Origin of the sequence: Bacillus sp. 22475 (assembly GCF_052044835.1) — a bacterium.
Lineage (GTDB): Bacteria > Bacillota > Bacilli > Bacillales > Bacillaceae_G > Bacillus_A > Bacillus_A cereus.
On sequence record NZ_JBQENW010000018.1, the window covers coordinates 1 to 56,384 of the forward strand.

Consider the following 56,384-nt stretch of genomic DNA (forward strand, 5'->3'; position numbering starts at 1 on the left):
TGTTTTTCCACTTTCTGTACCATCTAAATATCGTTTCACCGCTTGGATTTTTTCTTTTGAAGAAAATTTAGCCATAAAAAATGCACCTCCAATTGTTAGGATGTGTCTAACAATTGGGGTGCACTTCAAAATTCGCAAAGACTTCTTGTTTTATAAATATTTCTCGATTTCTTCGTAAACATCCTTCAAACGAGGATTTCCTTCTCCAACAATTTCTCCATTTACAAGAACGACCGGATAAAATAAATCTTCTTCCACTACGCGCTCTGCGAATGCTTTTTTATCTTCATCTTCTTGTTCTTCTTGGAAATCAATATACTCGAAATTAAATTTATTTTCTTGTCCTTCATATTTACGACCAATTGCCGCTTGTAACCATTCAAACGTTTCTGTTGAAGATGGCATTCCGACGCAGCTCGCACAAATTACTTTCGTCCCATACACTTGAACATTAACCATTTCTTCTCCCCCACTTCTTGTCCCAACAGTATATTCAGATGTCTTATTACATAAGCACATCATTTTACAAACTTATTCCATACCCCTATACTGAAAAAACACGATACAATATTTCGACAATAAAACAAGAAGAGAAAAAATAGATTTTCCCCTCTATCTTGATTATAATAAAACTGATGAAAGGAGTCGATAAAAATGGAAAACCCACATATGCAAGAACAAGTATTAGAAGTATTAGATAAATTACGTCCATTCTTACTTCGCGATGGCGGAGACGTTGAATTAGTAGACATTGAAGAAGGTATCGTAAAACTACGCCTTATGGGTGCATGCGGAAGCTGCCCAAGTTCTACAATCACACTAAAAGCTGGTATCGAACGCGCGTTACTTGAAGAAGTACCAGGCGTTATCGAAGTAGAACAAGTATTTTAATTAAAAGCGGAAGCGGCTCGTTCAGAACAGGAGGTCATTGGAGCTCCTGACGAAGAGGCGCTTTTTGCCTCACAGGAAGGCGCGAAATGGCCGACTGTTCTAGCCGCTGGAGCTAGATATTAATCTAAAAGCGGAAGCGGCTCGTTCAGAATCGCTTTCTAAAAAGAGACCCATTTGGGTCTCTTTTTTTATTCAAATATCACTTATCCGTTAACATCATAAAACAAAATTGGAAATCCTTCTCAAAAAATGCGATAATTAATACTATATAGTGAATCGTTCACACATATAAAGTAAAAAACATAGGGGGACGACACATGCCAAAAATGGGGAACACTTTTTTAACAATTCAAGAACTAGAAAAGAAAAAAGAGTATTTATTAGGCCTTTCATCCGTTATACCAACATGGAATACAAGCTATCAATTTTTATTTAAAGAAATCCAGCAAGAATTATTGGGTAAAGTAAATGAAAAACTTGAAAGGCATCAATTCGTTTTAAATATATGTACAGATCAACAGGTAGGGGCATAATGTATTACATAAAATTGTGGTATAAAAAAGAGACCTCCATCGGTCTCTTTTTTATACTTTTAAGATAGCCAATCTAATTTTCTAATCCCAAGCTTATCTACTGGTAAACGAAGTGAACCATAAAAATGCTTCATAAATTGCTCTGAGCGGTTCACATCGTGTAAAATGGCTTCTAAGCGATCTCTATATATGCTTTTTTGTTCTTCGTTTCCAGTTTGGTAATATCGTTCGACCGTTTCAAAATAGTGAAGCGGGAACAGGAGCCTTGCAAATAATAAGCGCCAACCAAATGAGGATAGCGAATAATTCCGTTCATAATCTGTAACAAATTGAACGATTGTTTGCTCCCAGTCTTTCTTTTTTTCTATCGTCATATGGCGGATCCATTCTGCAATATCTCGACTCGGGTGATCATATACCCAATCAAAAGGGAGTTTGAGCCGCTTCGTTTGATGCCATAATAAAGGTGTGAATCGTTCTTGGCAAATTGTTGCTGCATCCGTTAGTTGCGGCGTATCATCCATTTCTGTATCGACAACATATTGAATTGCATTTTCTGCAACTCCTAAGTAATACGGGAAGGATTCAATAAACAATTGATCGAATACATCTGAAGGGTGGTTCATCACTTGTGATTGCCAAAACTTTTCTAATTGATCGAGCCTTTTTTCCCATAACGCTTTCCATTCACCAATACGGCTTAATTGCTCAATTTCTTCTGGAAAGAATGCACCTCGTTTATGGAATATAGAAAGCTCACTTCCTAATGACATAGCATGTCGTTCTAACGTGCGCATACCTTTTAATAAGCAGTAATTTTGTTCTTCTATCTCACTTACATAGTAGCCGTGTATAGTCGGAACGAAAGTCGCTACAGTTATATCCCCTTGCTGGTTCATATAATCACTGAGCTTTTTCATCTCTACAAGTACTTCTTCCTCCATTTCTCCAATTGGAACAAGTACATAAATTTTGTTGCGAATCCAAAAGCTTTTATAGGGGCCAAGGGGGATTAATTCTTTAACATGCATGTGATAATGCTCATAAATATGCTGAATCATCGCAGTCGCCACCTATGGTTTTTCTTTATATATATGAGCTTGTGCTCGCCTTTCATTCCTATGCACATGATAAAGCAACGAAACGTATACAAATACTAAAAAGAAAAAAAGGTGATAAACATGAAAGAATCAAATCAACTACAAGAAAGAGCATTACAACTATTACAAGAACGCGGTGTAACAATTGACGATATTGCTGAACTTGTTCATTTTCTTCAAAAAAAATATCATCCAAATTTAGAGATGTCAGAATGCCGTTACAATGTAGAACGTGTACTATCAAAACGTGAAGTACAAAACGCACTGATTACTGGTATCGAGCTTGATGTCCTTGCTGAAAAGGGAATGCTAAGTGAGCCGTTACAAGATATTGTAAAACGTGATGAAGGCTTATACGGAATTGATGAAGTTATCGCACTTTCTATCGTGAATGTATACGGATCTATCGGTTTCACGAACTTTGGATATATCGATAAATTAAAACCTGGTATTTTAGAATACTTAAATGATAAATCAACTGGAAAAGTGCACACGTTCCTTGACGATATCGTTGGCGGAATTGCTGCTGCTGCCTCAAGCCGTTTAGCGCACCGAGCTGATCACTCGGAATAATAATGTTTTCTAGGCCGTCAGTTTCATGCTGACGGTCTTTCGTATTCCATAAGCATAAATTCTCTTCCGCGGCTCAAAAAAATAGGCCCTTGCTTAAATCCGATATTTTTATATAACGTTATCGCTCTTGTATTAAATGTTGCTACACTTAATCGAAACATGTTTGCGTTAAACTCTTTCGTGGCAAACGCTATTCCAGCTTGGAAAAATTCTTTCCCCATTCCTTTCCCAGTTAACGCCGGCTTCATACCAAGTCCGATATCAATTGCATCTTCTCCACCATATAAATTAGCATCTCTTCCACCTGGTACTTGTGCATTTTCTCCAAAACAAAAATAGCCGATGAACTCTCCTTGATCATCACAACAGCCATAATACGTTCCATCTAATAGCTCTTCTATTACTTCTTTCTCGCCTGAAAAACTATATAAACTATATGGTTCCTCGTACATCCACGTATTTATCTCCTTTGCTTCTTCTATCGTTAACTTATGTATATCCACTTTCTCTTTCCCCCTATTATATTTCTATTAACAATATTCGATATTCATCTTATAATTCATCTTTCTCAATATATTTTTTTAATTTATCGCTTCATTTTTATGGAAGATTTTTCTTATTATGTTACGATTAAACAGAATCATTACAAATAAGGTGGTGACAATTTGAATTACTTTTCTTATCTCTCCTCGGAAGAACGGCAAAATTTTTTCTATAAAGAACCTCTTAGTTTTTCAAAAAATATAGGGAAAGAACAACTAGCTTACGCACTAGGCGCCACACTATATACTCCTGGCACGAAAGAAACGATTGCGGAAGATATAATTAGAAAGAAACATGTGTATGCTACCTCAATTATTCTTTGTCTAGAGGACGCTATCAGCGATGAGGAAGTAAAACTTGCAGAGCAAAACATCGTCGTTCAAATACAGCAAATCGCTAACTTAGTCAGTGCCAACATACTAAATCAAGCAGACATCCCGCTTCTTTTTATTAGAGTTCGACAGCCAAGTCAACTGAAGACAATTGTTACTGAATTAGGTAGTGCTGTTCATTGTTTATGTGGTTTTGTCTTTCCAAAATTCACACCGATTAACGGAAAGACTTATATCGATCAGCTTGCATATATAAACGAGTTATACTCATTATCACTTTATGGAATGCCGATTTTAGAATCACCAGAAATTATGTATAAAGAAACACGGATAGAATCATTATTACAAATAAAGGATTTACTAGATTCCTATCACGATCACATCTTAAATGTACGTATTGGTGCTACTGACTTTTCAAGTATATTTAGTATTCGGCGTAATAAATACACACCTATCTATCATATTACTGTTGTTCGTGATTGTATTTCGGACATTATTAACGTTTTCTCAAGGGCAACAAATGAATATATTATTTCAGGATGTGTATGGGAATATTTTTCTAATAATTATGAAGAAGGGCTCATCCAAGAGGTATCACTCGACCATGCAAATGGATTAATCGGTAAGACAGTTATTCACCCATCTCATATTAAAGTTGTACAGGCAATGCATATTGTCACAATGGAAGATTATTTAGATGCGAGATCAATTTTACAAAATGCAGATACGTATAATGGAGTGCTAAAAAGTAGTTTTTCTAACAAAATGAATGAAGTAAAGCCACATTATGGCTGGGCTCACAAAACCATTTTAAAATCTAATATTTACGGGGTGCTACATGAAAACAAACAATTTACCGATCTCCTTATTACAAACGCAAAGCAACACGTATAACGTTTTAAATAATATACAAGTTCATGTAAAAGTACGTGATAATCCATATAACTTAGCGCTAGACAATCTGTTTCAAATGGCTGCGAGAATAAATAAGAAACGTAGTTTTTTATTTGTGAGTACAATCCTTGGAAAGCATCTTCCTATTAAACCTGCAGTCTCTCTATCAAGTGGATTTGCTCTCGCTGCAAGATATATGGAAATGCTACATAATACTTCTCATCCATTTCAAAAAGAAATTTTAAATCTCATTTCATTAGAAATTCATGAAATCCCAGAGGAAGTATTTCGTTATCAATATCCTCTGCAAGAAGAAGTTTTGTTCATCGGATTCGCTGAAACAGCGACAGCACTTGGTCATTCTATGTTTCAATGCTTTCAAAATGCAAAGTATGTACATACAACTAGGGAATCGATACCCCACCTAGAATCTGTCATTACATTTGAGGAAGAACATTCTCACGCAACATCGCACCGTTGTTATGTAGATGAAAGCTTTTTTCAAAACAACAATCCAATTGTTCTCGTAGATGATGAGATGACAACAGGAAAAACAGCATTAAATATTATTAGATCTATTCAAAATAAATTCCCACGAGAAGAATATATAATTGCTTCTTTATTAGACTGGCGTTCTCATACTAATAGAAAACAATTTAAACAATTAGAAGAAGAACTTCAAATTAAGATTCATGTTATTTCTTTATTAGAAGGCAGTATTCATACAACTGGCCAACCATTAAATATTGCAAAAACAGATATTCAAATCAAAGAAACAAAGCCTGATTTCAAAAAGCATACCCTTACCTGCCAAAAATCACCTTATACATCAAATTATATAAAATATACTGGGCGATTTGGCATTTCAGCATATGAACAAAAGCACATTCATTCTTTCGCTCAAGAAGCAGGAAAAGCTTTAAAAAGAGAAAGAATTGGAAAACGAACACTCTGTCTCGGAACGGGTGAATTTATGTATATCCCAATGAAAATTGCTGCTGAAATGGGTGAAAATATTTTATATCAATCTACAACAAGAAGCCCTATCCATCCTGTTTCAAATGATGTGAACTATGCCATTCATAATCATTTCTCATATCCAAGTCCTGAAGATTCTACTATTACAAATTACTTTTATAATATTTCACCTCATGATTACGATGAAGTATTTGTTTTTATTGAGCGTGATTTAGGAGAAGAAGCCCTGTTTCCTCTTCTACAGCAGTTACAAACAGTTATTCCTTTTATTCATATCGTCTCATTTTCAAATGGCATAGAAAAGGAAGGTTGATAATTATGGTAAAAGTAAATTCTCATATTAGTAGTTACAATCCAAATGATGCTATTTTTCTATTAAAAGATATTAGTGATTTAATGAAAGAAAGTTCCACGGAAACTAGAGAACAAGCAATTCAAGCTGGCACACATTATTCCGAAATGTTACCAATGGAATATAAACCATCTAAAGCGTATATGGATTTATTCTTTTCTTCCCTGCAACAATACAAACACAAACTAGCCATCGCTGTTGGAGTTGTCGCCGAACAGATTATACAAACTAAAGGAACTAACCTTGTCCTCGTTTCATTAGCTCGTGCTGGTACACCTATTGGCATTCTTATCAAACGCTACATACGCTATCAATACAACCTTGATGTACCTCACTATTGTATTTCTATTATTCGCGGACGCGGTATTGATGAAAATGCACTCCATTATATTTTGGAACATCACCCTAAAGAAACAATTCAATTCATTGATGGGTGGACTGGAAAAGGTGCAATAAAAAAAGAATTAGAATATGCAGTACACACATTTAACGAACGAAATAATACACACATTTCTCATTGTATGGCTGTGCTTGCTGATCCCGGTTACTGTACTTCAATTTACGGTACACGTGAAGATTTTCTTATTCCTAGCGCTTGCTTAAATGCAACAGTCTCTGGACTAATTAGCCGCACTGTACTAAATGACACCTATATCGGTCCAAATGATTTTCATGGTGTTAAATATTATAAAGAGCTAGAGCAAGAAGACTTATCAAATTTCTTCGTTGATGAGGTAACAGATTTATTCCCTTCTGTTCATTCTCATATAGATAATCAATTACGTTATATTACTTCAACTTACACTGATCCCTCTTGGCAAGGATTAAAAGATATACAGTCTATCCAAAATCACTTTGAAATTGACGATATTAACTTAATTAAACCAGGAGTCGGTGAAACAACTCGTGTATTACTCCGGAGAATACCGTGGAAAATTTTAATACGTAAGCAAAACAATCCCGATTTAAAGCATATTTTACTTCTCACTAAAGAAAAGAATGTCCCAATTGAAACCTATGAGAATATGGCTTATTCATGTTGCGGGCTCATTAAGCCTCTTAGGAAGGAAACAATATGATTTTCGCCAGTGATCTTGATCAAACGCTTATTTATTCCCGGAAATCGTTTCGTGCCCCTATAGAAGATGAATCAATTCAACTCATTGAAACTTTAGATGGAAAAGAAATTTCTTTCATATCACATAAAACCATTTCACTACTAAAAAAATTACAACTGCACTCACATTTCATCCCAGTTACAACAAGAACTATTGAGCAGTTTCAGCGTATTGCTTTATTCCAAAACGAAATCATTCCCGAATACGCCATTACAAGTAACGGCGGCAATATCCTTTATAACGGTAAACAAGATGGTACTTGGAACAGGACAGTAAAAGAAAGACTATCGGTTGAATGTATAGAGAGAAACGACATACTAAAGGAATTTGGACAAATAGCTCATAAAGATTGGGTTATATCACAAAAAACAGCTGATGATCTATTCCATTATTGCATTATTAAACGGGAGAACATTCCTTATGATGAATTATCATCCTTCACTTCCTGGTTAGACAAACAAGGCTGGAATCATTCACTTCAAGGTAGAAAGCTATACTTTGTACCAAAACCAATTAATAAATGGGACGCCGTGCAATATATAAAAGAAATTTTGCAAATAGATACGATTATTACAGCTGGGGATTCTTTACTTGATTTATGCATGCTTGAAAAGGCGAACCATGCCTTCGCACCACTTCATGGTGAGTTAGGGGCAATGCATGATAACTTACAACCCCATATTTTAAAAACAGACGCAATCGGCATATATGCCGCAGAAGAAATCGTAAATAAATCACTTCAAATTATTCACAGTTCATTACCTACCTCATGATCATAATATGCACAATTGCATACGCACCGCGATTAAACAGATGGTACAATTTATTTGAATCGCTGTTGCTACACTTCTTGATTAGAGAAAAGGCGTTAACACGGAAATTAGCGTCTTATCAACCTCAAGCAATTGGCACATTTTGTCATCTTAAAAGACACTCGAACGAGTGTCTTTTTTCTATATCCAACAAGGACTTACTCATTTCAAAGTATAAATACATAAAATAATGTAAATCATTACACGCATGAATCACTTTCTAAAAGTTATAAAGTAGATTCAAAATAAAAAAAGCACTCTTAACTAGAGTGTTTTTTACTTTCAAATAAGGAGGCTACATATATGGATAGTACTCTCGTATTTAACTTTGGTATTGGTATTGTTATCATTTTATTCGTCTTCTTTGTACTTTGTATGAGCGGGGTATAAAAAGGCGATTTTCGAGCGTCTTTTTATACATACATATGTATTACTTGACTTCTATAAAAGTAGTAACCATAATAGTTACAGACATACAAATAGCTATTCACATATCCACAAATAGGAGGAAGAACAATGAAACATGTAATCGTTTATGCACACCCAAATACAGAAAGCTTCAACCATGCGATTTTAGAAACGGTAAAACGTGAATTAGAAGAAAAAGGTCATGAAGTACGCGTTCGCGATCTATACGAATTAAACTTCAATCCAGTATTAGGCGCTTCCGATTTCATCTCATTTTCTCAAGGAAACACACCCGAAGATATTAAAGAAGAACAAGAGCATATCTCTTGGGCTGATAGCATTACATTCATTTATCCAGTGTGGTGGGCGGGACTTCCTGCTATTTTAAAAGGATACGTTGACCGTGTATTTAGCCACGGATTCGCTTATGCTTACGGTGAAAACGGTATTGAAAAGTTATTAAGCGATAAAAAAGGATTGTTATTATCTACAATGGGCAATACGAAAGAAGCATACACAGCAGGCGGCATGTTTGACGCAATGAAGAAAACAGCGGATGTTGGTATTTTTGAATTTACAGGTATTGAAACACTTGAGCATACATTCTATACAAGTGTCCCTTCTGTGGATGACAGTGTGCGTAAGCAATATCTTGAAGAGGTTAAAGACGTTGTGAATCGTGCGTTCTAATAAAAAACTCCGGTTGTTAAAACCGGAGTTTTTTATTTCATCATCAATTTCGGAATATATCTTTGAAGAATGCTTTCTAATTCATTCATATCTTCCTGTTTAATAAGTAAATTTACATTGTCATTCATTTTTTGGCGCCCGCGATATAAAAATATATTTTCTTTTGGATTTTCCCATGTCGATGTTTTATAACCTTTTAATTCTTCGTATGAATAAAAGTTTAATCCGTCTACTACACCTTTTTCATATATTTGTACACTTTTAATAAGATGGATGGCTATTAAAGTCATAAAACAACTTGCTACAGCATGAATACCTAACTGAATGAGAAACTGTTCAACTGTATCAATATCCCCACTTACGTACTGAGCATATATATACATACATTGTCCAATGAAATATGCTGGTCCAAGTAATACAATCCAACGTCTCTTCACTCGTGGATATGTTGCAATAAGTTTTCCCGCACTTTTTTTCATTTCATTTATTTTATATATCTTCCATAGAACAAAAAATAAAACACATAATGTAAAAACAAGCATAATACATGACATCCAGTACACTCTGATTCCCTCCCTCCAATATCTTTACATATAAATTTTACATTTTATATGACAATAGCACATATGCAATTATGCATAAAAAAACAGGTAACCTATTTCGGTTACCTGCATTTCATTACATCTTCTCAATCCACTCCGTCAAGTTATGCACAACTTGCGTCGGTTGAACTTCGTATTCTGTTAACTTCTCCACAGTTGTGACTCCAGTGTGGACAAGAAGCGTATGCATACCAGCATTTACTCCTGCTAAAATGTCTGTATCATAGTTATCCCCAACCATTAATGCTTCATCTTTTCCTATACCAAGAACTTTTAAAGCTTGTTCCATAATGATTGATTCTGGTTTTCCGATAAAGATTGGATCCACACCTGTCGATACTGCTACAACCGATGTTAATGAACCGTTACCTGGTAATAACCCGCGCTCAGTTGGGATGGCAATGTCCCCATTTGTGGAAATAAACGTTGCACCGTTACGCACAGCAAGACACGCTTTTGCTAACTTTTCATATGTGATGTCACGATCTAAACCAACAACAACGAAATCAGGATTTTCATCCACAAGTTCAAATCCTTTTTCCACAAGTGCATCGTGTAAGCCTTCTTCACCAATCATATATACAGTTGCATCTTGTTTACGTTCATAAATGAAGTTCGCAGTCGCCATACTCGTTGTGAATACTTGCTCTGCTTTCGCTGGAATATCGAAACGAACAAGTTTTTCTGCCACTTGTTCTGGTTTACGCGTTGAGTTATTCGTAACGAATAAATAAGGAATGCCGCGTTCTCCTAAAGCTTTTACGAAGTCGCTCGCTTCTTCAATTTGTTCTTCTCCGCGATACATCGTACCGTCTAAGTCAATTAAGTAACCTTTATACATCATTATGTCTCTCCTTCTATGCTAACGTTCTCACCTATCATACCACTCTTATATTACCCGCTTTTTCCAAAGAAAAAAACGCTTTACCTTAAAGCGCCCCATAACGTTCATTTTTTCTCTTTTATTTGGTAAGAACAACTACAATCGCCCTCGCACATGTTTGCTAGCGTTTTCACATCTGCGTTCGTAAATAAACGCTTATACATCTCTTTTTCATCTTCACATACTTGTGGGAATCTCTCTGCAATTTCTTTTAACGGACAGTTTTGTTTTTCAATTACGAAAGAGTTCTCTCCATCTCTCTTTATTTGAACCATATAACCATTTTTCTCTTGCATAGCTGCTATCTCTTGCACTTTATATGCTAAATTCTTTTGATTACTTACTCTCTTTTGCAACTGTTCTTCCATTCGCTTCGTTCTCTCTTTTAAAACGTAACGAAGTATTTTTTCATCGCCCATTCGAGCTAAATCTTCTAGCATATCAATCGCAAATTGCTTATACTCTTTCGGGAATGTATCTTCTCCCTTTTCACTTAATCCATACAAATAAGTTGGTCTTCCGACATGTTGCCTTACCATCTTAGAATAAATGAGTCCGTCTTTCTCAAGATTACTTAAATGTCTTCTGATTGCCATTTCTGTAATCTCTAAAACGTCAGCTAGTTCAGCTACTGTGTGCTCTCCCTTTACTTTCAACAATTGTACAATCTCGTCTTTCGTAGTACGTGCTTCCCCCATACTTCACCCTTCTCCCTTTTCTTTCTCACATACAATATAAGATCCCCAAAAGGCATTCTCTGGGGATCTTATAAGCATAATTATTCTGGTACAAATGCAGATACAGGTCCTAATTCCTTTTCTAAATAACTGCGAATATTTGCTGGGTATTTTCCTACCACTGCAACATGTTTTTGAATCGTCTTATATAATTCATCATGATTCATTTGAATATAATCTTGCGTAAGCATTTTTCGAAGAAGGATAATTTCTTTCATCCCTTGTCCATCTTCTTCACTTATCACTCGCTCATCCATTAAAATATCAATAATATCTTCATAGCTTCCTGGATCGCGCATAATAAATCCATCAATCATCGCATTTCCTACATCTAATACAGTATCAATAATAAGATGGGCTATGCGCTCTAATGCGTAAAATTCAAACTCGGTTTCATATATCTTTTTCTCTTGAAATGTACTTGTTGCTCGTTCTAAACATACTAGCATTTGTTCTATTTTCTTTCTGTCTACAAAATACATGAATGTCACCTACCTGGAAATTAAAGCATTTACATTTTAATTGTAACGCTTTCTTCTGAAAAAATCGACAATTTTTCGAATTCACCTTTTCTCCGTTATTTGTTATAGTTATATTTGTATGATTTTTGAAATTGGAGGAATGGAATCTTGGAACGTGAACTCGCACTAGAAATTGTCCGTGTAACAGAAGCAGCAGCCTTAGCATCCGCACAGTGGATGGGCCGCGGAAAGAAAAATGAAGCAGATGATGCAGCAACTACAGCAATGCGTGATATGTTCGATTCAGTAAACATGGCAGGTACAGTTGTAATTGGTGAAGGAGAACTTGATGAAGCACCGATGTTGTATATTGGTGAAGAACTAGGAACAGGTAACGGTCCAGAAGTAGATATCGCCGTTGATCCATTAGAAGGTACAAACATCGTTGCAAAAGGTCTTGCAAATGCAATGGCAGTTATTGCAATCGCAGACAAAGGGAACCTTCTTCATGCTCCTGATATGTACATGGAAAAAATCGCGGTTGGTCCAAAAGCAGCTGGTAAAATTAGCTTAGATGATCCAATTGAAAAAACAATTGAAATTGTAGCAGAAGCTAACAATAAAAAGATTCGTGACCTAACGGTTATCGTTCAAGAACGTGAACGTCATCAAGATATTATTGACCGTGTTCGTGCAAAAGGTGCACGCGTAAAATTATTTGGTGACGGTGATGTTGGTGCGTCAATCGCAACAGCACTACCTGGAACGGGTATCGACTTATTCGTAGGTATTGGCGGAGCTCCAGAAGGTGTTATTTCTGCAGCAGCATTAAAGTGCCTTGAAGGTGAAATGCAAGCTCGCTTAGTTCCAATGAACGAAGAAGAAGAAGCTCGTTGTCGTGAAATGGGATTAGAAGACCCTCGTCAACTTCTTATGTTAGATGACTTAGTATCTGGGGATGATGCAATCTTCTCAGCAACTGGTGTATCTGCTGGTGAGTTATTAGACGGTGTTAAATTCCTTGGCGGAGATTTAGCTGAAACATACTCTATCGTAATGCGTTACAAAACAAGAACAGTACGATTCATTAAAACACATCACCATTTAGATCATAAACCACACTTAAACTTAGATATTTAATAAAGGAGCCATGTGTATGGAAGAACGTTTCTTTCTGTACGACGACACTGTCGCTACAAAAACTCGTTTCGTTAGCTTTATGGGAGAAAATGAGCGTCACGATTTAGCGCTTTTATACTCCGATCGTCATTACGGTAAAACAATTGTCCTTGATATGCAAAGTAATAAATTTGCAATCATCGGCCCTGACGATTTAAACGAACCAGGCTACTTAGAGCATGCATTTTCTATGACTGAAGAAATTGCAGAAGAATTACGCTCATTTTTATTTGAACTTATATAATTTATCGTATGCACCAGCTATTTTAGCTGGTGTTTTTTCATTGCAAGTATTTTTAATTTTCAATCTTATATGTTATAATTAAGAATAAATCTATTTGGATAGAAAGGACGTTATCTACGTATGCCAACAACTACTTTGTAATGGACCAGCAATTGGATAGCATTACTCTCAAAAAAGCACCGTGCTTTTTCAAGGGAGTAGTCTGCCCATTCCCATTACAAAGGAACGTATTGCATCTGTAGTATGATGTTTACGGAGGTTCCTCTTTGGGGAACCTCCTTTTATTTTTGTCTTTTTCTCATGTCTTCATACTACAAGACATCCAAATAGCTGTATTACGTTTCTTTGCCACTACTATAAGAGGTGAAGGAAAATGCAGAAAGTACAACTTTCTTGGAGTTTATATGAAAACGAGCAAAACACAATCGAAAAATATTGTAAAAATTGCAGACGCACTACCCTATTTACTGACACAAATATTCGTAGGCATAACGCCAACGGAAAAAACATATACCGCTTTGCTATTTATAAATGTCCGAAAGATCATACATGGAATCAAAAACTTCGTATTTATAAAGCATTTACTGATCACGTTGAAACAGTCGATATGACGCAGCAAGATCAAACGGAAACAAGTACTACTATTTCTATTACGCAACATAAAGAAAGTGGCGTAGCTGAAATCACGATCGTATTAGACCTCATTTTCGGTTCCCACCGCATTGATAAAGCCTTATCCACATATATTTCTGACTGGAGCCGTACACTCATTGTGGATAAAATTAAAAATGGGGATATTCAATTGAACGGACAACAAATGAAGCCAAATACAATACTTTCTGAAGGCGATTCTATCTCGATTTGTTTATAAGCGAGAATATGTAAAAAATCCTCTTACAATTGTAAGAGGATTTTTTTATTTCTTCACTTTTCGTAATACGAAGTGTGCACAACCGAAGTTACAGTACTCGTATAAATACTCCGTTAACGTACTAATTTTCGTATCATATGTCGCACGTTGGTTACTATCATCAAAGAATCCGCGCAATCTAAGTTGCTCATATCCCCAGTCTCCAACGATATAATCATATTTATTTAAAATTTCTGCATAGCGCTCTTTAAATGCTTCTTCACTAAAACCGTCACGAAAGTTTTTAATTACTTCGTACTGAACATTATTAATGCTCACCGTAGCATGAATCTCTTGCTCTTGCTTTTGCTCCATCATTAACTTCCTCTCTAAGCATTCTTCTTTTTATCGTATCACAAAGCATAACAACCAACAATTTCAAATACAAAAAATTGCAAATTAGTACATGCTATGGAGAAGGAGGTGATACATCGTGAAAAAACAAATTTTACTTTCCCTTCTCACTCTTTCCTTATTTGCAGGGTGCCAATCAGCGAACAAAGCTGAAATGGAACGTGAAGAAGGAAGCCGTGTTCTTGTTTCCAATAAAAACGACATGTATCATACAGAAAATACAAATACAAGGCTCACGAGAGTCGGTTATTCATCTAAACAAAAACATGAAGTATCTAACAAACAAGTAGGGGCCATTAATCGCGAGAAAGTCGCTGAAATGATTACAAGCATGACAGTCAAACTTCCTGACGTTACAAACGCTGCTACACTCGTTACTGATGATGAAGTATTCGTTGTATATCGTGCAAACACGACGGATCCAAAACTCGTAGCGGATCAAGTATATAAAGCTGCTTTGTCCATCGTCCCTCGCTATTATAAAGCATATGTATCAACAGACCAAAAGTTGATTTCCCAAATTCAAGGCCTTCAATCTGGCGCATTAAATGATACAGAATATACGCAAAGCCTCGATATGTTAAAACGTGAAATGAGTAAAAATCCTCATTTGAATAATACGGGGGATCAGACTTTAAATAATATGATTAAAAAGTAAAACAGGTGGAGAGAACCTCCACCTGTTTTACTTTTTATTTTTTATTACGATCCGCATAAATCTCCATCGCATCACACATAAACTGCGCTAACCCCTCGCCAAACTTATCGATATTTTTCGTGAAGCGCTCATCAGCGACGTACATTTGACCGAGTCCCTTAAAAGCGTCTAATGAATAGTGACTAAAGTTTTGCAAGTAATCGTACCATACTTTGATAGCTGCCTGCGCCTCTTTAGAATCTGGTGCATCGTGTCTAAGCGTTGCTAAATTTCTATAAATAGCATTAAACTCCTCTTGGTTCTCTTTTGACATACCTTTTGCATATTCGTTCGCTTTATCTACAGCTGCGTTTCCCCATTTTTCACGGGCTTCTTCTTCATATGGGTTATGGCTGAAATCGAATCCTTCAAACTTCTCTTTGTTCGTCATTTCAATCTCTCCTTTTGTATGCTGAATTGTTTTATCAATCGTCGCAATCACCTTATCTAATCTGGCACGCTTTTCAAGAAGCATTTTCTTATGAAGCTGTAGTGCCTCTTCGCGATCAAATGATGGACTCATGATAATCTCTTTAATTTTTTTCAAAGGGAAGCCTAGTTCTTTAAAAAACAAAATTTGCTGCAATGTCTCTAAATTCTCATTGGAATACAGACGATATCCAGACTCTGTCGTCTCGTCTGGGGTTAACAACCCAATTTCATCGTAATGATGCAGTGTGCGCACACTAATTCCAACTAAATCAGCTACTTCTTTTACTCTCATTGTCATTTGTATCTCCCCCTTAGTACATACGATAAAGTATGACGCAACGTTAGAGTCAATAAGTAAATTCATTTTCTTTCTAAAAGTTTCATCTCTCCCCTATTTCATGCATAATAGATATGTACATATATTAGAAAGCGGTGAAAGTATGGTTTCAAATACTGTAATTGCCAGCATCATCTTTCAACTCATTGTCTCGATTCTGGTCCCAATTATCTTACTCGTTTATTTCCGTAAAAAATATAATATTAATTGGAAAGTGGTCGGCATTGGTGTTCTTATCTTTATCGGATTTACCCAAATTCTTGAAACACCATTCCACCTATTTATGCGCGGTAATCCAACAATCGCTCCATTTTTAGAAAATCCGTTTGTCTTCGCAATTTATGGCGGATTGACTGCTGGTATTTTTGAAGAATTAGGACGCTTCGTTGCCTTCTTCTTCTTACTAAAAAAATATCTAGAATATAAAGATGGCTTCGCTTATGGAATTGGTCACGGCGGAATTGAATCTATTTTAATTGGCGGTTTTTCTGCATTACAAGCATTAATCTTTGCTAATTCTATTAACGATGGTAGCTTCGCTCGACTGATTGAACAAAAACCCGAGCTCAGCATTTTACAGGACATGTTAATTCAACAACCTGCCTACTTATACTTCCTTGGTAGCTTAGAAAGAATTATGGCACTCGTGCTTCAAATCGCCTTTACAATGCTTGTTTTATACGCAGTAAAACAGAAGAAATACATCTTCCTAGTATACGCTATACTATTCCACGCATTTGTAGACTTTTTCGCGGCACTTTACCAAACAAAAACAATCAACATCTTCGTTGCCGAAGGAATTACACTTCTGTGTACAATTGGCGCTGTCGTTCTTATTCGCAAAATGAAAGAGAAATTAATGAGTGTACCGGAGTAAAAAATAAACCACCAAAATTGGTGGTTTATTTTTTATATGGATGATAACTTTTGCCCTCTTGCAGCTCCCTCTTTGTTTCTGCATCTATAACGATATATTTATGAAACTCTCCTACTTCATTTTGAATAAAAGAAGCGAAAAAGTATACTTGGCGATCAGAGTGAACAAAAAAATCTTGAAGTACCACTCTACTTCGACAACCGACAGCTGTTTTTTGTAGGAAAGAAAATTCTTCATCAGGCACTTCTTTAAATAAGATTTTTTTCCGAACACTATATGCTGCATTTTTGTACTCTTTATAAATTTTCTTATCTAATTGTTTATAAAAAACATCCTCACTCACAAATGACTTATTTCGATTGCTTGGATAATTTAGTTTTCGGTTGGATTCTGCATATGTTGTGGACAATTGCGCAAGAAAACAAATAATGAATACGATACATATCATTTTTTTCATCATTGCACCTCAATTTTTTATTATCCACATTACTTTTCCACATATTTAAATCCATATGCTGTTTCCAATAAAAAGGAATTATTTCCACATTTGTCGAAGTATATAGCGTCAACTTGAAAGATGGGGATGAATTATGAAGAAACTTATTTTAATACGACATTGTTCAGCAACTGGGCAAGAATGTGATGCTGAATTAACGACCGATGGAAAAGATCAAGCAAATACCCTTGCTACATTCCTCTTAGAAAATACTCTACAAATTGATCATATTATTTCAAGCCCATTTGTCCGAGCTATCGATTCCATTCGGCCCTATGCGCTCCAAACTAACTTATCTATACAAGAAGATGAACGATTAACTGAACGCATATTGAGCAACGTTCCAATGGATGATTGGATGCAAAAACTAGAATCCACTTTTACAAACATAGATATTGCCTTCTTAGGCGGAGAGTCAACAAAACAAGCAACAGACCGTGCCGTATCGCTTATTCAAGACGTTTTACAATTAAACCATACAACAACACTACTTGTTACACATGGCAATTTACTTACGCTCATTTTAAAGCATTTTGATCATACGATTGGCTTTAATGAATGGAGAACTTTAACAAATCCCGATATTTACGAAATTACAATCAACGAACAATGTATCATAACACGCTTATGGGAAGCATCGTCCAAGTAATATCCCTTTCCAAAACATTCAGTTGACGCCACGAGAAGAGACTGTTCTAACAATAGAAAGGGGTATTATTTCATATGTACGAAGACGTACTTGCTCTACTACATAAAACAAATGTTTCTTATGAAAAGTTCGAACACGAACCGGTACTCGATTATGAGACAGATCGGATTGTACGTGAAAGACTTGGCTTACAAGGTACTCCAAGTAAAAGCTTATTTTTAAAATCAACATCTGGAAATTTTTATGTGTTTTTTACGTTAGAAGGAAATCGGCTTAACCGCGGAGAGATGAAAGAAATAACGGGAGAACGCTTATCGCTCTGTTCTCCTGATGAACTAAGAATGGAAACTGGCTGTACTCCAGGATGTGTAGCTCCTTTTGGTTATTCACAAGAAGTAACAATTATTGTGGACAGTTCCGTTTATACGTACGATAAAATTTTAATTACACCTGGTGTACCTGAATTTACAATTGAATTATCCACAGAAGAATTAAAAAAGATTTTATTAACATGTCCAAATACCATTTTAGAGTACAAACAAAAAGAGAGCTAATCGTTAGCTCTCTTTTTTCATTATTTAGCTTCTGCTGTTTTTTCTTTTGCAGAACGTACTTGCTCGTCCGCATGGTAAGAAGAACGCACAAGTGGGCCAGCTTCACAGTGGCTAAATCCTTTGCTAAGTGCAATTTCTTTAAGCTCTGCAAATTCTGCTGGTGGATAATATTTAATAACTGGTAAATGCTTCTTAGATGGTTGTAGATATTGTCCAAGAGTTAAAATATCCACATTGTTTGCACGTAAGTCATCCATTGCTTCAATTAAATCTTCTCTTGTTTCACCTAAGCCGACCATAATGCTCGATTTAGTTGGAATATCAGGCTGCATTTCTTTTGCTCGACGTAAAAACTCTAATGAACGATCATATTTTGCTCTAGCGCGAACTCGGTCAGATAATCGACGTACTGTTTCAATGTTATGGTTTAAAATATCTGGTTTTGCATCCATTAACATTTTTAAGTTTTCTTCTACCCCAGCCATATCAGATGGTAATACTTCGATAGACGTGAATGGGTTTTTACGACGTACTGCTCGTACTGTTTCAGCAAAAACAGCTGCTCCGCCGTCCTTTAAATCATCACGTGCAACCGCTGTTATAACAACGTGCTTTAAGCCCATTTGTACTACTGAATCTGCTACGCGTTCTGGTTCTTGTAAATCAAGCTCAGTTGGTAAGCCTGTTTTAACCGCACAAAAACGACAAGCACGTGTACAAACCGCACCTAAAATCATAAATGTTGCTGTTTTTCTTACAGCCCAGCATTCATGAATATTCGGACATTTTGCCTCTTCACAAACCGTATGAAGATTTTTAGAACGCATCATTTTCTTTAAGCCTGTATAGTTTTCATTCGTGTTTAACTTAATTTTCAACCATTCGGGCTTGCGCTTATATTCTGTTTGTTTTGTCATGGTTATCAACTCCGCACAATATGAAATAGTTTACCGTGTTCGCTTCTTTCAATGTAACATATCTATTCTAACGTATGAAAGCGATTTGCTCAAATGAAGATTCTAAGATTTTTTCCAATCGTTCCCTATAATGAAATACTCCGTATATCCCACACTAAAAAGAGTGATGTTGTGAAAGGAGTCTATTTCATGCTTCGAAAAATTTCTCTTTTGCTTTCAATTTGCTTTCTTCTCCACCAAAACATCGCTTACGGTGAAGATAATCAGCAAAGCATATACGAAAAGCGCATGGCACTATATAAAGAAACCGAGCAGTCTTCAGGCATTCCGTGGTATTACTTAGCTGCAATGGATCAATATGAAAGAAATATACGGAGCGTAAGAAAAGATATTCCGAAAAAACCAGATGCCATCATTTCCCTTTATTTCAAACCAGAAATATGGGCTGGACCTATTAATAGTAACGATACTCACCCCCATACAATTTCTCTATTTGGCGGAATAGGTTTAGATGGTGACAAAGATGGATTTGCAAATCCAAATAGCGACCGTGATCTTCTGCATACCGCAGCGACTATTTTAAGGAAACAAGGAACGTCAGAAGAACGTATTAAAATTATGCTCTGGGAATATTATAGACGTGCAAAAACAGTTGATTTAATTAGCGAATACGCCCAAATTTATAAACATTATGGACGTATTAATTTAGAAGGAAATGCTTTTCCTCTTCCGATTCGTAGTGACCATAGCTACCGTAGTACTTTCGGCGCTGGAAGAAGTTTTGGCGGAAGACGAATTCATGAAGGAACCGATATTTTTGCCAGATATGGCGTGCCAGTAAGATCGACTTGCTATGGCATTATTGAAACAAAAGGCTGGAACCGCCTTGGTGGATGGCGCATTGGTATTCGTGACCTTCATAACAATTACCATTATTACGCTCATTTAGGCGGGTTCTCAAAAGAAATACAGCTTGGACAAATTGTTGAGCCAGGAAAAGTAATTGGATTTGTTGGTAGCACTGGTTATGGACCTCCTGGTACAGCCGGAAAATTCCCACCCCACTTACATTTTGGCATATATAAAGACAATGGCTATACAGAATGGGCCTTCGATCCATACATGCATTTAAGCCTTTGGGAACGCAAAGAACGAGCAAATACAAAAAGATAACCGTAGCTGCATTGCTACGGTTATTTTTTATCCAGTAAAAGCCCGGCTCGGCCGAGTTTCACTTTATATGCAACTAACTATCTGTTTTCTTTTTATCAGGTACAGCAACACTTCCGCTTCCATAATACGTAGGCACTTCCCCTTGAACGATACGCGTCGCAATCGGAACATTTTGTTTCACAGTTATCTCTTTCGTATGAAATGGAATAATTACTTGCAATGTTACTTCCATTTCCATAACAATTTGAATCGCTGTAGTATTAATCCCATGCGGCTCAATTTTTTGTTTAATATCTGTATTCACATGCCCAATTGGCGTGAAATGAATCGGAATATCTGGTCCTATATTACCAAGAAGTGCATTATCAGTTACACGCCCAAAAGGAACTGCCATAGTCGCCCCGTTTTTTTCAGAAATACCTAGCTCCTTCAACTTCCCTTGTTCTACTTGCTGCAAATATTTTTCTATGTACGTGGTCGTTGACGTTACGATTTCATTTACTTGCTTTGTATTTAAATTAATTGTGGATACTTTCCCGTTTTTATCATTCTGTACTTTCATTAATGAATCGACATCGAATCCTTCATTAATTCTATCCTTTACCGCCTTCGTCATAATTGCTGTCGCCATTTTATTTGTCTCTACTTCCCCATATTTAATTAAGGTCGGCTGAATACTATTATTCACAATCCACAACCCTTGCGTAAGTAATATAACAAAAAGAATAAACGACATAAGCAGTATATACCGAAAGGCAATAGGTCCCCTTCGAAACCGCGAGTTTTTCGAGCGAAATATACTCATAAAAAAACCTCCTTCTTATATCATTTCTATGCAAGAAGGAGGGACGATATATGCTTATCTCATTTTTAATAATGCTTCTTTTCCAATCGTTCCTGCTGGAATGCCTAATGCTTCAGCTCCAGTCGTTACCGATTCTAGCGGCGCTTCAAGAAGTTGTTCAATCGTTCTTACACCAACCGCACGGCCAGCAATAATTCCTCGATCACCTAACTTCTCATTTAAAAGACCTACATCTAATGCACCACACATAATATATCCTTTATCGCTCATTACAGCTAGCAAATTCGTCTTTGGAAGTTTGACGCTAACCGCAATAAACGTATAATTATCAATTATAATTGGCTCCACATTAACCATAGTTCACACTCCTCTCTTTCTTATCTGTATGACAAGAGAAAAATGAGTGTTACAGGTCAACTAGCCTATAGTTTAACGGAAGATGTATGAGTTATTAACATATCTGTTAACACATCTCTAAGTAGTTCTGGCATATAATATTGTTTATCCGAAAGTGTGGATAGCTCTGGGTATAAGTATCCAAACGTAAACATATCAATCGTTCCTACTGTATATATACGGTCTAACTCCAGCGATTCGCCGTTAATCAATACATCTTCTAGTAAAATTTTATTCCCAGGAATCGTATCTGGAATTACTTCAACACCAGCATAAATCATTTTCCCCATCACTTTCCCCCGAAATCCGAATCCTTTCACCTCAAGATTCTCCATGTTCGGTTTACGTGCTTTCAAAATAACTTCTCTTAATATCTTTCCTGGAACTTTCAAAGCACACGGATTAATTGGATGTGGACAAATTCGGTGAATATCTCCGCGCGTTACAACACCTTCTTCTAACCCTTCAAGAAGTACACCAGCATTCACCATTCCAATTTCTGCACCGCACCATGTTTTCAGCGCACTTGCTAACATATGAGAAAACGGCGTCTCCTGAAACCAATCAACCGGTAATGACTCTTTTAAATGAACGACAGGCTCTGCCATTATATGCTTACTTTCTTCCTGCAGTATTTCAATTGTGGATAACGGCTCGCTGTAAGCACCTAACCGTTCCGTCTTAATCGCTCTACCGTCTTTTTTCAACAGCTTCTTCGTCTCTCTATCCACAGTAAGCTGCACGTGACCAACGTAACGCCCCCACTTTTCACAACAACAAAGTAAAGTATTATTCAATAGAACACCACGCTCAAATAAATGATGCGTATGTGCCCCTAAAATAACATCTATATCATAATGCTCTGCCATATACTCATCCATACTTTTTCCAAGGTGAGAAAGGACAACTGTAATATGTGCCTCATCTTTCACTTCTTCTAAAATAGACTCTAAATGGATAAGCGGATCTTCAATATGCCAATCGAGCATCTGATAGAACTCTGGATAAGCTACCGTCAATCCAATAAAAGCAATGATAATCCCATCTGTCGTCGTATGTAATTTATAAGGCTTCGCCCACGCTGGACGTACCCCTTCTTTTTCAAATAAATTCGCAACGAGCACCTCAAATCCAGCATCATCATATAGACGATTCAAATGCTCCTTCGCTAACGTAATGCCTTCATTATTTCCGATCGTTACATAATCATATAACGCCTCATTTAAAAGCTTCGTATTCCCAAGGCCATTTGTCGCTTCCGAAATACTATGAAAACGATCCACATGATCACCGATATCAACCGTCAAAACAGTCTCTCCCGCTTCCTGTCTTCGCTTTTTCTCCCCTAGAACAAACCGAGAAATTTGCGGCCAATTTTCAAAATGACTATGTATATCGTTTGTATGATAAAGGTGGATGATTGTTTCTTTATTTGTATTCAGAGAAAAAACCTCCTCTCAGTTCCTTACTGCCATTTACGCTATGCGCACACAATAATCCTGTAAATACTTTTCGTCTTTTCTTGCTATTTTACATTGTACTCGCATTGTGAGAAAAAGCAAAAGATTGTCCTTTTCATATGAGAAACTTTTGCTAATGCAGGAAAAAATTCCAGATAGTGGAGGGAGGGGTGGATTTGTCAAAAAGTTTAATAGAGAATTCAGTGGGTGGTTGTTCAAGTGGATTTGTCAGTATCTTTGTCTTAAACATAGTCGTTCTCTGTTCTTATAAAATGTTTGGGGTATGTGAGGATTTTCTTTTGTCTTATCTTGTCGACAAATCGATATTCCTTGTCGAAACGTTGATATATTGAAATAATCGTTGATATATTCCCGTTTATGATCGATATATTTGAAAAATCGTTGATATATTTAGCTGAACACCCACCCGGGTATCCTCCCCCAAGCCAAGACAAATCCGCAAAACAAAAAAGCGCCCTGCACAGCAGGACGCTTTCTTCATACATATATTAACCAATAGAACCTTCCATCTCAAACTTGATTAGGCGGTTCATTTCAACTGCGTATTCCATTGGAAGTTCGCGAGTGAATGGCTCGATGAAGCCCATTACGATCATTTCTGTAGCTTCTTGCTCAGAAATACCGCGGCTCATTAGGTAGAATAATTGTTCTTCTGATACTTTAGATACTTTCGCTTCGTGCTCAAGTGAAACGTAATCGTTTTTGATTTCGTTGTAAGGAATTGTATCAGATGTAGATTGGTTATCCATGATTAACGTGTCACACTCGATGTTAGAGCGAGAGTTTTTCGCTTTTGGTCCGAAGTGTACGATACCACGGTAAGTTACTTTACCACCATGCTTCGCAATCGATTTAGAAACGATTGTTGAAGACGTGTTTGGTGCTAAGTGAATCATTTTCGCACCAGCATCTTGGTGTTGGCCTTTACCAGCAATCGCGATTGATAAAGTTAAACCACGAGCGCCTTCGCCTTTTAAGATAACTGCTGGGTATTTCATCGTTAATTTAGAACCGATGTTACCATCAATCCATTCCATCGTTGCGTTTTCTTCACAAACCGCACGTTTTGTAACTAGGTTGTATACGTTGTTCGCCCAGTTTTGGATTGTTGTATAACGGCAATAAGCATCTTTTTTAATGATGATTTCTACTACTGCACTGTGAAGTGAGTTAGTAGTGTAAACAGGTGCTGTACAACCTTCTACGTAGTGTACGTGTGCGCCTTCGTCTACGATGATAAGCGTACGCTCGAATTGTCCCATATTTTCAGAGTTAATACGGAAATACGCTTGAAGTGGTGTATCAACTTTAATACCTTTTGGAACGTAGATGAATGATCCACCAGACCAAACTGCAGAGTTTAATGCAGAGAATTTGTTGTCTGTTGGTGGGATTACTTTTCCGAAATGCTCACGGAAAATATCTTCGTTCTCTTTTAATGCGCTATCTGTATCTTTGAAGACGATTCCTAGAGCTTCTAGGTCTTCTTTCATGTTGTGGTATACAACTTCAGATTCGTACTGTGCAGATACACCAGCTAAATATTTTTGCTCAGCTTCTGGAATACCTAATTTATCAAATGTCGCTTTAATTTCATCAGGTACTTCATCCCAAGACTTCTCAGATTTCTCAGATGGTTTTACGTAGTACGTAATTTCATCGAAATCTAAGTCGTTTAAGTCGCCGCCCCATTGTGGCATTGGCATTTCATAGAACTTATCCAGTGATTTTAAACGGAAGTCTAACATCCACTGTGGTTCTTCTTTCATACGTGAAATCTCTTCAACGATCTCTTTTGTTAAACCGCGTCCAGCACGGAAAATCGAAACGTCTTTGTCTTTGAAACCATATTTATAATCGCCGATATCTGGCAGTTGCTTCGCCATGTTGGTGTGTCCCTCCTTAGATAACCTCGTTTTTAGGAACCTTTAACATTACTTATCTTCGTTTAAGCCCTTTTCTAACGCTTTCCACGCTAATGTTGCACATTTAATACGTGCAGGGAACTTGCATACGCCTTGTAATGCTTCAATATCTCCTAAATCGATGCTGTCATCGTACTCTTTTCCTAGCATCATGTCAGAGAAAATTTTAGAAAGCTGAAGTGCCTCTTCAATTTTCTTACCTTTTACTGCTTGTGTCATCATTGAAGCTGAAGACATTGAAATAGAACATCCTTCTCCTTCAAACTTCGCTTCTTGTACAATACCCTCTTCTACTTTCATCGTAAGTTGAATACGATCGCCGCAAGTTGGGTTGTTCAAGTTAACGGTAACACTATCTTCTAACACGCCATGGTTACGAGGATTTTTGTAATGATCCATAATAACTTGACGATATAACGTATCTAAATTATTAAATGACATTTGTGAAATACTCCTTTGTCTTGATTAGCGATTCAACAAATGTATCAATTTCTTCTTTTGTATTATATAAATAGAAGCTCGCACGTGCTGTTGAAGAAGCTTTTAGCCACTTCATAAGCGGTTGTGCACAGTGATGTCCTGCGCGAACTGCAATACCTTCTACATCTAATACAGTCGCTACATCATGAGGATGTACGTCTTCAATATTAAATGTAACAAGACCAGCGCGATGCTTTGGACCATAAATTGTAACGCCATCTACTTCTGATAGTCTTTCTAAAGCGTATTGCGCTAATTCATGCTCATGCTTTTCAATATTATCAAGACCGATTTCTTCTAGGAAATCAATTGCCGCACCAAGTCCGATTGCATTACCGATAATCGGTGTACCTGCTTCAAACTTCCACGGAAGCTCTTTCCAAGTAGATTCTTGTAAATCTACGAAATCAATCATTTCACCACCAAATTCAATTGGCTCCATATTGTTTAGCAATTCTTTCTTACCATATAATACGCCGATACCTGTAGGTCCGCACATCTTATGAGCAGATAATGCGTAGAAATCACAGTTTAAATCTTGTACATCCACTTTCATGTGAGGTGTACTTTGTGCACCATCAACGACCATAATTGCTCCGTTTTCGTGTGCGATTGCTCCGATTTCTTTTACAGGGTTAATCGTTCCAAGTACGTTTGATACTTGCATAATAGAAACGATTTTTGTATTCGGTGTAACAGTTTGACGAACATCTTCTAAAGAAATTGTACCGTCTGGTTGAAGCGGAAGGTATTTCAAAGTTGCGCCAGTTTTCTTCGCAACTTGTTGCCACGGAATGATGTTACTATGGTGTTCCATGTAAGAAATAACGATTTCATCGCCTTCTTTTACATTTTCAAGGCCATAGCTAGCCGCTACTGTATTTAATGCAGTTGTCGTTCCGCGCGTGAAAATAATCTCTTCCATTGATTTCGCGTTAATAAACTTGCGAACTTTCTCACGTGCACCTTCATACGCGTCGGTAGCTTTCGTACCGAGCGTATGAACACCGCGATGCACGTTAGAATTATATTCTTTATAGTAACGTTCTAACGTTTCAATGACTTGAATTGGTTTTTGAGAAGTTGCTGCACTATCGAAATAAACAAGTTGTTTGCCGTTCACTTTTTGATCAAGAATTGGAAACTGTTTGCGTATTTCATGAATATTCATTAGCGAACTTTCCTTTCAATTACCTCAACAAGCTGTGCTTTTACTCCTTCAATTGGAAGCTCATTTACTACAGGTGCTAAGAATCCATGGATGACTAAACGTTCTGCTTCGCGTTTTGGAATACCACGGCTCATCAAGTAGTATAATTGGTACGGATCTACGCGGCCTACTGAAGCTGCGTGACCTGCCATAACATCATCTTCATCAATTAAAAGAATTGGGTTCGCATCACCGCGAGCTTTTTCGTCTAGCATAAGAACGCGAGAAGATTGTTGTGCATTTGATTTAGATGCACCGTGTTCAATCTTACCAATTCCGTTAAAGATAGATGTTGCACTATCTTTTTGTACACCGTGTTTTAAAATCCAACCTTCAGAGTGTTTACCGAAGTGAACAACTTTAGTTGTAAAGTTTTGTGTTTGGTTACCACGGCCAATTGTTACTGTTTTCGTATCAGCATATGAACCGTCGCCCATTAAGTTCGTAACATTCTCTGAAATTGTGTTTCCGTCATTCATAAGGCCTAGAGCCCAATCAATGCGGCCGTCGCGTCCAACAACACCGCGGCGGTTAACGTAAGTTGTTACGTCTTTTGCTAATAGATCAACCGCACCGAATTTCACTTGTGCGCCTTGTTCCACGATTACTTCTGCTACGATATTTGCAATACCTTTAGCATTTTCATTTGCAACATAGTTTTCTACATAAGTTGCAGTACTGTTCGCATCAGCTACGAATAATACGTGGTTATATACGTTAGCTTCTTCGCCGTCTACTAAGAATACAGCTTGAAGTGGAGTTTCAAGAACAACGTTTTTCGGGACATATACGAATGCACCGCCGTTGATTAATGCAGCATGAAGTGCAGTTAGACGATGCTCGTCTACTTTCACGCCGTCTTTCATTAAATACTTTTGTAGTAGTTCAGCATGCTCTGTTGCAGCTGTTACGATATCTGTGAAAATAACACCTTTTTCTTTTGCTTCGTCTGCTAAAGAAACGAACGCAGTTGTACCAGTACGTTGTACTAATACGCTGTTATTTTCATCGATTAAGTTTTTCACTGCTTCTGGAAGCTCTGTTAAAGAACTTACAGGCTCTTGCTTAGCAGCGTCGCCTTTTCCGATAAAGTCCCATTTTTCAATTTTCGTTTTATCAGGCGTTGGCATTGGAAGTTCTGTTGCTTGTGCAAGAGCTTGTAAGCGGAACTCAGTCAACCAAGCAGCTTCGTTTACTTCGCTTGCGCGTTGACGGATTGTTTCTTGATCGAAAGGTAATGTACCGATTGTCATGTTTATGCTCCTCTCTTACGCTTCTTGCTCTGTTGTTTCGTCTTCAATACCTAATTCTTTTTTAATCCAGTCGTAACCTTCAGCTTCTAGACGTTGTGCAAGCTCAGGGCCACCAGATTTAACGATACGACCGTTCATCATAACGTGAACGAAGTCTGGAGTGATGTAGTTTAATAAGCGTTGGTAATGCGTAATCATTAGGCAACCGAACTCTTCGCCGCGCATTTGGTTAATACCTTTAGATACAACTTTTAATGCATCGATATCAAGACCTGAGTCGATTTCATCTAAGATTGCGATTTTTGGCTCAATCATCATTAATTGAAGAATTTCGTTACGCTTTTTCTCTCCACCAGAGAAACCTTCGTTTAAGTAACGTTGTGCCATTTCTGGATCCATTTCTAGGAATTCCATGTTTTTATCTAATGTACGGATAAATTTCATAAGAGAAATTTCATCGCCTTCTTCACGACGTGCGTTAATTGCAGAACGTAAGAAGTCAGCGTTTGTTACTCCGCTAATTTCACTTGGATATTGCATTGCTAGGAATAGACCCGCTTGTGCGCGCTCGTCTACTTCCATTTCTAATACATCTTCACCGTCAATGATGATGCTACCTTCTGTTACTTCATACTTTGGGTGACCCATAATTGCAGAAGATAAAGTTGATTTACCTGTTCCGTTAGGTCCCATAATTGCGTGGATTTCTCCACCTTTTACTTCAAGGTTTACACCCTTTAAAATTTCTTTGCCGTCAATTGATACGTGTAAGTCTTTAACCGTTAATGTAGAACCAGCCATCTCAATACCTCCATTAATCCTATATATACATTTTAAAAATTCCTAAAACGTTCATATTCTCATTTTATTCTCATTCTAATTTTATATCAAATAAAATGATATCGCAAACGACGAAAAAAAGTAACCGTTTTTTCACAAATGTATATAAGTATTTCCTTTACATCTTTCTATGATACACCTTTCTTCTTATTTATATAAAGAAAAAAGGACCGGTAAATTCCCAGTCCTTTCCTTATATTTATTCACTTACCGGAAGTACAGCACCTTTATATTCTTTATTAATAAAATCTTGAATTTCTTTTGAATGTAACACTTCTACTAGCTCTTTAATTTCTTTTTTCTTCTCATCACCTTTACGAACTGCAATGATGTTTGCATACGGAGAGTCTGCTCCTTCAATCGCAATTGCATCCTTCGTTGGATTTAATTTTGCATCAATTGCGTAGTTCGAATTAATGAATAAAGCATCTCCCTCATTATTTTCATACAACTTCGGTGAAAGTCCAGGTTCAACATCTGTTTTAAATTTTAAGTTTTTCGGATTTTCGACTACATCTTTTACTGTCGCCTTAACCACATCTACACCATCTTTAAGCTTAATCACGCCGCCTTTTTGTAACAATGCTAACATACGGCCTCGCTCCGCTACGTTATTACTCATAATAACTGTCCCGCCATCTGGTAAGTCTTTTAAGCTTTTATATTTCTTAGAATAAATGCCCATCGGCTCTAAATGGATTTTTCCTGCGTTTACAATTTTATATCTTTTTTCTTGGATTTCTTTATCTAAATACGGAATATGCTGGAAGTAGTTCGCATCAATTTCTTTATCGGCTAATGCTTTATTTGGCAGTACATAATCCTGGAACTTTTTAATCTCTAACTTAATGCCTTTTTTCTCTAATATCGGCTGTGCCTTCTCTAAAATAACAGCGTGCGGCACGTTAGAAGCTCCAACAACAAGCTTATTCTCATCTTTCCCCCCGCAGGCAGCTAACGTAAATACAGATAGTGCTGTAACAACTGACAATATAATCTTTTTCATATGATGTCCCCTTCTCCCCAATAGTTATGTAGTTATGAAAAAGAGCTGGCATCAGACCAGCCCTTTTCAGCAATTATTCTTTTACAGGAACAACTGCCCCTTTATATTCTTTATTAATGAAGTCTTCAATTTCTTTAGAATGTAATACTTCTACAAGAGCTTTAATCTCTTTCTTATCTTTATCGCCTTTACGAACAGCTACTATGTTTGCATACGGTGAATCATTTCCTTCAATTGCAATGGCATCTTTTTCCGGATTTAACTTTGCATCAATTGCATAGTTAGAGTTAATTAAAACAGCATCCCCTTCTTTATTGTTATACACTTGTGGCAATAAACCAGGCTCGATATCCGTTTTGAATTTTAGATTTTTCGGATTATCTGCAATATCTTTTGGAGTTGCTTTAACTGGATCTACCCCATCTTTAATTTTTAAAATGCCTTCTTTTTGTAAAATTGCTAAACCACGTCCATGGTCAGCAACAGAATTACTCATAATGATTGTTGCTCCGTCCGGAAGTTCTTTTAAGCTCTTATATTTTTGAGAATATACACCAATTGGCTCTAAATGAATTTTTCCTGCTACTTCAAAGTCATACTTTTTATCTTTAATTTCTTTTTCTAAATACGGAATGTGCTGGAAGTAGTTTGCATCTAAATCCTTATCCGCTAACGATTTATTTGGTAATACGTAGTCTTGGAATTTTTTAATTTCTAACTCAATTCCTTTTTTCTCAAGTAACGGTTTTGCCTTTTCTAAAATTTCAGCGTGCGGTACGTTAGAAGCACCAACAACAAGTTTCTTTTCATCTTTATCTTTCCCGCCACAAGCAGCTAAACCAAAAATTGAAGTTGAAATAAGTGCCGTAAGTAATAATTTTTTCATTTGAAACATCCTCCCGTTTTTTATTATCGTTTATCTATTCGAGTCGTTAAACTATCACCAATCCACTGAATTAAAAATACAACTAGTAATACACAAATTGTCGCAACGATTGTTACATCGTTATTTCCCCTTTGGAATCCTTCTAAGTAAGCAAGTGTTCCAAGGCCACCAGCACCAACAACTCCCGCCATTGCTGTATAGCCTACTAAAGCAATTGTTGTAACCGTAATACCAGATACTAATGCTGGTAACGATTCTGGAATCAACACTTTTAAAATAATTGTGCTTGTTTTTGCTCCCATTGCTTTTGAAGCTTCAATTACACCTTTATCAATTTCGCGAAGTGCGATTTCAACCATTCTCGCGTAGAATGGTGCCGCCCCAATAATTAAAGCTGGCAGCGCTGCACTTGCTCCAAGAATTGTTCCAAGAAGAATCTTTGTGAATGGGATTAATAAAATAATTAAAATGATGAACGGTATAGAACGGAATATATTTACGAATGCTCCAATCACCGTATTAATTGATTTGTTTTCCCATAAATTATCTTTCGCTGTCATGAAGAGTAACAATCCTAAAATTAGTCCTAAAACAAATGTCGCAAGAGCTGCGATTGCCGTCATATATAACGTTTCACCAGTTGCTTCTAACATTTGATTCCAATCAACATTTGCGAGTAACTTATCCATGTGCAATCACCTCCAGCTCTACTTGATCTTGATGAATTCCTTCTATTGCTTGCTGGATCGCTGTTTCCTCACCATTTAAATGAACAACTAAACTACCGTAAGAACCGTTATTCGTTTGTGCGATATTTCCTTGCAAAATGCTAACTTCTATATCACTGCGTTGCATCAATCGTTGAAGCACTGGTCTTTCTACAGCCTCACCGATAAACTGCAAACGAATCACTTTTCCATCTGGATATTTTTCAATTAAACTTTCAATCGTTTCATTTGTATCTTCAGAATCTGTTAACTGCTGTACAAATCGCTTTGTAATATCTTGCTTCGGATTACGGAATACATCAAGTACTGGACCCGTTTCTACAATCTTTCCTCTCTCCATTACTGCCACTCGATTACAAATCTTTCGAATTACGTGCATCTCATGTGTAATGAGTACAATTGTTAAACCAAGGCGCTTATTAATGTCTAATAGTAAATCCAAAATTTGATCTGTCGTTTCTGGATCAAGAGCTGACGTTGCTTCATCACATAAAAGTACTTGTGGGTTGTTAGCTAATGCTCTTGCAATCCCAACGCGTTGTTTTTGTCCACCGCTCAGCTGAGATGGGTACGCGTCTCCTCTTCCTTCTAATCCAACAAGATGAATTAATTCATCAACACGTTTTCTTCTCTTCGTTTTATCAACACCTGCAATTTCAAGTGGAAACTCTATATTTTCACGTACAGTTCGTGACCAAAGTAAGTTAAAATGCTGAAAAATCATTCCGATTTCTTGCCTTGCCTTACGAAGTTCACTTCCTGTAATTGCTGATATAACACGATTTGCAATTGTAATTTGGCCAGAAGTCGGTTTCTCTAACTGATTAAACAATCTGATTAAAGAACTTTTCCCAGCGCCGCTATATCCGATAACACCAAATATTTCGCCTTTTTCTATTTTTAAATTGGCGTTATCTACAGCAGTGACATCACCGCTTTTCGCCTTATATATTTTCTTTACATTCTCTAACAGAATCATGATGTTCACCCCTTTTTTTGTTTAGATAGACCCCGCAATTTTTATTTTTGATGCGTGTAGTCCACCGTTATAACTACTTTTATTATTTGAATGTCCTCCACATTCAAACAACAAAAAAACCTTTCCGCTTTAGAGAAGCAGAAAGGTTTATATGCGTATATAACAACATTATCCCTCTCTCTCATCTCTCAAAGCATTCGCTTTGCAGGAATTGGCACCATTTCAACATAAGTTGACGGTTGCCGGGCTTCACAGGGCACAGTCCCTCCACCTCTCTTGATAAGAGAAATCAGATTCAATTTTCATCTGATTTGAAATTTATGAAATTGTCTATATTTTATGACTTGAATTGTATCAATATACACTTACCATGTCAACAGAAATTTTCGCAAAAAATGAAACTTCAGAATTTTAAGCACCTACTGACATCGGTTTACATATATGAAACATTGATTCAACTAATAACATCGTTCGATACGTTCCCGAATATTGTACACGTCCATCGTTCATTAACATTTGCAATCGTACATTTCCATTCACCAATTGCTCTATATCCTTTTCATCTAAGCAAATGATTTGTTCCGTTCCTCTTTCCTCATGTAGTAGCTCTATATAATCTCTTGAAATTTGTAACGAACAACTTTCATCTCCTAAGCGAAAATTAACAGTTTTCTCCTCTCGTCTTAAAAGCGGTTCTAAATGATATTGACCATTAGCGTAATTTACAAATGATTGAAGCAAAGAATATAATTTCACCCTAAATCACATCCTTCATATCACTTTCTATTACATACCATTCCCTCTCACTAAAGAGCAATCCTGTTATTTTCGCTCGACAAATACTGTATCCACCCTGCATCTCGACATATTTCCCAAGAAATATGTCGAGGCGGCAAAAATTTTGCCGCCTACTTTAATTCCGTATATAAATATTCAACCGAATGAAATGCATATATCTTCTTCATCAGTGTCCCATTTTCAAAAACAAGTAAACAGGGTACACTTTCAATCCCATACTCTTTCGCTAAATGCGGAGCATAATTTAAATCTAACATCCCAATTTTCAACTCTTCAATTGTCATCTCAACGACTGTTAACATCTTTTTTGCTAATTGGCATGTTCCACACATTGGAGTATATACATATAACACTGTTTTTTCTTCGTTCTCTATTAGGGCTGTAGCTTCGGCTCCTGTCCAATCAATCACTTCTATCATTCCTTACCGTAAATATTCTGTATAAACGTCAATGTCGGCTCCCCATAATACATTTGCTAAGTGTGTAGATGGCGCAGTTGCCACTTCTCGGTACGAGCGATCAATATAGATATGCTCGGCTTGCGGAAATTCTTTTCGAAATTGTTTCCTTAACTTTTCTCCAGCATCATCAGCATCCACTAGCACATACACTTCCTTATCAAAAAACTGATCAACGAGCTCATCCATTTTCGACAAACCAATTGTACCATTTGTACAAACAATTTCCACCGGTTCACGAATAATAGATTCAATCTTTCTTCTATCTGATGTACCTTCTACAATAATGACTTTTTCCACATAAATCATATGTCATCACCCGATCACCATATACTATACAACCTTTAACTTAGTATATAGTATATTCGTTATTTTCATGTTGTTTCCTGTTTATTTTTGCAAAAGAAAAGCGGAAGCGGCTCGTTTAGAACAAGAATGCACCCGAACTCCTTCACTCAAGGCTCTTTTCGCCTCAAGTGAAAGAGTGAACTGCCCAACTTTTTATTCCTTTTGGCTAAAGTTCTTTCGCACAGAAAACGCTTTTTTGTCTTCTTGTGCAGAAAATTCTTAGACGTGAAAAGCTAGACAACGAAAAGCAAAAGCGGCTAGACCTGCATAAAGATTAAACGAAAAAGTTTTTTTCAAAAAACGTTCTCCTACACGATAATTAGTATATGATTCTACATTCATTATTTTACACAAAATAAAAAAGGACAGCACAAAGGCTGTCCTTTAGTCGACTATAATTAGTCTTGGTTTGTCATTTCTGCATATTTTTCTGCAGTTAATAACTTCTCAACTTGGCTTGCATCAGAAAGTTCAACTTTAACCATCCATGCACCCTCGTATGGAGATTCGTTAACAAGTTCTGGTTGGTCACTTAATTCTTCGTTTACTGCTACAACTTTACCACTTACAGGTGCGTATAACTCAGAAACTGTTTTAACAGATTCTACGCTTCCGAATGGCTCGTCAGCTTCGATTGTTGCACCTACTTCAGGAAGTTCAACGAATACGATATCGCCTAGCTCACCTTGTGCAAAGTGAGTGATACCGATAACAACTTCATTACCTTCAGTTTTTACCCATTCGTGTTCTTCAGAGTAACGTAAATTATTTGGAATGCTCATGACTGTACCTCCAGTGAATGTATTAATTATGTAAAAATACCTTATTGGTACTTTTTCCACACACTTTCAAACTGCTCTTCGTTAAAACCAAGTGTTACATTCGTTCCATCTGTTACAATTGGACGTTTGATCAACATGCCATCAGATGCTAAAAGCTCATACATTTCGTCTTCGCTTGCATCTTTCAACTTATCTTTTAGACCAAGTTCACGGTAACGCATTCCACTTGTATTAAAGAATTTTTTTAATGGTAATTCACTCTTTTCATGTAAATTACGTAAATCTTCTTTTGATGGTGGATTTTCAACAATATGAATCATCTCATATGCTACATCGTTTGCCTCAAACCATTTCTTTGCCTTTTGACATGTGCCACACTTTGGATATGAATAAAATGTTACTGTCATAAATTCACCTACTTTTTTACTAACCTTTACCTTTATCATATAGAAAACGTTTTATTATTTCAAACCATTATTCGCTAAACTTTTACTTATTTCGTGATAATTTTTAATAATCCTGCGAATTTTTCTTATTTTTCCGCCATTTATTAAGAAAAAAATAAATATATAAAAATTTTTTAATTCTGTACCAAACATATATCTTAAACAAACGTTTGATTAATTCTCCATTTTTCTTTCTTAACCTTTGAACTACATGAGTTTCTTTCTACCGAACATACAGCTTAAACAAACGTTTGATTAATTCTCCATTTTTCTTTCTTAACCCTTGAGCTGCTTTGGTTTCTTCCTACCGAACATACAGCTTAAACAAACGTTTGATTAACTCCCTATTTTTCTTTACTAACCCTTGGGCTGCATCGGTTTCTTCCTATAGTCACAAAACCTGGAAACAATTCACATGACAAAGGCGTACAGATAAAAGGAACTAACGATTTTGGCCGTAATAGTGAGAGAATTCCATGATGATTAAGAAATTACTACAAAGAAAAAGCCATGCATACACATGACTTTCATAGCATACTCACTTCTATATTCAATAGAAATTAAAGTGAATTATATTTCTTTACTTTTAAAGGAATATAATTCACATATAAATCTATAGCATAAGTAATAATCAAAATTCCTTTTCCTTCATCAGCAAATTTCGCTTACAGAAACTGTTCTGAAATTTTCCTTTTTCCCCATCTCTTTGGAAGCCATTCAACTCCTAAGAACATAATAATAATCCTCTACTTATTAACTAGCTACTTTTCTTTTTTCCATGATATTTCAAATTCCCCACCATGTTCTTCTGTTATAATTTTAACTTTATATGTATCATCTTTAGACACTTTAATATTATTTTCGCCTTTTCCACTATTAACTTCCAGTATTGTATTATCATTTGAATCTAAAACATAAGCTTTTATGGTTCCTTGCTTAGTTTTATCATCAAAGGAGAATATCCAGCTTTCACCTTTTTTCACATCCATATCTTGAGTTGCAAAACCTGTGAAACTTTTATACTTCCCAGATATACTATCTGAAGCACCATGAACTTTACCACCAACAATCGTTCCCTCTCTTGTAAAACAACCACTAAGAACTACCAAACATAGAACAAATAATAATGTGTTTTTAATAGTTTTCAATATCATTCCCCCTTATCCCCACAATAAATACCCTTCTATTTACATTCAAAAAAACTATAATAATTATAATATACCCTAGTGAATATATTATAGTTATTATAGTTGTAAAATCAATAATACTAGTTTAAATCTTCACGCAACTTCATTTCATCTTCATTTACATATCCAGTAAAAATAACTTCTGATATATGTTCATGATTAAAAAACATATTATATTCAGTTGAAATATTTCCGATAGGATAATAACAAGCTACATAATCCCAAGTTTTCTTAGTTTTTGAATCTTCTTGTTTTCTACCATATATCATCAATGGTTGTTCCCATGTTTTAAATCTCACAACTGAACCAATCGGAAGTAATGTATCTTTCTCTACCTTCTCCATTTTAATTCACCTCTTTATTTAATGAAAAATTTACCTATTTTATATAAAATTAAAAAACTAATAGGAACTGTAATTAAATATATCAATGAAAAAATTATTTTTTCTTTTAAATTATATGTAGCATCGAACATTGTAAAAATAATAGTACCAAAAAAACAAATAACAAAAAGAATTGTTAAAATTTTTTTCAAACTTTCTAAAGTCATAAAAGATACCCCTTTTTACTTTATCTCTACTTCAACACCTGTACCCACAGGACTAGCTCCAGGTCCCCAAGGGAAATTTACTTTAAATCCACTTGAACTTACCTTAAGTGAACCACCCGCTTGTCCAAGTGAGGCTGAACCACCAAGATGTAAATCATGATCTGTAAATGGTATAGGTATATCTATACCCGCTTCATATTTTGCTAAAGAGGCCTCCGCCCCAATTTCAAATCCATTTTTATCTACTTTAGCAGCAACTTCTGCATTTGCCATACTTAAACTAGCTTCTCCTTTAAAATCCCTTCCATTAATATTTGCTGAACCTTCAATTCCTACTTTAACAGTATTATATGAGGCGCTCCCTCCAATGATTGCTCCAGCTTTTACCTCACCACCTATAGCCTTAGCATATAACGGACCACTTTTTTCATTATATAAATAGGCTTCTTTCGACTTAGTGCTTAACAAATCAGTTATTGATTGTAAATTAACTTTATTATTAATCCCTAATCCAGCACCTAATCCAGCAGCACTAAATCCGGCAGTACTTAATCCATTAGCACCACTAGTCATATTAACTCCATTATTATCCGTTGTTTCAAACTTAAGGGCAATACGCACTAATTCTTCTTCAATATTTTTTAAATGACTATTAAAAGATTCATAAGCTTTGGTTAAAGTAGGCAAATCATTATAAAAAGATAAACTTGAAGCTCCTATCCATCTCATTTGAAGATTCAACAATTCTGAAAGAATCCTATTATGACGATCAGTTGCTTCAGCACTGGCGTATTTAAAATTTTTTGCCCTATTTCTTAATTCTTCTGGAGTAACCTTGATCTCTCCCATTTATACCCCCCTTATTTCTATGGCTTCTGATTTAACATTAGAATTACACATTCATATAATTACTGTTTTTTCCAAAAAAATCAAGATAAAAATTATATTATTTAGAATTTTTGATAATTACATTCCATGATCGTTAGGGAATTCCTCCCAATAAAAAAGTAATCTATATATCTTTAGCAATTTCAACAAGCAACCTCATAAACAATGGACTCATTTGCAACACTATATAACCGATTCCTACATGCGAAATAAAGGAGAATCCCCGTTCCTAGCTCTACCTACAATGAAACTCAAGCTGCTTGCCTACCTGCCAACAAACCAATACCAATTACAAAAGGAGATTAGTGGAACTAACATTATCATCCCTTGTATAAACCAAGCTAATACTGGATGCGCTTCATTAAACTTTATAATTAAATCTGCAATAGCTGATATAAAATTATAAATCAGTATCATTATTGTAAAGCTTTCGTGAGCTTCTCAATCATATTGTTATATGTTTCTGCATAAAAAATAAGAAGCCTTTTTTACAGACTCCCTCATCATCTATTCAAATAATCTGCGATGGTTTGAAATACGACGATATACATATTATGAATACTTTCTTCTGTGTTTCCACCATTTGATAAACCAATTGCCCATTGTTGTCCTTCACCACTTCCGATATTTGCAAAGCCTTGCGTATACATAGCATTTACATCTTTTCGTGCACTGTTATACTCTATCCCTTTTGTAATAAAAGTTGAATATGATTTATCTTGTAAACCGATAAAAAACACTGGTTTCTTTAGCGATGAAAATACATTTTTATACTGCTCTGTTGAGGCTTCTTGAAAGTGATCTTTCATTATTAGAAAACCATCCACTTCCTTAGATTTATTTTCTAGTTCCTCTAACTTCATTCCCTCAAACTTTACATTCCTAAACGTATCTTTCGGCTTTTCTCCAACAACTCCAATTACGAGTGCTCTTCCGTTATATTCTAATTTTTCTCCTTCGTTATTCTTTGCACACCCAGCACCTACTAGGCATAACAATATAAAAACTAAAAAATATGATAAACGCTTCATTTAGCACCCTCCCCCTTCTTTTTAGTCAAGTGACAAAAACGTAAGGTTAATTCAAGAAAATGTAAGTAAAATCGATAGCCCAATTCACGTTTCTATATTATAATCAATTGAATTTACTTACATTACTAAACATAGGAGATCAACATGAAGAAATTTAAACTTTCATCTTTTCTTCCGTTAAGTTATATACTTCTACTCGTACTCGTAAGTCCCCTTTACGACGTATTAAATAAATCGACTGTTCACGCAGTAGACGTTACAACTGTAGTAGATGATTGGATTCCATTTGTAAAAGCATTTATTATTCCTTATTTACTTTGGTTTCCATACTTATACGGCGCACTTATTTATTACTGCTTCGCTGACCGAAAGCAATATTATGTCACTTTAAGTAGTGTTATTTTTGGAAAGCTTGCTTGTTTTTCTATTTATTATTTTTGGCAAACAACTGTACCGCGTCCGACTGTCGTTGGAACAGATGTATTTTCTGAACTAGTTCGCTATATTTATAGTATCGACCAGCCAGTAAACTGTTTCCCTAGCATTCACGTTCTTACTACATTTGTAATTATGTTAGCTGCCTTTAAGCGTAGAGAACAACATGCTTTTGAATATTACATCCTTACTTTCTTCGGTACACTTATTATTTTATCAACGCTATTTACGAAGCAACATGCCTTTGTAGATGCCGTTTCTGGAATGACACTTGCAAGCATACTATACTTCGGCGTTCAGCTCTTATTGGCCAAAGAACCAATAAGAGTTCCAGTAAAACAAAATCATAGAATGTAGCATGACAAAAAAGCAGACTGTGGCTTCAGTCTGCTTTTATCTATTATTAAGGAGATTTTCAATTTAAGATTGCGGTACAGTCATATCACCAGAATGAATACGACCTGCTTTTTTAAGAGCAATGTAAAGTATATAAGAAACAGCTACTGGAATGACGATATAAGTAATTACCATCGCCGGGAGAACTTCCCATCCTTCGCTGGAAATTAAATTAATTGGTGCGATAAGAGAACTTAATCCAAGACCTGCAATTTCTTTTCCTGCTTCCAGTTGGAAAATTAATGCGGATACCGGACCGACTATAGCACTGGCGACGACAGTTGGGACGAGAATCATTGGATTTTTAGTGATATTTGGCAACTGTACTTTCGGAGTACAAAGAGCTTGAGCTAATATGCCACCTAAATTGTTTTCTTTCGCTGAGATGACAGAGAATCCGATAAACTGAGCGACGCATCCGGCAAGAGCTGCACCACCTGCAACACCGTCTAAGCTAAGTGCGATCGCTAACGCAGCTGATGAAGCTGGAGAGATAAGTAATAATCCCCAAACTACTGCAATGACGATAGAAGCGATAAACGGGCTACCAGCCGAGCTATCTTTAATGAACGCTCCAACTGCATTTAAAACAGGAGTAATATTATGAGATAACCAAATACCAACTAAACCAGAACCTAATATGGCCGCAAATGGAACGAGCATCATATCTAAAGCAGTTTTTCCGCTTAAACGTTTACCAATATATACAGCTAAAGTTGCTGTTAATAATGCACCGATTGGCTCACCTGTTTTAATAATTAGACCAGCTTCAGTAATTGAAATGGATCCGGCACCAATTGCTCCAGCCACCATAGCCGAGAAGATTACAAGACCATTTGCACCGAGCATAAAAGCAATTCCTGCACCAATGGCTGGTGCCATAAGTGATTTTGCAACAACTCCGATTGTAATAAGCAACGGAATATCAACAATTCTTCCTATATTTTCGATTAGTAAACCAATTCCGAGGGATACGAAAATACCTTGTGCGATACCAGCAGATGCTTTAAATACACGAGACATTATATATTCCTTCATTTGTTTCACCTTCTCCTATAAGTTAGTAACCAATTGTTTTCATATAATCACGTAAAATATCGTTTGATTTTGCGAATCGAGATTCTTCATCCTCTGTTAAATTGAGTTCTACAACTTCTCTTATACCGTCTCTAGTAATAATAGCTGGTACTCCTGTACAAATATCATATTCACCGTACTCACCATCTAAAATGGCTGATACAGCAATGACACGGTGATCATCGTTAAAGATTGAACTCGCAATATACGCTAGAGAATTTCCGATTCCGTAATAAGTAGTTCCTTTACGTTTATAAATTTCCCAGCCGGCTTTTGCAGTCTTCTCAACGATTCCATCTAAATCTATTTCACCAAATCGTTCTTTTTGTTCTTCTAAAATTTGCAGAATTGGCTTTCCACCAACAGTTACGTGAGACCACGCAACCATTTGAGAATCACCGTGTTCTCCTAATGAATATCCATGAATACTACGAGGGTCTACATGTAACATTTCAGATAAAATTGTTCTTAAGCGAGAAGAATCTAGTGATGTACCAGTACCGATTACGCGATTTCTAGGTAATCCAGATAATTTCCAAACTTGATATGTAATAATATCAACTGGGTTCGATGCAAGTAAGAAAATACCATCAAATCCACTTTCCATTACGCCACCAACAACACTTTCCATAATCTTCGCACTCGCTCCTAAAGTATCTAAGCGACTTTGCCCTGGTTTTGGTGCTGGACCTGCTGTAATAATGACAATGTCCATATCTTTGCAGTCTTCATAGCTTCCTGCATATACTTTTGTTCTTGTATTTGTAAAGTTAATGCAATGTGATAAATCCATTGCTTCCCCAACTGCACGTTCATGATTTATATCAATTAATAATAGTTCTTCGCAAATTCCTTGATTTACAATGGAATACGCACAACTTGATCCAACTAATCCAGTACCGATAATTGCAATTTTTCTTGTATGTCTTTTCATAGCAATCTCTCCTAAGTGATCATATAATTTATTTCTTTTGTTCTTTACACTCCTAATTATAGAGGTTCTCACGATAGAAACCATGGATACTTTGTGAAATATTGAACAAAGCGTTTGTCCTTTTTGTGAATTGTTATATTCCACTTTCGTCATATTTGTTACAACTGGAAAAATATTTATTATGTATTTATTGACATACAAAAAAATAAAACGAGCGAATCTATTTTCGCCCGTTTTTTCATCCTATTATTCTGCACTTAACTGACTTTTTAATTGCTGCACGATCATCGGATTAGCAGGTGCTGCCGGTTTGTAATAACTCTTTTGCTTTGCGTACTCATACATATTACGTTGGCGCGCCTCATCTTGATTACGAATTTGGATTAACGTTTGATGTAACTGTTCATTATCAGACTGAGCAATATAATTTGCATAACTTGTTAAACTTGCATTCAATCCTGCTAAATAATCATTTACCATATCTTTTTCATTCATCTTTTACTTCCTCCTATCCTAGGAAAGTCATTAATTGCTGTTTCGTATTTCGTGCATCTTGTGCATCTTTTTGTAGCATTTGTTTCAGTTGTGGATCTGTACACGTCTGTGCATACTGCTCCAACTTATTAATAATTGTTGCGTGTCCACCAATTAAATGACGTAAGTTTTCTACTTCAAGCTCTGTTAAATTTTGCATGGAATACTCCTACCTTTCTTCTTTCATTCTCCTTTAGTATTCTGTTTTTTTTTAAATCGTATTCACGAAAAAGCTTTCTAAATAATCATTTAAGTAAAAAGAACCTCTAAACGATTAGAGGCTCTTTCTAGTTAAATTCCTTTCCGCTTCTTCAATCGCCCGTTGCATTTGCATTAACGGATTTTCAATCATTTTCCCATGTCCTGTCGCCAATAAAGACGGCTTATACTCCAGCAATTTCTGAGCACTCGTTAATGAAACTTCTGCATCCCAAGTCCCAAACATAGAAAACGGAAACAGCCACTTCAACTGTCCTGCTACCGCTACTCCTCCTCTCGTTTGAAATGCATCTCCAACAATGAGTGCATCATTTCTCGTGTCTAAAAACGCCATTGATCCTGGTGTATGACCTGGAGCTCCAATCGCTACAAGAGAACCAACTTTATCTCCCTCTTGAAGAAGAATATCTGGAATCGTATTTATCTTTTTTGACACTCCCACTTTTATTGGTGTATTTCGTTCTCCCTCTTGCAGTGCCTTATCTCCTTCAAGTAAACATGCATCTCTTTTTGAAATATAGACCGGAACATCCGGCAGCACTTGTTTTATAGCATCGAGCGCTCCTACATGGTCATCATGCGCATGTGTAATAACGATATTCGTAATCGGTTTTCCTATTTTCCGAGCTGATTCTAAAATCTTCTTTGCACAAAACGGTAAAGCCGCATCAATTAAAATTAATCCCGTTTCTTCTTCAACGAAATAACAGTTAATTGGAAATAGACGCGATAAAAATGCAATTTGATGAACTGTTTCTACGCTTATTACCTTCATCTTCTTTACCTCCATAAAAAAGAGCTGTTTACACATACATATGTAATACAGCTTTATTCAAGAATTCAGCAATAAAAAAACCAGTAGCCAATCGGCTACTGGTTCTCTTTTATCTATTAAACTGTGTAACGCTCATCTTCTAAAATTTTCACAGCGATTTCACGTTTCTTCGGAATTACGTTAAGTGGTGTGTGACGAGTTAATTTACGTAATGATGATAACATCATGCGCAGCATGTCGCCGTTTTCAACTGCGATAAGTGTTTCTTTCGCATCTGCTTCGATTTCGTTAAATGCTTCTTGGCAGAATACTTCAGTGTATAACACTTTTTGTTTATTCTTTTCAAGACCAGTTGTTTTGATTGCTTTTTCTGTACGAAGAACAGCTGATTCCATTGCGTATAGGTTGCTTACGATGTCAGCGATATTCACAAGAATTTCTTGCTCTTTATCTAATGCTTTACCGTATTTTTGAGCAGCTAATCCAGCTACCATTAAGCCGATTTTCTTCGCATTAGTTACTAAATACTTTTGCAGTGCTAATGGCTCATCGCCTACTTCTTCTGGCATCATCATCATTAACTCTTCTTGTAATTTTTGTGCTTTTTGAAGAAGTGGTAATTCACCTTTCATGGCTTTACGTAAGAACGTACCTGGTACGATTAGGCGGTTAATTTCGTTCGTTCCTTCGAAAATACGGTTAATACGAGAATCGCGGTACATTCTTTCAATCTCGTATTCTGCCATAAATCCGTAACCACCGTGAATTTGAACACCTTCATCTACTGTATAGTCTAATACTTCAGAACCGAATACTTTGTTTAAAGAGCACTCGATTGCATATTCAGCGATAGAAGCTGCTACTGCTTTACCGTCTTTTACTTCTTCTTCAGATAATGTGCTCATGCGGCTTTCGAATAAACCTACTGTACGATATACAGAACTTTCAGCTGCATATGTTTTTGCTGCCATATTCGCAAGTTTCTCTTGAATTAATGGGAAGCGAGCGATTGGTTGCTTGAACTGTTGACGTTGGTTTGCATATTGTGCTGAAATTTCTACTGCACGTTTTGCAGATCCAACTGTACCAACACCTAATTTATAACGACCGATATTTAAAATGTTGAATGCGATAATATGACCTTTACCGATTTCACCAAGTAGGTTTTCTTTCGGCACTAACGCATCTTCTAAAATTAACGTACGAGTTGAAGAACATTTAATACCCATTTTCTTCTCTTCAGGGCTTGTAGATACACCAGCGTATTCTTTCTCTACGATAAATGCTGAGAAGTGCTCTCCATCAATTTTTGCATATACAACAAATACGTCAGCGAATGCAGAGTTTGTAATCCATTGTTTTTCACCGTTTAATACGTAATGTGTACCTTCTGCATTTAAACGTGCAGTTGTTTTTGCACCTAATGCGTCAGATCCTGAACCTGGCTCAGTTAATGCGTATGCAGCTAATTTTTCACCAGTTGCAAGTAATGGTAAATACTTTTTCTTTTGCTCTTCGTTACCGAATAATACGATTGGTAAAGATCCGATACCTACGTGAGCACCGTGAGTAATTGCAAAACCACCAGCGCGAGAGAATTTCTCTGCGATTAACGCTGAGCTTACTTTGTCAAGACCAATTCCGCCGTACTCTTCTGGTACGTCAGCGCCTAATAAACCAAGTTCCCCAGCTTCTTTTAAAAGACGAACTGAACGATCAAACTCATGTTGCTCTAAATATTCAAGCTCTGGAAGAACTTCATTTACGATAAAGTCCTCTGTCGTTTTTGCAATCATTTTATGCTCAGATGAAAAATCTTCTGGCGTAAACACTTGATCAATTGTAATCTCATCTACTAAAAAGCTACCGCCTTTAACCGCATTTCCTACTGTTTTTTCCATGAAAATTTCCTCCTTCATATTTTCATAAGCCACTTCTCTCTTTTTGAAAGAAGCTGGCTCTCCCGTTTATTTTTTATAAACCTTTGTTGCTTCCATTCTTTGCTTTAGCGTCATCTCGTTCTAAGCGAACCGCTTCCACTTTTTTTATAATCCAGTTCCAGTGGCTAGAACAGTCGGTCGTTTCACCCCTTCCTGTGAGGCAAAAAGCGCCTCTTCGTCAGGGCTTCCGACGCCCTCCTGTTCTGAGCGAGCCACCTGCACTTTTTATCTAATCCAGTTCCAGCGGCTAGAATGTTCGTTGGCTTCGCTTCTTCCTACGAGGCAAAAAGCGCCTCTTCGTCTGAAGCTCCATCCCCCTCACATTCTGAACGAGCCGCTTCCACTTTTTTTATAGTAATTCAAATACTCCCGCTGCTCCCATTCCGCCACCGATACACATTGTTACGATACCGAATTGTTCGTTGCGGCGTTTCATTTCGTGAATAAGAGATAGTGTTAGTTTTGCTCCTGTACAGCCAAGTGGATGTCCAAGTGCGATTGCACCACCGTTTACGTTTACTTTTTCTTCATCTAAACCAAGTTCACGAATAACTTGGATCGATTGAGAAGCGAATGCTTCGTTTAGTTCGAATAAGCCAATATCAGATAGCTCTAACCCAGCTAGTTTTAACGCTTTTGGAATTGCTGCGATTGGGCCGATTCCCATTACTTCTGGTGGTACGCCAGCTACTGCAAATGAACGGAATTTCGCAAGTGGCTTCATGCCATCGCTCACTGCTTTTTCACGATCCATTAATAGTACAGATGCTGCACCGTCACTCATTTGTGAAGAGTTACCAGCTGTTACAGAACCGCGAACGTTAAATGCTGGACGTAATTTACCTAAAATGTCTAGCGTCGTCTCTGCTCTTACACCTTCATCTTGTGCGAAAATGATTGTTTCTTCTTGCAGTTTATTGTTTGAGCCAACCGAGCGTAACGTCACATCTACAGATACTGTTTCATCAGCAAAGTTTCCTGCCGCTAATGCTTTGGCAGCACGTTGATGACTTCTTACTGCAAATGCATCTTGCTCTTCACGAGAAATTCCATATTTCACAGCAACTTGCTCTGCTGTATGTCCCATACCCATATAATATTCCGGAGCCGCTTCTACAAGGCGACTATTCGGACGAACAACGTGTCCCATCATTGGAACTAAACTCATTGATTCCGCTCCGCCTGATAATACAGCTTCAGAGTGACCAAGCATAATGCGCTCTGCTCCGTAAGCGATACTTTGTAAACCAGAAGAACAGTAACGGTTAATTGTAATAGCTGGAACATCGTAAGAAAGTCCTGCTAGTCCGCCGATATTACGAGCCATATTTAAACCTTGTTCTGCTTCTGGCATCGCACAACCGAAAATTAAATCATCGATTGGTCCTTCATAATTCGCACGCTTTAACGTTTCCTTTACTACTAACGCCCCTAGATCGTCAGGACGAACTGTTTTTAATGAACCCCTCTTTGCTTTTCCAATTGGTGTTCTTGCTCCCGCAACAATGACAGCTTCTCTCATGAACGATATCTCCCCTCGTTATTAGTTACGTAATGGCTTTCCTTTTACAAGCATGTGCTGCATTCTTGCTTGTGATTTCATCTCACTTACTAAGCTAATAAATGCTTCACGTTCTACATCTAATAAATACTGCTCATCAACTTCTGTTCCGTACGGCACTTTTCCGCCCGCAATGACATATGCAAGTTTCTTCGCAATGTGAAGATCATGTTCAGAAATGTAACCTGATAAATGCATTGCTTCTGCACCAAGTACAAGAGTTGCATATCCTGTTTCGCCAACAACTGGTATCTTTTTACGAATCGGTGCTTTATAGCCAGCTTCATATAAAGCAAGTGCTTTCTGTTTCGCATCATATAGTAAGTGATCACCATTCACACTAATACCGTCTTTATCGCCTAAGAAGTTGTTCGATACAGCTTCTTGTGCTGATGTAGAAACTTTCGCCATCGCTACAGATTCAAACACTTTATTCGCAACTTTTTGCAGATCAAACTCTACACCGTTTGGCATTTTATTTAAGTGTTTAATGTATAGCTCTTTATTACCGCCTCCGCCAGGGATTAAGCCAACACCAACTTCTACTAAGCCCATATACGTTTCACTAGAAGCTTGAATGCTAGCTGCTGGTAAGCAAACTTCTGTACCTCCGCCAAGCGTCATACCGTATGGTGCTGCTACAACTGGCTTAGAAGAGTACTTAATTTTCGTCATTGCATCTTGGAAGTTTTTCACAACCAACTCAATTTCAAAGTAATTGTCGTCTTGTGCTTCCATTAAGATCATTGCTAGATTCGCACCAACGCAGAAGTTCTTCGATTGGTTACCGATAACAAGACCTTTATAATTCTTTTCTACTTCATCAACAGCGTAGTTAATCATTTGCGTAATATCCATACCGATTGCATTGCTCTTCGAATGGAACTCTAAGCAAAGGATACCGTCACCTAAATCAATTAAGCTCGCTCCGCTATTTTTCTTTAATACACCATTTTTCGCTTTTAATTGCTTAAGAGAAATTGCTTTTTTATTACGCTCGATTAGTTTATATTCGCCATTATCGTAATAGTAGCTATCGCCGTTATCATGTTTATAGAAAGTAGTGAAACCTTTCTCTAACATTTCTTTCACCCAAGTAGGAACAACTACGCCGTTTTCTTCCATCTTTTGAACAGATTTTTCAACGCCGATTGCATCCCACACTTCAAATGGCCCTTGCTCCCAGCCGAAGCCCCACTTCATCGCTTGGTCAATTGCAACGATATCGTCAGCAATTTCTTTATGAAGTTTTGCAGAGTATAAAAGAGTTGGTGTAATGATGTTCCATAACAACTCTCCTGCACGGTCTTTCGCGTATACAAGCGCTTTCAATTTATTCGCTAATCCTTTTTCTTGTTTACTTAACTCTACGGATGCAGCTTTTAATTTTTTACGCGCTTCGTATTCCATCGTTTCAGGATTTAATTCTAAAATTTCTTTTCCTTGTTTTAAGAAGAAGCCTTGACCTGTTTTACTTCCAAGCCATTTTTTCTCAAGCATGTCATGCATGAAAGCTGGTACTTTAAATACATCACGCTCTTCTTCTTGCACATTTTCATATACGTTATTTGCAACGTGTACGAATGTATCTAAACCGACAACATCTAATGTACGGAACGTTGCACTCTTCGGACGACCAATAAGTGGGCCTGTTACAGAATCAACTTCCCCAATGCTGTAGCCGCGTTTTATCATCTCTTGAAGAGTTACTAATAAACCGTACGTACCGATGCGGTTTCCAATAAAGTTTGGTGTGTCTTTTGCGATAACAACGCCTTTTCCAAGAACGTCTTCGCCAAATAGTTTCATGAAGCTTAATACTTGTGGATCTGTGTCTTTCGTCGGTATTACCTCTAGAAGTTTTAAATATCGTGGTGGGTTAAAAAAGTGTGTGCCTAAGAAGTGTTTCTGGAAGTCGTCTGAACGACCTTCTGCCATTTTTTCAACTGAAATACCTGACGTATTCGAGCTTACAATAGAACCTGGTTTACGAACAGCGTCTACTTTTTCAAATAATTTCTTTTTAATATCTAAGTTTTCAACTACTACTTCAATAATCCAATCTACATCAGCTAGAAGCTCAAGATCATCTTCTAAGTTACCTGCTTCGATCAGTGCTAGATTTCCTTTCACTGTCAGAGGAGCTGGTTTTTGCTTCAATAGTTTCTGTACAGCCGTATTACTAAAACGATTTCTCACACTTTTATGTTCTAATGTAAGTCCCTTCGCTTCCTCTTCTTTCGTAAGCGCAGGTGGTACAATATCAAGCAATAATGTCGGAATACCAATATTAGCTAAGTGTGCCGCAATTCCCGAACCCATTACGCCTGAACCTAGAACAGCAGCCTTTTTAATTTGGAACATCCAATTCTCCCCCTATTCTTGAATGAATGCTCATTCAATTTTTCGACATAAGTCGCAATCAATGAGTGAGCCTCTACTAATAAATATATGATACTGTTTAAATTTTCGCAATATATTTATTGATAAAATTTTCTGAAATAAATATTTTTCTTTCATTTGGCTATGCTATACATGTGTATTTTCTTTGTTTAAATGCACTTTTCCTTTTTATAATCTGACGAAACTGGAGGAATATATATGGCAAAACTTAAGAAGAACCCTTCAAAGGCTGGAATTAGTGCAGCTAGTGTAAGTGGAAACGCAGGTCCGCATAATCAAGGTGTTGAAAAAGGACGCCAAGGTAATAACCAACAATATAAGAAGCATAATATGGGCGAAAAATAACGCTATATTTTTGGGCAGAGAACGTGGCATAATGATTAATGGCTGCTTTTTCTGCCCAATTTATTTGTACATATGGAAAACAAAAGAGGGAACGATGATGAAACGAACAATAGTTATGATTGTAATGATTGCCACACTATTTACAGGGATGATTTTCTTCTCTTATGCACACAGACAACAAGCTGTAAGAGCTGATCAACCTAATATTACTGGGCAATACGGAATTACAATCGATGCAGACACAGGTAAAGTTTTGTATGGAAAACGCGAAGATGAACGCTCTTATCCGGCTAGTATAGCCAAAATGATGACAACCCTTCTTTTACTAGAGAATGTAAAAGAGGATGAAGAAATTACAATTACAGAAAACGCAATTAAAACAGAAAGTCAAAGTAAGAAAATTAAACTTCGTGCTGGGGAAAAATTAAAGCGTGATGAGGCATTAAAACTTATGCTTATCATTAGTGCAGACCCAATAGCTGAATCAATTGCAGAACATATCGCAGGATCAAAAAATGAATTTGTGAAAATGATGAATGCTAGAGCGAAGGAACTTGGTACAAAGCATGCGACTTTCAAGAATGCAAGTGGTGCTGATGCACTCGGAAATAAAGTATCACCATATGACATTGCTATTATTACGAAAGAAGCATTAAAGTATCCAGTTGTTTTAGAATATATGAATACAACACATACAACTCTACATACTTCAGAACGCTCTCCAAAGATCGCAAACTATGGGCGAGAAGAACTATATGACGATCCATATGCGATTGGAAGTAAAAGCGGTCTATCCGCACTCGGTAAATATACGGTCGTAACAGTGGATAAAAAAGACGGTAAACGCGTCATTAACGTCGTATTATCTTCTACTCGCGCGCAACTATATCCTGATACGAAAAAAATGGCGCATTACGCATTTCAGCAATTAAAATAACCAAGGAGTATTTTCTCCTTGGTTATTTTTTAACCATACCTTTTAATACGAACGCAACGTTCGCTGGGCGCTCTGCTAGACGGCGCATGAAATATCCATACCAGTCGTTTCCATAAGGCACGTAAACACGCATTTTGTAGCCTTCTTTTACTAGCTCAAGTTGACGCTCATTACGAATACCATATAACATTTGGAATTCAAATTGATCCCTTGGAATATTGTGTTCTTCGGCAAGTTTTTTTGTATATTCAATAATTGCTTCGTCATGTGAAGCAATTGCAGTATAATTCCCATTTAATAAGTGCATTTTAATAATTTTTTTATAATTGTCATCTACATCTTTCTTGTCCGGGAACGCCACTTCTTCAGGTTCTTTATAAGCCCCTTTTACAAGACGTAAATTAGGATTATAAGCGTTTAAGTCTTCAATATCTTTTTCTGTACGATATAGGTAAGCTTGAATAACAGTACCAATATTATCGTATTCAGATTTTAATTGTTTAAAGATATCAATTGTTTTCCCGCAGCGTGTATAGTCTTCCATATCAATTGTAACGAACACACCATTTTCTTTTGCAGCTTCTAAAATACGGCGCATATTGTTCATTACGATTTCATCAGAGATATCTAATCCCATAGAAGTCATCTTTAAAGAAAGCTGCGAATCAAGACCTTCTCTTCCAATTGCACGGATCGCTTCAATCGATTGGTTAGCCATTTCATTTGCTTCCGCTTCATTATCAACGAATTCACCTAAATAATCGATTGTTACACAAAGACCTTGCTTATTTAATGCCTGAATGGCAGCTGTCGCTAATTCAATCGTCTCCCCTGCGACGAAGCGACCTGCACCAAAGCGTAAACCGTACTTTTTAGCCAGTTTTGTTAGCGCTTTATTTTTAGATAAGAAAAGAAACGAATTTCGCATTAATTGTTCCATGTAATTCACCCCTATGACTGTAATTTATCTGTTTTTTACCCCTCTTCAAAATTATATCATTGTTTAAAATTATTGGATACAAATAATTATTTAGATAATTTATAAAATACTATAAAAACATTTAAAAACCTATATTCTCGCATGTAAATATGAAGGGAATATTTTTCGACATTTAGAAAAAACGGGTTTACTAGGGCAAAAATAGGCATACCGAAAATATTCGACATACCTATAAAACCCTTTATATTCCATGTAAATTATATGAGGATATTAATAAAGAAAACTTGAGGTAACATTCACCTCAAGTTTTCTCACTGCTCATTTCGCTTCTCTTCATTCAGCCTTTTAATATCCGTAATTAACTGCACCATCTCTTCTTTCGCATCTGGATATGTCTCATTCCAATGCTTCACTAAAGCTGGCATCGTCTTCGCTATGTAAGAATAAAGTGCCCACTTCTGCACCTGCTCTTTTCTCTCTTCATCGCTCTCTCCAAGTAATAATTCCGTGTATTTCTCTAACAACCCGTCAAATTGTTCATTAAACTTTTCACTCATTTTATTTACCTCCTATATGAAAAAAGCAGCGAAAATCGCTGCTTTTTCTTATAATTTTGATCGAACAGAGTTTAATTTTTTCTCCATTGTGCTTACTTTATCACGACGATCATCAATACGAATTGTTGTTGCAACACGCTGTGCACCTTTCGTATATGGAACTTCATGCATTTGTTGAATTACTTCTAGAATGACAGGAAGATCTCCTTCAATAATTGTATTCATCGGTGTTAATTGATACTTCACGCGATCCGCATTTTTCTCTAGCACCTTTTGTACTTCTGCTACATATTCACTAACACTTGGATTACCTGTTCCTACTGGAATAATCGACACGTCAACAATTGCCATAGTAGTCTTCCTCCTATAATCGTTTCTTATATATCCATTGTCTATTTTACCGAAATCCTCATCATTTTACTAATATGTTACTCTTCCACTTTAAACTGCTCGACTAATCTTTCTAAATCTCTCATATGTTCTGTCAAACTTTCCATCGTGTGAGCTACCTTTTCTAAATGATTCACCTGTGATTCCGTTGCAGCATGTACCTCTTCAGAAACAGCTGCACTTTCTTGACTCGTACCAGCAATTGTATGCATTACCGCTGTAATTTCCCCTTGCTCGTAACCTATGTTATGTACCTCTTCTACAATTTTTTCAACTGAAGTACTAATCGTATTTACAACTGACATAATTGTGCGGAACTCCATTTCCGCCTCTGTCGTCACTTTATTTTGCACATCTGCAATGTCTTTCAATTTACTTACAACTTCTACAACCCTTTTTACTTCTAATTGTACATCACCAATCATCATTGTGATTTCTCCGGTTGCCTCTTTTGATTGTTCCGCTAATTTCCGAACCTCTTCAGCAACAACCGCAAATCCCTTACCTTGCTCACCTGCACGGGCAGCTTCAATCGATGCATTTAAAGCAAGTAAATTTGTTTGATCCGAAATGCCTTTTATAAGCTCAACAACATTTTGAATCGATCCAACTCTTTGTTCTAACTTATCCGATGCTTCTTCTGTATGAACAACAATCGAAGATGATTGTCCCCTCGTACGGATTAAATTCCTCATTGTATTTAATCCTTGCTTAGATGCCTCTTCCGCTTTGCCAGCCACTCCTTTTATTTCACCAACAGAGCTATTCATTTGTTCCACTGACTCCGCCATATTCTCGAGCTGAGCTGAAACTTCATCCACACTATTCGCAAGAGTAGAAGCTCCTCCGCTCACATCATCCATCGCTCCTGAAACTTCTCTACTAGCCGCTACTGTTTCGTTCGTTAAATAATGTAAACTATTCGTTGATTGTTGCACCGTTGATACGCTGTTTTTAATTTTACTTACCATTTCATTCATTTGTTCAACCATATCATTAAAGTGCTTAGCCAACTCTCCAACCTCATCTTTACTTGTCACTTTCATTCGCAGCGTTAAATCGCCTTCTGCTACTTTTTGAACGTGATTCTTTAATAGTTGCAGTGGTCTTGCTAATCTTCTTGAGAATAAGTAGGAAGCTACGATTCCAACTAATAAACTAATACATGCCATTATAATAACTGTATTTCTCGTACTATTTAATAGCCCATCAATCGTTTCTTTCGGATAAAAGATTCCTATCGTCCATTTCATCGTATCAAATGATTGACTGTAAACAACTACATCTTCACCTTTTATTGTAGTGACCGCATATTTTGTTACCTCTTTATTTAAGCTCTTTATAAGCGGCTCTTTAGAAACATCTTTCCCTATCTTTTCTGGATAAACAAGAGCCATATTTTTATCATTTATAATAAACATTTCTCCGTCATTATTGTATTGAATATTGTGAAGCAACTTCTGAATCGTCCCAAGCGATACATCCATCGCAACAACGCCTAATACAGATCCATCTTGAGCTGTAATTGCTTTAGAAACACCTACACTTAACTTTCCTGTTGCAATTTCATAAGAAGGTTGTCCCCAATGGACTTTTTTTACATCAGTCTCTGAATCTTTATACCATGGTCTTGTCGTTGGATCATATCCTTCTGGCACTTGCCCACCTTCAGCAAGATTGGCACTTAATGTTTTTTTATCTTTCGTACCAATATATAAATCTAAAATACCAGGATGATTCTTTTTATACTCCGCAAACTCTTTCGTTAAAAATGCTTCCTCTTCTGGAGTAACCCCACCTTGAAGCATATTACGAATCATCTCACTGTTCGCGTAATACCCCATATCTTCATCCGTTCTTTGAACAAATGTCGTAAGTTGCTCTGTCACAAGATCCATCGCATTTTGAGAATACTCGTCTAAGGAACGCACTTCCTTTTCTTTCTGTAATTGATACACAGCTGTACCCAATATTACGAACATCATAGAAATAAGTACTGAAAACACTACCGCAATTTTTAAACGTAAACTTCTTAACATTTTCCCCCAAGCATCCCCTTCGTATTAAATTAAAATCTTATTAATCATTATATTAAGTATAATAGATAAAATTAAAAAATTGAAATTAATTCTCACCTTAATACAATTAGAAAACGGACTACCACTTGTGCAAAAACAAATAGTTCATTATCCTTAAAATATAATCTCATTCGTTCGGAGGGAACTATGTTACAAAAATTCGGTTTCTCACAATATGAAAGCCAAGCTTATGAAGTTGTCGTATCAAGCACTGAACCATTAGATGCTACAACAATTGTGAAGCATTCAGGTGTTCCAAAAGCAAAAATATATGAAGTACTAGCACGCCTAATCGATAAAGGAATGGTAATGGATTCTGTTTCAGAAAAGAAAAAATTGTATACAGCATTACCACTAAAACTAGCAATTGAAAAATTAACGACAGAATTCCAATCAAATATTAAAGAACTGGAAACAAACATATCAAAAAAATCATTTACAGATGACCGTGTGTGGAGCTTAAAAATGCAATCTTCTATTCGAGTTCAAAGTAAAGAACTCATTGAAAGTGCACAAGAATCAATCCGTATGTCAGCTTGGAATGATACTCTTTTAGAATATCTCCCTTTACTAGAACAAAAAGCAAAACAAGGTGTTCAAATTGAATCCCTTATTGTTGGAGAAGTAGAAACAGACTTAGAAAACATGCATTTTCTAATCCCAGCTGAAGAACCTAATGCATTAGAGCGCTACTTGCTACTCATCGTTGACGATCGTGAAATTTTATTTGCTGGCGTAGAACAAGAGTCATGGCAAGCGATGAAAACAATGTCACAACCTTTCGTAAAGTTCTTTACAGAATTTTTCTATCACGACGTTGCACTTGCAAAGATTACTCAGAAACATCATGATCTCTTTATGGAAGATGAGGAAATTAAGAGTTTGTTGATGAAATTGAGGTACTAATTAAATAATAAAAAGGAGTCTAGTTTTTCACTTAGACTCCTTTTCGTTTTGTTCCTTTATGTCCATCAACAGCTCAATGATTTTCTCATTTTGCTCCACTTGTTTCTCTGAATTTTGATAGATGAAACGAACCCATCTAAGTGCAAAAATAATAAGAAACAAAGGGAGCATTGAAATTAAAAAACCAATAATTGAAGAATTCGTATACATATACCTCACCTCGCTATATACACCTTCTCCATCTTTCTACCAAAACCTGCAATTTTTTACAAATAAAAAAAAGAACCTATCAAACGATAGATTCTTCTTTCACGAACTGAGTAGAACGTCCTCTCGTAATCGAGAAAATTGCGCAAAGCAGTGCTAATATAATAAAGCCACCGCCTACCCAAGCGTTATATATAACAGATGATTTTTCAATAACAACTCCGCCTACTGTTGAACCGAGTGCAATTCCTAAATGAAGCGCAGAGTTATTTAAACCTTGCTGAATACCAGCTGATTCCGGTGCAATTTCAATTAAATAATTTTGCTGTGCTGGTGAAATCGCCCAGCTCAGCATACTCCAAAGTCCCATCATAATGATGAAGAGCGGGAATGAGAATGTCATTAATGGCAACATGAAGATTGCACATGCAAATACGATAATAATCGAGATAATACTTTTCTTCGATCCCCATTTATCAGCAAGCCATCCACCGAATCCGCCGCCGATTACTGCTGCGATTCCGAAAATAAAGTAAAACACACTAAT

General features: G+C 36.6%; 67 protein-coding genes and 1 riboswitch (1 of these 68 running past the window's edge). Of the genes, 20 read left to right on the plus strand and 47 right to left on the minus strand.

Annotation, left to right across the window (positions count from 1 at the left end; genetic code table 11):
* Positions 1-150: 150 nt before the first annotated feature.
* Entirely contained in the window at positions 151-459 is a 309-nt protein-coding gene (locus ACTJJY_RS22560; RefSeq protein WP_000248590.1) for a YuzD family protein, read from the minus strand.
* 195 nt (positions 460-654) lie between these two features.
* On the opposite strand from ACTJJY_RS22560, the gene ACTJJY_RS22565 reads away from it, so the two are divergent.
* Positions 655-891 carry a NifU family protein gene (locus ACTJJY_RS22565; RefSeq protein WP_000431159.1) on the plus strand — a complete coding sequence of 79 codons (237 nt, stop codon included), beginning with the start codon at positions 655-657 and terminating at the stop codon, positions 889-891.
* 317 nt (positions 892-1,208) lie between these two features.
* Positions 1,209-1,424, plus strand: a complete 216-nt coding sequence (locus ACTJJY_RS22570) for a hypothetical protein (protein ID WP_001125498.1) — start codon at positions 1,209-1,211, stop codon at positions 1,422-1,424.
* 59 nt (positions 1,425-1,483) lie between these two features.
* On the opposite strand, the gene yutH is transcribed toward ACTJJY_RS22570, so the two are convergent.
* A complete protein-coding gene (gene yutH, locus ACTJJY_RS22575) occupies positions 1,484-2,485 on the minus strand; it encodes a spore coat putative kinase YutH (protein WP_000614218.1) in 1,002 nt (333 codons plus the stop codon).
* A gap of 120 nt (positions 2,486-2,605) precedes the next feature.
* Between yutH and ACTJJY_RS22580 the strand changes: the two genes are divergently transcribed.
* Positions 2,606-3,097 (plus strand): phosphatidylglycerophosphatase A family protein, encoded by a 492-nt coding sequence (locus tag ACTJJY_RS22580; protein WP_000665102.1) that lies wholly within the window; start codon positions 2,606-2,608, stop codon positions 3,095-3,097.
* Positions 3,098-3,120: 23 nt separating this feature from the next.
* Here ACTJJY_RS22580 and ACTJJY_RS22585 read toward each other — a convergent pair whose 3' ends face one another.
* A complete protein-coding gene (locus ACTJJY_RS22585) occupies positions 3,121-3,600 on the minus strand; it encodes a GNAT family N-acetyltransferase (RefSeq protein ID WP_440606601.1) in 480 nt (159 codons plus the stop codon).
* A gap of 162 nt (positions 3,601-3,762) precedes the next feature.
* On the opposite strand from ACTJJY_RS22585, the gene ACTJJY_RS22590 reads away from it, so the two are divergent.
* The 5 genes from ACTJJY_RS22590 (at position 3,763) to ACTJJY_RS22610 (ending at position 9,224) form a co-directional block, all read left to right on the plus strand.
* A complete protein-coding gene (locus ACTJJY_RS22590) occupies positions 3,763-4,866 on the plus strand; it encodes an HpcH/HpaI aldolase/citrate lyase family protein (protein ID WP_440606602.1) in 1,104 nt (367 codons plus the stop codon).
* Positions 4,811-6,157 (plus strand): phosphoribosyltransferase family protein, encoded by a 1,347-nt coding sequence (locus tag ACTJJY_RS22595; RefSeq protein WP_440606603.1) that lies wholly within the window; start codon positions 4,811-4,813, stop codon positions 6,155-6,157. Before ACTJJY_RS22590 ends, ACTJJY_RS22595 begins: the two co-directional genes overlap by 56 nt.
* A gap of 5 nt (positions 6,158-6,162) precedes the next feature.
* Complete coding sequence (locus ACTJJY_RS22600; RefSeq protein WP_440606604.1) at positions 6,163-7,275, plus strand: cysteine protease StiP family protein; 1,113 nt, start codon at positions 6,163-6,165, stop codon at positions 7,273-7,275.
* Positions 7,272-8,087, plus strand: coding sequence for an HAD family hydrolase (locus ACTJJY_RS22605; protein ID WP_440606605.1), 816 nt, complete (start codon positions 7,272-7,274; stop codon positions 8,085-8,087). The genes ACTJJY_RS22600 and ACTJJY_RS22605 overlap by 4 nt, the downstream gene beginning before the upstream one ends.
* A 555-nt stretch (positions 8,088-8,642) precedes the next feature.
* Positions 8,643-9,224 carry an NAD(P)H-dependent oxidoreductase gene (locus tag ACTJJY_RS22610; RefSeq protein WP_440606606.1) on the plus strand — a complete coding sequence of 194 codons (582 nt, stop codon included), beginning with the start codon at positions 8,643-8,645 and terminating at the stop codon, positions 9,222-9,224.
* Positions 9,225-9,256: 32 nt separating this feature from the next.
* Here ACTJJY_RS22610 and ACTJJY_RS22615 read toward each other — a convergent pair whose 3' ends face one another.
* The 4 genes from ACTJJY_RS22615 to ACTJJY_RS22630 all read right to left on the minus strand — a co-directional run bounded on the left by ACTJJY_RS22615 (position 9,257) and on the right by ACTJJY_RS22630 (position 11,928).
* Positions 9,257-9,787 (minus strand): iron ABC transporter substrate-binding protein, encoded by a 531-nt coding sequence (locus ACTJJY_RS22615; protein WP_440606607.1) that lies wholly within the window; start codon positions 9,785-9,787, stop codon positions 9,257-9,259.
* Between the two features lie 115 nt (positions 9,788-9,902).
* Positions 9,903-10,667: a TIGR01457 family HAD-type hydrolase gene (locus ACTJJY_RS22620; RefSeq protein ID WP_000276470.1), complete on the minus strand. Its 765-nt coding sequence runs from the start codon at positions 10,665-10,667 to the stop codon at positions 9,903-9,905.
* Positions 10,668-10,774: 107 nt separating this feature from the next.
* Positions 10,775-11,407 (minus strand): helix-turn-helix transcriptional regulator, encoded by a 633-nt coding sequence (locus ACTJJY_RS22625; RefSeq protein ID WP_000503347.1) that lies wholly within the window; start codon positions 11,405-11,407, stop codon positions 10,775-10,777.
* Between the two features lie 80 nt (positions 11,408-11,487).
* Positions 11,488-11,928 (minus strand): DUF86 domain-containing protein, encoded by a 441-nt coding sequence (locus tag ACTJJY_RS22630; RefSeq protein WP_153593335.1) that lies wholly within the window; start codon positions 11,926-11,928, stop codon positions 11,488-11,490.
* A gap of 147 nt (positions 11,929-12,075) precedes the next feature.
* On the opposite strand from ACTJJY_RS22630, the gene glpX reads away from it, so the two are divergent.
* From glpX to ACTJJY_RS22645, 3 genes are all read left to right on the plus strand, one after another.
* Positions 12,076-13,047 carry a class II fructose-bisphosphatase gene (glpX, locus tag ACTJJY_RS22635; protein WP_000439090.1) on the plus strand — a complete coding sequence of 324 codons (972 nt, stop codon included), beginning with the start codon at positions 12,076-12,078 and terminating at the stop codon, positions 13,045-13,047.
* A gap of 16 nt (positions 13,048-13,063) precedes the next feature.
* On the plus strand, positions 13,064-13,330 hold the full coding sequence (locus ACTJJY_RS22640) for a DUF3055 domain-containing protein (protein WP_000392613.1): 267 nt from the start codon (positions 13,064-13,066) through the stop codon (positions 13,328-13,330).
* Positions 13,331-13,703: 373 nt separating this feature from the next.
* The gene (locus ACTJJY_RS22645; RefSeq protein WP_440606608.1) at positions 13,704-14,201 is read left to right on the plus strand and encodes a cytoplasmic protein; all 498 of its coding nucleotides are present in this window, start codon (positions 13,704-13,706) and stop codon (positions 14,199-14,201) included.
* Positions 14,202-14,246: 45 nt separating this feature from the next.
* Here the strand turns inward: ACTJJY_RS22645 and ACTJJY_RS22650 are convergent, their stop codons facing one another.
* Positions 14,247-14,558: a YutD family protein gene (locus tag ACTJJY_RS22650; protein WP_000970508.1), complete on the minus strand. Its 312-nt coding sequence runs from the start codon at positions 14,556-14,558 to the stop codon at positions 14,247-14,249.
* Between the two features lie 115 nt (positions 14,559-14,673).
* On the opposite strand from ACTJJY_RS22650, the gene ACTJJY_RS22655 reads away from it, so the two are divergent.
* On the plus strand, positions 14,674-15,252 hold the full coding sequence (locus tag ACTJJY_RS22655; protein WP_440606609.1) for a YhcN/YlaJ family sporulation lipoprotein: 579 nt from the start codon (positions 14,674-14,676) through the stop codon (positions 15,250-15,252).
* A gap of 34 nt (positions 15,253-15,286) precedes the next feature.
* On the opposite strand, the gene ACTJJY_RS22660 is transcribed toward ACTJJY_RS22655, so the two are convergent.
* Complete coding sequence (locus ACTJJY_RS22660; RefSeq protein ID WP_098376892.1) at positions 15,287-16,021, minus strand: MerR family transcriptional regulator; 735 nt, start codon at positions 16,019-16,021, stop codon at positions 15,287-15,289.
* Positions 16,022-16,121: 100 nt separating this feature from the next.
* Here ACTJJY_RS22660 and ACTJJY_RS22665 point away from each other — a divergent pair, with 100 nt between their 5' ends.
* Positions 16,122-16,937 (plus strand): YhfC family intramembrane metalloprotease, encoded by an 816-nt coding sequence (locus ACTJJY_RS22665; protein WP_440606610.1) that lies wholly within the window; start codon positions 16,122-16,124, stop codon positions 16,935-16,937.
* 25 nt (positions 16,938-16,962) lie between these two features.
* On the opposite strand, the gene ACTJJY_RS22670 is transcribed toward ACTJJY_RS22665, so the two are convergent.
* Positions 16,963-17,394 (minus strand): hypothetical protein, encoded by a 432-nt coding sequence (locus tag ACTJJY_RS22670; protein ID WP_440606643.1) that lies wholly within the window; start codon positions 17,392-17,394, stop codon positions 16,963-16,965.
* A 133-nt stretch (positions 17,395-17,527) separates the two neighbouring features.
* Between ACTJJY_RS22670 and ACTJJY_RS22675 the strand changes: the two genes are divergently transcribed.
* Both ACTJJY_RS22675 and ACTJJY_RS22680 read left to right on the plus strand, forming a co-directional pair.
* The gene (locus ACTJJY_RS22675; RefSeq protein ID WP_440606611.1) at positions 17,528-18,082 is read left to right on the plus strand and encodes a histidine phosphatase family protein; all 555 of its coding nucleotides are present in this window, start codon (positions 17,528-17,530) and stop codon (positions 18,080-18,082) included.
* A gap of 74 nt (positions 18,083-18,156) precedes the next feature.
* The gene (locus ACTJJY_RS22680) at positions 18,157-18,636 is read left to right on the plus strand and encodes a YbaK/EbsC family protein (RefSeq protein ID WP_440606612.1); all 480 of its coding nucleotides are present in this window, start codon (positions 18,157-18,159) and stop codon (positions 18,634-18,636) included.
* Between the two features lie 20 nt (positions 18,637-18,656).
* On the opposite strand, the gene lipA is transcribed toward ACTJJY_RS22680, so the two are convergent.
* Positions 18,657-19,553, minus strand: a complete 897-nt coding sequence (gene lipA / locus ACTJJY_RS22685) for a lipoyl synthase (RefSeq protein WP_098376893.1) — start codon at positions 19,551-19,553, stop codon at positions 18,657-18,659.
* 189 nt (positions 19,554-19,742) lie between these two features.
* On the opposite strand from lipA, the gene ACTJJY_RS22690 reads away from it, so the two are divergent.
* Positions 19,743-20,726, plus strand: coding sequence for a M23 family metallopeptidase (locus ACTJJY_RS22690; RefSeq protein ID WP_440606613.1), 984 nt, complete (start codon positions 19,743-19,745; stop codon positions 20,724-20,726).
* Between the two features lie 73 nt (positions 20,727-20,799).
* Here the strand turns inward: ACTJJY_RS22690 and yunB are convergent, their stop codons facing one another.
* From yunB to ACTJJY_RS22800, 22 genes are all read right to left on the minus strand, one after another.
* Positions 20,800-21,531, minus strand: a complete 732-nt coding sequence (gene yunB / locus ACTJJY_RS22695) for a sporulation protein YunB (protein ID WP_440606614.1) — start codon at positions 21,529-21,531, stop codon at positions 20,800-20,802.
* Positions 21,532-21,585: 54 nt separating this feature from the next.
* Positions 21,586-21,888, minus strand: a complete 303-nt coding sequence (locus ACTJJY_RS22700) for a YunC family protein (RefSeq protein ID WP_000248466.1) — start codon at positions 21,886-21,888, stop codon at positions 21,586-21,588.
* 65 nt (positions 21,889-21,953) lie between these two features.
* Positions 21,954-23,369, minus strand: coding sequence for a bifunctional metallophosphatase/5'-nucleotidase (locus tag ACTJJY_RS22705; protein WP_440606644.1), 1,416 nt, complete (start codon positions 23,367-23,369; stop codon positions 21,954-21,956).
* Between the two features lie 527 nt (positions 23,370-23,896).
* A complete protein-coding gene (gene sufB, locus ACTJJY_RS22710; RefSeq protein ID WP_001118824.1) occupies positions 23,897-25,294 on the minus strand; it encodes a Fe-S cluster assembly protein SufB in 1,398 nt (465 codons plus the stop codon).
* A gap of 48 nt (positions 25,295-25,342) precedes the next feature.
* Entirely contained in the window at positions 25,343-25,774 is a 432-nt protein-coding gene (gene sufU / locus ACTJJY_RS22715; RefSeq protein WP_000009523.1) for a Fe-S cluster assembly sulfur transfer protein SufU, read from the minus strand.
* Positions 25,764-26,984: a cysteine desulfurase SufS gene (sufS, locus tag ACTJJY_RS22720; RefSeq protein ID WP_001020767.1), complete on the minus strand. Its 1,221-nt coding sequence runs from the start codon at positions 26,982-26,984 to the stop codon at positions 25,764-25,766. Before sufS ends, sufU begins: the two co-directional genes overlap by 11 nt.
* Positions 26,984-28,276, minus strand: a complete 1,293-nt coding sequence (gene sufD / locus ACTJJY_RS22725; RefSeq protein ID WP_000152177.1) for a Fe-S cluster assembly protein SufD — start codon at positions 28,274-28,276, stop codon at positions 26,984-26,986. The genes sufS and sufD overlap by 1 nt, the downstream gene beginning before the upstream one ends.
* Before the next feature lie 15 nt (positions 28,277-28,291).
* On the minus strand, positions 28,292-29,077 hold the full coding sequence (sufC, locus tag ACTJJY_RS22730; RefSeq protein ID WP_000929163.1) for a Fe-S cluster assembly ATPase SufC: 786 nt from the start codon (positions 29,075-29,077) through the stop codon (positions 28,292-28,294).
* A gap of 238 nt (positions 29,078-29,315) precedes the next feature.
* Positions 29,316-30,122 carry a methionine ABC transporter substrate-binding lipoprotein MetQ gene (gene metQ / locus ACTJJY_RS22735; RefSeq protein WP_440606615.1) on the minus strand — a complete coding sequence of 269 codons (807 nt, stop codon included), beginning with the start codon at positions 30,120-30,122 and terminating at the stop codon, positions 29,316-29,318.
* A gap of 73 nt (positions 30,123-30,195) precedes the next feature.
* Positions 30,196-31,008 (minus strand): methionine ABC transporter substrate-binding lipoprotein MetQ, encoded by an 813-nt coding sequence (gene metQ / locus ACTJJY_RS22740; protein ID WP_000735081.1) that lies wholly within the window; start codon positions 31,006-31,008, stop codon positions 30,196-30,198.
* Between the two features lie 23 nt (positions 31,009-31,031).
* The gene (locus ACTJJY_RS22745; RefSeq protein WP_000359401.1) at positions 31,032-31,697 is read right to left on the minus strand and encodes a methionine ABC transporter permease; all 666 of its coding nucleotides are present in this window, start codon (positions 31,695-31,697) and stop codon (positions 31,032-31,034) included.
* Positions 31,690-32,715, minus strand: a complete 1,026-nt coding sequence (locus ACTJJY_RS22750; protein ID WP_071731087.1) for a methionine ABC transporter ATP-binding protein — start codon at positions 32,713-32,715, stop codon at positions 31,690-31,692. The genes ACTJJY_RS22745 and ACTJJY_RS22750 overlap by 8 nt, the downstream gene beginning before the upstream one ends.
* A gap of 178 nt (positions 32,716-32,893) precedes the next feature.
* Positions 32,894-33,001, minus strand: a riboswitch (SAM riboswitch).
* A gap of 125 nt (positions 33,002-33,126) precedes the next feature.
* On the minus strand, positions 33,127-33,471 hold the full coding sequence (locus tag ACTJJY_RS22755; protein ID WP_440606616.1) for a hypothetical protein: 345 nt from the start codon (positions 33,469-33,471) through the stop codon (positions 33,127-33,129).
* Positions 33,472-33,623: 152 nt separating this feature from the next.
* On the minus strand, positions 33,624-33,932 hold the full coding sequence (locus tag ACTJJY_RS22760) for a thioredoxin family protein (RefSeq protein WP_002039867.1): 309 nt from the start codon (positions 33,930-33,932) through the stop codon (positions 33,624-33,626).
* A gap of 3 nt (positions 33,933-33,935) precedes the next feature.
* Positions 33,936-34,280, minus strand: a complete 345-nt coding sequence (locus ACTJJY_RS22765) for a toprim domain-containing protein (RefSeq protein WP_000640870.1) — start codon at positions 34,278-34,280, stop codon at positions 33,936-33,938.
* Positions 34,281-34,717: 437 nt separating this feature from the next.
* Complete coding sequence (gene gcvH / locus ACTJJY_RS22770) at positions 34,718-35,101, minus strand: glycine cleavage system protein GcvH (RefSeq protein ID WP_000026896.1); 384 nt, start codon at positions 35,099-35,101, stop codon at positions 34,718-34,720.
* 41 nt (positions 35,102-35,142) lie between these two features.
* Entirely contained in the window at positions 35,143-35,508 is a 366-nt protein-coding gene (locus ACTJJY_RS22775; protein ID WP_000218968.1) for an arsenate reductase family protein, read from the minus strand.
* 800 nt (positions 35,509-36,308) lie between these two features.
* Positions 36,309-36,701, minus strand: a complete 393-nt coding sequence (locus ACTJJY_RS22780) for a hypothetical protein (RefSeq protein ID WP_029948387.1) — start codon at positions 36,699-36,701, stop codon at positions 36,309-36,311.
* Positions 36,702-36,814: 113 nt separating this feature from the next.
* Positions 36,815-37,078 (minus strand): DUF4176 domain-containing protein, encoded by a 264-nt coding sequence (locus ACTJJY_RS22785; protein WP_440606617.1) that lies wholly within the window; start codon positions 37,076-37,078, stop codon positions 36,815-36,817.
* A 14-nt stretch (positions 37,079-37,092) separates the two neighbouring features.
* Entirely contained in the window at positions 37,093-37,284 is a 192-nt protein-coding gene (locus ACTJJY_RS22790) for a hypothetical protein (protein ID WP_000171579.1), read from the minus strand.
* A gap of 15 nt (positions 37,285-37,299) precedes the next feature.
* Positions 37,300-38,133 (minus strand): WXG100 family type VII secretion target, encoded by an 834-nt coding sequence (locus tag ACTJJY_RS22795; protein WP_440606618.1) that lies wholly within the window; start codon positions 38,131-38,133, stop codon positions 37,300-37,302.
* Positions 38,134-38,675: 542 nt separating this feature from the next.
* On the minus strand, positions 38,676-39,203 hold the full coding sequence (locus ACTJJY_RS22800) for a hypothetical protein (protein WP_440606619.1): 528 nt from the start codon (positions 39,201-39,203) through the stop codon (positions 38,676-38,678).
* Between the two features lie 144 nt (positions 39,204-39,347).
* On the opposite strand from ACTJJY_RS22800, the gene ACTJJY_RS22805 reads away from it, so the two are divergent.
* Positions 39,348-39,995, plus strand: a complete 648-nt coding sequence (locus tag ACTJJY_RS22805; RefSeq protein ID WP_000713772.1) for a phosphatase PAP2 family protein — start codon at positions 39,348-39,350, stop codon at positions 39,993-39,995.
* A gap of 63 nt (positions 39,996-40,058) precedes the next feature.
* Here ACTJJY_RS22805 and ACTJJY_RS22810 read toward each other — a convergent pair whose 3' ends face one another.
* From ACTJJY_RS22810 to ACTJJY_RS22845, 8 genes are all read right to left on the minus strand, one after another.
* A complete protein-coding gene (locus ACTJJY_RS22810; RefSeq protein ID WP_000666168.1) occupies positions 40,059-41,072 on the minus strand; it encodes a PTS transporter subunit IIC in 1,014 nt (337 codons plus the stop codon).
* A 22-nt stretch (positions 41,073-41,094) separates the two neighbouring features.
* Positions 41,095-42,045, minus strand: coding sequence for an L-lactate dehydrogenase (locus ACTJJY_RS22815; protein WP_061457847.1), 951 nt, complete (start codon positions 42,043-42,045; stop codon positions 41,095-41,097).
* A 246-nt stretch (positions 42,046-42,291) separates the two neighbouring features.
* On the minus strand, positions 42,292-42,540 hold the full coding sequence (locus ACTJJY_RS22820) for a spore coat protein (protein WP_001002981.1): 249 nt from the start codon (positions 42,538-42,540) through the stop codon (positions 42,292-42,294).
* 13 nt (positions 42,541-42,553) lie between these two features.
* Positions 42,554-42,739, minus strand: coding sequence for a hypothetical protein (locus ACTJJY_RS22825; protein WP_001180555.1), 186 nt, complete (start codon positions 42,737-42,739; stop codon positions 42,554-42,556).
* A gap of 114 nt (positions 42,740-42,853) precedes the next feature.
* Positions 42,854-43,573, minus strand: a complete 720-nt coding sequence (locus ACTJJY_RS22830) for an MBL fold metallo-hydrolase (protein WP_440606620.1) — start codon at positions 43,571-43,573, stop codon at positions 42,854-42,856.
* A 116-nt stretch (positions 43,574-43,689) separates the two neighbouring features.
* Positions 43,690-45,474: an acyl-CoA dehydrogenase family protein gene (locus ACTJJY_RS22835; protein WP_069356422.1), complete on the minus strand. Its 1,785-nt coding sequence runs from the start codon at positions 45,472-45,474 to the stop codon at positions 43,690-43,692.
* Positions 45,475-45,862: 388 nt separating this feature from the next.
* Positions 45,863-47,035, minus strand: coding sequence for an acetyl-CoA C-acetyltransferase (locus tag ACTJJY_RS22840; protein WP_001206331.1), 1,173 nt, complete (start codon positions 47,033-47,035; stop codon positions 45,863-45,865).
* Between the two features lie 21 nt (positions 47,036-47,056).
* Complete coding sequence (locus tag ACTJJY_RS22845) at positions 47,057-49,438, minus strand: 3-hydroxyacyl-CoA dehydrogenase/enoyl-CoA hydratase family protein (RefSeq protein ID WP_440606621.1); 2,382 nt, start codon at positions 49,436-49,438, stop codon at positions 47,057-47,059.
* A gap of 237 nt (positions 49,439-49,675) precedes the next feature.
* Between ACTJJY_RS22845 and ACTJJY_RS22850 the strand changes: the two genes are divergently transcribed.
* Both ACTJJY_RS22850 and ACTJJY_RS22855 read left to right on the plus strand, forming a co-directional pair.
* Positions 49,676-49,822, plus strand: coding sequence for a YuzL family protein (locus tag ACTJJY_RS22850; protein ID WP_440606622.1), 147 nt, complete (start codon positions 49,676-49,678; stop codon positions 49,820-49,822).
* A 97-nt stretch (positions 49,823-49,919) separates the two neighbouring features.
* A complete protein-coding gene (locus ACTJJY_RS22855) occupies positions 49,920-50,759 on the plus strand; it encodes a D-alanyl-D-alanine carboxypeptidase family protein (RefSeq protein WP_440606623.1) in 840 nt (279 codons plus the stop codon).
* A gap of 22 nt (positions 50,760-50,781) precedes the next feature.
* Here the strand turns inward: ACTJJY_RS22855 and ACTJJY_RS22860 are convergent, their stop codons facing one another.
* The 4 genes from ACTJJY_RS22860 to ACTJJY_RS22875 all read right to left on the minus strand — a co-directional run bounded on the left by ACTJJY_RS22860 (position 50,782) and on the right by ACTJJY_RS22875 (position 54,685).
* Positions 50,782-51,699, minus strand: a complete 918-nt coding sequence (locus ACTJJY_RS22860; RefSeq protein WP_000436780.1) for a proline dehydrogenase family protein — start codon at positions 51,697-51,699, stop codon at positions 50,782-50,784.
* 311 nt (positions 51,700-52,010) lie between these two features.
* Positions 52,011-52,256 (minus strand): YusU family protein, encoded by a 246-nt coding sequence (locus tag ACTJJY_RS22865; protein WP_001290585.1) that lies wholly within the window; start codon positions 52,254-52,256, stop codon positions 52,011-52,013.
* Positions 52,257-52,304: 48 nt separating this feature from the next.
* A complete protein-coding gene (locus tag ACTJJY_RS22870; RefSeq protein WP_001018860.1) occupies positions 52,305-52,607 on the minus strand; it encodes an MTH1187 family thiamine-binding protein in 303 nt (100 codons plus the stop codon).
* Positions 52,608-52,684: 77 nt separating this feature from the next.
* Positions 52,685-54,685 carry a methyl-accepting chemotaxis protein gene (locus tag ACTJJY_RS22875; RefSeq protein WP_440606624.1) on the minus strand — a complete coding sequence of 667 codons (2,001 nt, stop codon included), beginning with the start codon at positions 54,683-54,685 and terminating at the stop codon, positions 52,685-52,687.
* Between the two features lie 186 nt (positions 54,686-54,871).
* Here ACTJJY_RS22875 and ACTJJY_RS22880 point away from each other — a divergent pair, with 186 nt between their 5' ends.
* Entirely contained in the window at positions 54,872-55,630 is a 759-nt protein-coding gene (locus tag ACTJJY_RS22880) for a TrmB family transcriptional regulator (RefSeq protein WP_440606625.1), read from the plus strand.
* 27 nt (positions 55,631-55,657) lie between these two features.
* On the opposite strand, the gene ACTJJY_RS22885 is transcribed toward ACTJJY_RS22880, so the two are convergent.
* The gene (locus ACTJJY_RS22885) at positions 55,658-55,840 is read right to left on the minus strand and encodes a hypothetical protein (RefSeq protein ID WP_377823477.1); all 183 of its coding nucleotides are present in this window, start codon (positions 55,838-55,840) and stop codon (positions 55,658-55,660) included.
* A gap of 79 nt (positions 55,841-55,919) precedes the next feature.
* A protein-coding gene (locus tag ACTJJY_RS22890; protein ID WP_440606626.1) for an MFS transporter crosses the window boundary here: on the minus strand, positions 55,920-56,384 show its 3' end. 720 nt of this gene lie beyond the right edge of the window; only the last 465 of its 1,185 coding nucleotides appear in the window; its start codon lies beyond the right edge, outside the window; its stop codon occupies positions 55,920-55,922.

Excerpts from the sequence above, each read along its gene's own strand:
- ACTJJY_RS22620 (WP_000276470.1), bottom strand. The coding sequence starts at position 10,667 with ATGTATAAAGGTTACTTAATTGACTTAGACGGTACGATGTATCGCGGA.
- ACTJJY_RS22665 (WP_440606610.1), top strand. The coding sequence starts at position 16,122 with ATGCATAATAGATATGTACATATATTAGAAAGCGGTGAAAGTATGGTT.
- ACTJJY_RS22830 (WP_440606620.1), bottom strand. The coding sequence starts at position 43,573 with ATGAAGGTAATAAGCGTAGAAACAGTTCATCAAATTGCATTTTTATCG.
- ACTJJY_RS22790 (WP_000171579.1), bottom strand. The coding sequence starts at position 37,284 with ATGACTTTAGAAAGTTTGAAAAAAATTTTAACAATTCTTTTTGTTATT.
- sufD (WP_000152177.1), bottom strand. The coding sequence starts at position 28,276 with ATGACAATCGGTACATTACCTTTCGATCAAGAAACAATCCGTCAACGC.
- ACTJJY_RS22785 (WP_440606617.1), bottom strand. The coding sequence starts at position 37,078 with ATGGAGAAGGTAGAGAAAGATACATTACTTCCGATTGGTTCAGTTGTG.
- ACTJJY_RS22680 (WP_440606612.1), top strand. The coding sequence starts at position 18,157 with ATGTACGAAGACGTACTTGCTCTACTACATAAAACAAATGTTTCTTAT.
- ACTJJY_RS22700 (WP_000248466.1), bottom strand. The coding sequence starts at position 21,888 with ATGGTTAATGTGGAGCCAATTATAATTGATAATTATACGTTTATTGCG.
- ACTJJY_RS22880 (WP_440606625.1), top strand. The coding sequence starts at position 54,872 with ATGTTACAAAAATTCGGTTTCTCACAATATGAAAGCCAAGCTTATGAA.
- sufS (WP_001020767.1), bottom strand. The coding sequence starts at position 26,984 with ATGAATATTCATGAAATACGCAAACAGTTTCCAATTCTTGATCAAAAA.
- metQ (WP_000735081.1), bottom strand. The coding sequence starts at position 31,008 with ATGAAAAAATTATTACTTACGGCACTTATTTCAACTTCAATTTTTGGT.
- ACTJJY_RS22780 (WP_029948387.1), bottom strand. The coding sequence starts at position 36,701 with ATGATATTGAAAACTATTAAAAACACATTATTATTTGTTCTATGTTTG.
- ACTJJY_RS22855 (WP_440606623.1), top strand. The coding sequence starts at position 49,920 with ATGAAACGAACAATAGTTATGATTGTAATGATTGCCACACTATTTACA.
- yutH (WP_000614218.1), bottom strand. The coding sequence starts at position 2,485 with ATGATTCAGCATATTTATGAGCATTATCACATGCATGTTAAAGAATTA.
- ACTJJY_RS22835 (WP_069356422.1), bottom strand. The coding sequence starts at position 45,474 with ATGGAAAAAACAGTAGGAAATGCGGTTAAAGGCGGTAGCTTTTTAGTA.
- ACTJJY_RS22825 (WP_001180555.1), bottom strand. The coding sequence starts at position 42,739 with ATGCAAAATTTAACAGAGCTTGAAGTAGAAAACTTACGTCATTTAATT.
- ACTJJY_RS22670 (WP_440606643.1), bottom strand. The coding sequence starts at position 17,394 with ATGAAAAAAATGATATGTATCGTATTCATTATTTGTTTTCTTGCGCAA.
- metQ (WP_440606615.1), bottom strand. The coding sequence starts at position 30,122 with ATGAAAAAGATTATATTGTCAGTTGTTACAGCACTATCTGTATTTACG.
- yunB (WP_440606614.1), bottom strand. The coding sequence starts at position 21,531 with ATGAGTATATTTCGCTCGAAAAACTCGCGGTTTCGAAGGGGACCTATT.
- ACTJJY_RS22820 (WP_001002981.1), bottom strand. The coding sequence starts at position 42,540 with ATGAATGAAAAAGATATGGTAAATGATTATTTAGCAGGATTGAATGCA.
- ACTJJY_RS22795 (WP_440606618.1), bottom strand. The coding sequence starts at position 38,133 with ATGGGAGAGATCAAGGTTACTCCAGAAGAATTAAGAAATAGGGCAAAA.
- ACTJJY_RS22640 (WP_000392613.1), top strand. The coding sequence starts at position 13,064 with ATGGAAGAACGTTTCTTTCTGTACGACGACACTGTCGCTACAAAAACT.
- ACTJJY_RS22675 (WP_440606611.1), top strand. The coding sequence starts at position 17,528 with ATGAAGAAACTTATTTTAATACGACATTGTTCAGCAACTGGGCAAGAA.
- ACTJJY_RS22805 (WP_000713772.1), top strand. The coding sequence starts at position 39,348 with ATGAAGAAATTTAAACTTTCATCTTTTCTTCCGTTAAGTTATATACTT.
- ACTJJY_RS22750 (WP_071731087.1), bottom strand. The coding sequence starts at position 32,715 with ATGATTCTGTTAGAGAATGTAAAGAAAATATATAAGGCGAAAAGCGGT.
- ACTJJY_RS22570 (WP_001125498.1), top strand. The coding sequence starts at position 1,209 with ATGCCAAAAATGGGGAACACTTTTTTAACAATTCAAGAACTAGAAAAG.
- ACTJJY_RS22810 (WP_000666168.1), bottom strand. The coding sequence starts at position 41,072 with ATGAAGGAATATATAATGTCTCGTGTATTTAAAGCATCTGCTGGTATC.
- ACTJJY_RS22745 (WP_000359401.1), bottom strand. The coding sequence starts at position 31,697 with ATGGATAAGTTACTCGCAAATGTTGATTGGAATCAAATGTTAGAAGCA.
- ACTJJY_RS22865 (WP_001290585.1), bottom strand. The coding sequence starts at position 52,256 with ATGAGTGAAAAGTTTAATGAACAATTTGACGGGTTGTTAGAGAAATAC.
- ACTJJY_RS22800 (WP_440606619.1), bottom strand. The coding sequence starts at position 39,203 with ATGAAGCGTTTATCATATTTTTTAGTTTTTATATTGTTATGCCTAGTA.
- ACTJJY_RS22645 (WP_440606608.1), top strand. The coding sequence starts at position 13,704 with ATGCAGAAAGTACAACTTTCTTGGAGTTTATATGAAAACGAGCAAAAC.
- ACTJJY_RS22840 (WP_001206331.1), bottom strand. The coding sequence starts at position 47,035 with ATGAGAGAAGCTGTCATTGTTGCGGGAGCAAGAACACCAATTGGAAAA.
- ACTJJY_RS22870 (WP_001018860.1), bottom strand. The coding sequence starts at position 52,607 with ATGGCAATTGTTGACGTGTCGATTATTCCAGTAGGAACAGGTAATCCA.
- ACTJJY_RS22565 (WP_000431159.1), top strand. The coding sequence starts at position 655 with ATGGAAAACCCACATATGCAAGAACAAGTATTAGAAGTATTAGATAAA.
- ACTJJY_RS22650 (WP_000970508.1), bottom strand. The coding sequence starts at position 14,558 with ATGATGGAGCAAAAGCAAGAGCAAGAGATTCATGCTACGGTGAGCATT.
- ACTJJY_RS22845 (WP_440606621.1), bottom strand. The coding sequence starts at position 49,438 with ATGTTCCAAATTAAAAAGGCTGCTGTTCTAGGTTCAGGCGTAATGGGT.
- sufC (WP_000929163.1), bottom strand. The coding sequence starts at position 29,077 with ATGGCTGGTTCTACATTAACGGTTAAAGACTTACACGTATCAATTGAC.
- ACTJJY_RS22595 (WP_440606603.1), top strand. The coding sequence starts at position 4,811 with ATGAAAACAAACAATTTACCGATCTCCTTATTACAAACGCAAAGCAAC.
- lipA (WP_098376893.1), bottom strand. The coding sequence starts at position 19,553 with ATGACAAAACAAACAGAATATAAGCGCAAGCCCGAATGGTTGAAAATT.
- ACTJJY_RS22860 (WP_000436780.1), bottom strand. The coding sequence starts at position 51,699 with ATGGAACAATTAATGCGAAATTCGTTTCTTTTCTTATCTAAAAATAAA.
- ACTJJY_RS22580 (WP_000665102.1), top strand. The coding sequence starts at position 2,606 with ATGAAAGAATCAAATCAACTACAAGAAAGAGCATTACAACTATTACAA.
- ACTJJY_RS22775 (WP_000218968.1), bottom strand. The coding sequence starts at position 35,508 with ATGACAGTAACATTTTATTCATATCCAAAGTGTGGCACATGTCAAAAG.
- ACTJJY_RS22760 (WP_002039867.1), bottom strand. The coding sequence starts at position 33,932 with ATGATAGAAGTGATTGATTGGACAGGAGCCGAAGCTACAGCCCTAATA.
- ACTJJY_RS22630 (WP_153593335.1), bottom strand. The coding sequence starts at position 11,928 with ATGTATTTTGTAGACAGAAAGAAAATAGAACAAATGCTAGTATGTTTA.
- ACTJJY_RS22850 (WP_440606622.1), top strand. The coding sequence starts at position 49,676 with ATGGCAAAACTTAAGAAGAACCCTTCAAAGGCTGGAATTAGTGCAGCT.
- sufB (WP_001118824.1), bottom strand. The coding sequence starts at position 25,294 with ATGGCGAAGCAACTGCCAGATATCGGCGATTATAAATATGGTTTCAAA.
- ACTJJY_RS22885 (WP_377823477.1), bottom strand. The coding sequence starts at position 55,840 with ATGTATACGAATTCTTCAATTATTGGTTTTTTAATTTCAATGCTCCCT.
- ACTJJY_RS22875 (WP_440606624.1), bottom strand. The coding sequence starts at position 54,685 with ATGTTAAGAAGTTTACGTTTAAAAATTGCGGTAGTGTTTTCAGTACTT.
- gcvH (WP_000026896.1), bottom strand. The coding sequence starts at position 35,101 with ATGAGCATTCCAAATAATTTACGTTACTCTGAAGAACACGAATGGGTA.
- ACTJJY_RS22560 (WP_000248590.1), bottom strand. The coding sequence starts at position 459 with ATGGTTAATGTTCAAGTGTATGGGACGAAAGTAATTTGTGCGAGCTGC.
- ACTJJY_RS22690 (WP_440606613.1), top strand. The coding sequence starts at position 19,743 with ATGCTTCGAAAAATTTCTCTTTTGCTTTCAATTTGCTTTCTTCTCCAC.
- ACTJJY_RS22815 (WP_061457847.1), bottom strand. The coding sequence starts at position 42,045 with ATGAAAAGACATACAAGAAAAATTGCAATTATCGGTACTGGATTAGTT.
- ACTJJY_RS22660 (WP_098376892.1), bottom strand. The coding sequence starts at position 16,021 with ATGACAATGAGAGTAAAAGAAGTAGCTGATTTAGTTGGAATTAGTGTG.
- ACTJJY_RS22605 (WP_440606605.1), top strand. The coding sequence starts at position 7,272 with ATGATTTTCGCCAGTGATCTTGATCAAACGCTTATTTATTCCCGGAAA.
- ACTJJY_RS22765 (WP_000640870.1), bottom strand. The coding sequence starts at position 34,280 with ATGATTTATGTGGAAAAAGTCATTATTGTAGAAGGTACATCAGATAGA.
- ACTJJY_RS22610 (WP_440606606.1), top strand. The coding sequence starts at position 8,643 with ATGAAACATGTAATCGTTTATGCACACCCAAATACAGAAAGCTTCAAC.
- sufU (WP_000009523.1), bottom strand. The coding sequence starts at position 25,774 with ATGTCATTTAATAATTTAGATACGTTATATCGTCAAGTTATTATGGAT.
- ACTJJY_RS22625 (WP_000503347.1), bottom strand. The coding sequence starts at position 11,407 with ATGGGGGAAGCACGTACTACGAAAGACGAGATTGTACAATTGTTGAAA.
- ACTJJY_RS22600 (WP_440606604.1), top strand. The coding sequence starts at position 6,163 with ATGGTAAAAGTAAATTCTCATATTAGTAGTTACAATCCAAATGATGCT.